General features: G+C 72.2%; 54 protein-coding genes (1 of these 54 only partly in view). 24 read left to right on the top strand and 30 right to left on the bottom strand.

Features of this window, described 5'->3' with window-relative positions:
• A protein-coding gene (locus ABCQ75_RS04340; protein ID WP_345883313.1) for a D-alanyl-D-alanine carboxypeptidase crosses the window boundary here: on the bottom strand, nt 1–218 show its 5' portion. Its footprint begins 1,552 nt before the window's first position; only the first 218 of its 1,770 coding nucleotides appear in the window; it begins with the start codon at nt 216–218; its stop codon lies off the left edge, out of view.
• A 135-nt stretch (nt 219–353) separates the two neighbouring features.
• On the opposite strand from ABCQ75_RS04340, the gene ABCQ75_RS04335 reads away from it, so the two are divergent.
• The 5 genes from ABCQ75_RS04335 to ABCQ75_RS04315 all read left to right on the top strand — a co-directional run bounded on the left by ABCQ75_RS04335 (nt 354) and on the right by ABCQ75_RS04315 (nt 4,112).
• Nucleotides 354–839 carry an inorganic diphosphatase gene (locus ABCQ75_RS04335; protein WP_345883312.1) on the top strand — a complete coding sequence of 162 codons (486 nt, stop codon included), beginning with the start codon at nt 354–356 and terminating at the stop codon, nt 837–839.
• Between the two features lie 177 nt (nt 840–1,016).
• Complete coding sequence (locus tag ABCQ75_RS04330) at nt 1,017–2,051, top strand: WXG100 family type VII secretion target (protein WP_345883311.1); 1,035 nt, start codon at nt 1,017–1,019, stop codon at nt 2,049–2,051.
• Nucleotides 2,048–2,839 carry a hypothetical protein gene (locus ABCQ75_RS04325; protein ID WP_345883310.1) on the top strand — a complete coding sequence of 264 codons (792 nt, stop codon included), beginning with the start codon at nt 2,048–2,050 and terminating at the stop codon, nt 2,837–2,839. The genes ABCQ75_RS04330 and ABCQ75_RS04325 overlap by 4 nt, the downstream gene beginning before the upstream one ends.
• The gene (locus ABCQ75_RS04320; RefSeq protein ID WP_345883309.1) at nt 2,836–3,444 is read left to right on the top strand and encodes an RDD family protein; all 609 of its coding nucleotides are present in this window, start codon (nt 2,836–2,838) and stop codon (nt 3,442–3,444) included. The genes ABCQ75_RS04325 and ABCQ75_RS04320 overlap by 4 nt, the downstream gene beginning before the upstream one ends.
• A 41-nt stretch (nt 3,445–3,485) precedes the next feature.
• Entirely contained in the window at nt 3,486–4,112 is a 627-nt protein-coding gene (locus ABCQ75_RS04315; protein WP_345883308.1) for a hypothetical protein, read from the top strand.
• Here ABCQ75_RS04315 and ABCQ75_RS04310 read toward each other — a convergent pair.
• The 8 genes from ABCQ75_RS04310 to serS form a co-directional block, all read right to left on the bottom strand.
• On the bottom strand, nt 4,109–4,945 hold the full coding sequence (locus ABCQ75_RS04310) for an HAD family hydrolase (RefSeq protein WP_345883307.1): 837 nt from the start codon (nt 4,943–4,945) through the stop codon (nt 4,109–4,111). The two genes, ABCQ75_RS04315 and ABCQ75_RS04310, sit on opposite strands and share 4 nt — an antisense overlap.
• A 231-nt stretch (nt 4,946–5,176) precedes the next feature.
• A complete protein-coding gene (locus tag ABCQ75_RS04305) occupies nt 5,177–6,223 on the bottom strand; it encodes a type IV toxin-antitoxin system AbiEi family antitoxin domain-containing protein (RefSeq protein ID WP_345883306.1) in 1,047 nt (348 codons plus the stop codon).
• Nucleotides 6,224–6,719: 496 nt separating this feature from the next.
• Nucleotides 6,720–7,127, bottom strand: a complete 408-nt coding sequence (locus ABCQ75_RS04300) for a hypothetical protein (RefSeq protein WP_345883305.1) — start codon at nt 7,125–7,127, stop codon at nt 6,720–6,722.
• Nucleotides 7,120–7,482, bottom strand: a complete 363-nt coding sequence (locus tag ABCQ75_RS04295) for a recombinase family protein (RefSeq protein ID WP_345883304.1) — start codon at nt 7,480–7,482, stop codon at nt 7,120–7,122. Before ABCQ75_RS04295 ends, ABCQ75_RS04300 begins: the two co-directional genes overlap by 8 nt.
• A 92-nt stretch (nt 7,483–7,574) precedes the next feature.
• Entirely contained in the window at nt 7,575–8,825 is a 1,251-nt protein-coding gene (locus tag ABCQ75_RS04290) for a TniQ family protein (RefSeq protein ID WP_345883303.1), read from the bottom strand.
• A complete protein-coding gene (locus tag ABCQ75_RS04285) occupies nt 8,822–9,736 on the bottom strand; it encodes a TniB family NTP-binding protein (protein ID WP_427916036.1) in 915 nt (304 codons plus the stop codon). The genes ABCQ75_RS04290 and ABCQ75_RS04285 overlap by 4 nt, the downstream gene beginning before the upstream one ends.
• Nucleotides 9,730–11,400 (bottom strand): Mu transposase C-terminal domain-containing protein, encoded by a 1,671-nt coding sequence (locus tag ABCQ75_RS04280; RefSeq protein ID WP_345883301.1) that lies wholly within the window; start codon nt 11,398–11,400, stop codon nt 9,730–9,732. Before ABCQ75_RS04280 ends, ABCQ75_RS04285 begins: the two co-directional genes overlap by 7 nt.
• 277 nt (nt 11,401–11,677) lie before the next feature.
• Nucleotides 11,678–12,964, bottom strand: a complete 1,287-nt coding sequence (gene serS, locus ABCQ75_RS04275) for a serine--tRNA ligase (protein WP_345883299.1) — start codon at nt 12,962–12,964, stop codon at nt 11,678–11,680.
• Nucleotides 12,965–13,046: 82 nt separating this feature from the next.
• Between serS and ABCQ75_RS04270 the strand changes: the two genes are divergently transcribed.
• On the top strand, nt 13,047–14,096 hold the full coding sequence (locus ABCQ75_RS04270) for a diacylglycerol kinase family protein (RefSeq protein ID WP_345883297.1): 1,050 nt from the start codon (nt 13,047–13,049) through the stop codon (nt 14,094–14,096).
• Between the two features lie 23 nt (nt 14,097–14,119).
• Here the strand turns inward: ABCQ75_RS04270 and pheA are convergent, their stop codons facing one another.
• Both pheA and ABCQ75_RS04260 read right to left on the bottom strand, forming a co-directional pair.
• Nucleotides 14,120–15,130: a prephenate dehydratase gene (pheA, locus tag ABCQ75_RS04265; RefSeq protein ID WP_345883295.1), complete on the bottom strand. Its 1,011-nt coding sequence runs from the start codon at nt 15,128–15,130 to the stop codon at nt 14,120–14,122.
• Entirely contained in the window at nt 15,127–15,453 is a 327-nt protein-coding gene (locus tag ABCQ75_RS04260) for a rhodanese-like domain-containing protein (protein WP_345883294.1), read from the bottom strand. Before ABCQ75_RS04260 ends, pheA begins: the two co-directional genes overlap by 4 nt.
• Before the next feature lie 47 nt (nt 15,454–15,500).
• On the opposite strand from ABCQ75_RS04260, the gene ABCQ75_RS04255 reads away from it, so the two are divergent.
• Nucleotides 15,501–17,123: an amidase gene (locus ABCQ75_RS04255; protein WP_345883292.1), complete on the top strand. Its 1,623-nt coding sequence runs from the start codon at nt 15,501–15,503 to the stop codon at nt 17,121–17,123.
• A gap of 257 nt (nt 17,124–17,380) precedes the next feature.
• On the opposite strand, the gene ABCQ75_RS04250 is transcribed toward ABCQ75_RS04255, so the two are convergent.
• Complete coding sequence (locus ABCQ75_RS04250) at nt 17,381–18,367, bottom strand: DUF4190 domain-containing protein (RefSeq protein WP_345883289.1); 987 nt, start codon at nt 18,365–18,367, stop codon at nt 17,381–17,383.
• Nucleotides 18,368–18,534: 167 nt separating this feature from the next.
• On the opposite strand from ABCQ75_RS04250, the gene ABCQ75_RS04245 reads away from it, so the two are divergent.
• The 8 genes from ABCQ75_RS04245 (at nt 18,535) to idi (ending at nt 26,876) form a co-directional block, all read left to right on the top strand.
• Nucleotides 18,535–19,380: a DNA/RNA non-specific endonuclease gene (locus tag ABCQ75_RS04245; RefSeq protein ID WP_345883287.1), complete on the top strand. Its 846-nt coding sequence runs from the start codon at nt 18,535–18,537 to the stop codon at nt 19,378–19,380.
• Nucleotides 19,367–20,689: a M4 family metallopeptidase gene (locus ABCQ75_RS04240; protein WP_345883285.1), complete on the top strand. Its 1,323-nt coding sequence runs from the start codon at nt 19,367–19,369 to the stop codon at nt 20,687–20,689. Before ABCQ75_RS04245 ends, ABCQ75_RS04240 begins: the two co-directional genes overlap by 14 nt.
• Nucleotides 20,690–20,703: 14 nt before the next feature.
• Entirely contained in the window at nt 20,704–21,141 is a 438-nt protein-coding gene (locus ABCQ75_RS04235; protein ID WP_345883282.1) for a hypothetical protein, read from the top strand.
• Nucleotides 21,142–21,308: 167 nt separating this feature from the next.
• Nucleotides 21,309–22,961 carry a phosphoglucomutase (alpha-D-glucose-1,6-bisphosphate-dependent) gene (gene pgm, locus ABCQ75_RS04230; RefSeq protein WP_345883280.1) on the top strand — a complete coding sequence of 551 codons (1,653 nt, stop codon included), beginning with the start codon at nt 21,309–21,311 and terminating at the stop codon, nt 22,959–22,961.
• 230 nt (nt 22,962–23,191) lie between these two features.
• Entirely contained in the window at nt 23,192–23,569 is a 378-nt protein-coding gene (locus tag ABCQ75_RS04225) for a MarR family winged helix-turn-helix transcriptional regulator (protein ID WP_345883278.1), read from the top strand.
• Nucleotides 23,566–24,867, top strand: a complete 1,302-nt coding sequence (locus ABCQ75_RS04220; protein ID WP_345883276.1) for an MFS transporter — start codon at nt 23,566–23,568, stop codon at nt 24,865–24,867. The genes ABCQ75_RS04225 and ABCQ75_RS04220 overlap by 4 nt, the downstream gene beginning before the upstream one ends.
• Before the next feature lie 46 nt (nt 24,868–24,913).
• Nucleotides 24,914–26,242, top strand: a complete 1,329-nt coding sequence (locus ABCQ75_RS04215; protein ID WP_345883274.1) for a uracil-xanthine permease family protein — start codon at nt 24,914–24,916, stop codon at nt 26,240–26,242.
• A gap of 67 nt (nt 26,243–26,309) precedes the next feature.
• Nucleotides 26,310–26,876: an isopentenyl-diphosphate Delta-isomerase gene (gene idi, locus ABCQ75_RS04210; RefSeq protein WP_345883273.1), complete on the top strand. Its 567-nt coding sequence runs from the start codon at nt 26,310–26,312 to the stop codon at nt 26,874–26,876.
• A 184-nt stretch (nt 26,877–27,060) separates the two neighbouring features.
• Here idi and ABCQ75_RS04205 read toward each other — a convergent pair whose 3' ends face one another.
• Together ABCQ75_RS04205 and ABCQ75_RS04200 are read right to left on the bottom strand one after the other, a co-directional pair.
• Nucleotides 27,061–28,176, bottom strand: coding sequence for a glycerate kinase (locus tag ABCQ75_RS04205; protein ID WP_345883272.1), 1,116 nt, complete (start codon nt 28,174–28,176; stop codon nt 27,061–27,063).
• A 73-nt stretch (nt 28,177–28,249) separates the two neighbouring features.
• On the bottom strand, nt 28,250–28,990 hold the full coding sequence (locus tag ABCQ75_RS04200; protein ID WP_345883741.1) for a glycerophosphodiester phosphodiesterase family protein: 741 nt from the start codon (nt 28,988–28,990) through the stop codon (nt 28,250–28,252).
• 53 nt (nt 28,991–29,043) lie between these two features.
• Here ABCQ75_RS04200 and ABCQ75_RS04195 point away from each other — a divergent pair, with 53 nt between their 5' ends.
• Nucleotides 29,044–29,529 carry an NUDIX domain-containing protein gene (locus ABCQ75_RS04195; protein ID WP_345883270.1) on the top strand — a complete coding sequence of 162 codons (486 nt, stop codon included), beginning with the start codon at nt 29,044–29,046 and terminating at the stop codon, nt 29,527–29,529.
• A gap of 137 nt (nt 29,530–29,666) precedes the next feature.
• Here ABCQ75_RS04195 and ABCQ75_RS04190 read toward each other — a convergent pair whose 3' ends face one another.
• The 8 genes from ABCQ75_RS04190 to ABCQ75_RS04155 form a co-directional block, all read right to left on the bottom strand.
• Complete coding sequence (locus tag ABCQ75_RS04190; protein ID WP_345883268.1) at nt 29,667–30,227, bottom strand: hypothetical protein; 561 nt, start codon at nt 30,225–30,227, stop codon at nt 29,667–29,669.
• 323 nt (nt 30,228–30,550) lie between these two features.
• Nucleotides 30,551–31,312 (bottom strand): sortase family protein, encoded by a 762-nt coding sequence (locus ABCQ75_RS04185; RefSeq protein WP_345883267.1) that lies wholly within the window; start codon nt 31,310–31,312, stop codon nt 30,551–30,553.
• 142 nt (nt 31,313–31,454) lie between these two features.
• The gene (locus tag ABCQ75_RS04180) at nt 31,455–32,354 is read right to left on the bottom strand and encodes a hypothetical protein (protein WP_345883265.1); all 900 of its coding nucleotides are present in this window, start codon (nt 32,352–32,354) and stop codon (nt 31,455–31,457) included.
• 202 nt (nt 32,355–32,556) lie between these two features.
• The gene (locus ABCQ75_RS04175; RefSeq protein ID WP_345883264.1) at nt 32,557–33,066 is read right to left on the bottom strand and encodes an OsmC family protein; all 510 of its coding nucleotides are present in this window, start codon (nt 33,064–33,066) and stop codon (nt 32,557–32,559) included.
• A 73-nt stretch (nt 33,067–33,139) separates the two neighbouring features.
• Nucleotides 33,140–33,952, bottom strand: a complete 813-nt coding sequence (locus ABCQ75_RS04170) for an HAD family hydrolase (protein ID WP_427916046.1) — start codon at nt 33,950–33,952, stop codon at nt 33,140–33,142.
• Between the two features lie 26 nt (nt 33,953–33,978).
• Nucleotides 33,979–34,497 carry a YbhB/YbcL family Raf kinase inhibitor-like protein gene (locus tag ABCQ75_RS04165; protein ID WP_345883260.1) on the bottom strand — a complete coding sequence of 173 codons (519 nt, stop codon included), beginning with the start codon at nt 34,495–34,497 and terminating at the stop codon, nt 33,979–33,981.
• Nucleotides 34,494–35,477: a carbohydrate kinase family protein gene (locus ABCQ75_RS04160; RefSeq protein WP_345883259.1), complete on the bottom strand. Its 984-nt coding sequence runs from the start codon at nt 35,475–35,477 to the stop codon at nt 34,494–34,496. Before ABCQ75_RS04160 ends, ABCQ75_RS04165 begins: the two co-directional genes overlap by 4 nt.
• A 16-nt stretch (nt 35,478–35,493) precedes the next feature.
• The gene (locus ABCQ75_RS04155; RefSeq protein WP_345883258.1) at nt 35,494–36,540 is read right to left on the bottom strand and encodes a LacI family DNA-binding transcriptional regulator; all 1,047 of its coding nucleotides are present in this window, start codon (nt 36,538–36,540) and stop codon (nt 35,494–35,496) included.
• 139 nt (nt 36,541–36,679) lie between these two features.
• Here ABCQ75_RS04155 and ABCQ75_RS04150 point away from each other — a divergent pair, with 139 nt between their 5' ends.
• Entirely contained in the window at nt 36,680–38,125 is a 1,446-nt protein-coding gene (locus ABCQ75_RS04150) for a sugar porter family MFS transporter (protein ID WP_345883257.1), read from the top strand.
• Between the two features lie 72 nt (nt 38,126–38,197).
• On the opposite strand, the gene ABCQ75_RS04145 is transcribed toward ABCQ75_RS04150, so the two are convergent.
• Complete coding sequence (locus ABCQ75_RS04145) at nt 38,198–39,115, bottom strand: S1C family serine protease (RefSeq protein WP_345883256.1); 918 nt, start codon at nt 39,113–39,115, stop codon at nt 38,198–38,200.
• 50 nt (nt 39,116–39,165) lie between these two features.
• Nucleotides 39,166–40,680, bottom strand: a complete 1,515-nt coding sequence (locus tag ABCQ75_RS04140; RefSeq protein ID WP_345883255.1) for a DUF4389 domain-containing protein — start codon at nt 40,678–40,680, stop codon at nt 39,166–39,168.
• Nucleotides 40,681–40,802: 122 nt separating this feature from the next.
• Here ABCQ75_RS04140 and ABCQ75_RS04135 point away from each other — a divergent pair, with 122 nt between their 5' ends.
• On the top strand, nt 40,803–41,903 hold the full coding sequence (locus ABCQ75_RS04135; protein ID WP_345883254.1) for a GTP pyrophosphokinase: 1,101 nt from the start codon (nt 40,803–40,805) through the stop codon (nt 41,901–41,903).
• Between the two features lie 193 nt (nt 41,904–42,096).
• Nucleotides 42,097–42,555: a Dps family protein gene (locus ABCQ75_RS04130; RefSeq protein ID WP_345883253.1), complete on the top strand. Its 459-nt coding sequence runs from the start codon at nt 42,097–42,099 to the stop codon at nt 42,553–42,555.
• 131 nt (nt 42,556–42,686) lie between these two features.
• Here ABCQ75_RS04130 and putP read toward each other — a convergent pair whose 3' ends face one another.
• Nucleotides 42,687–44,201 (bottom strand): sodium/proline symporter PutP, encoded by a 1,515-nt coding sequence (gene putP / locus ABCQ75_RS04125; RefSeq protein WP_345883252.1) that lies wholly within the window; start codon nt 44,199–44,201, stop codon nt 42,687–42,689.
• A 147-nt stretch (nt 44,202–44,348) separates the two neighbouring features.
• Nucleotides 44,349–45,269 (bottom strand): LysR family transcriptional regulator, encoded by a 921-nt coding sequence (locus tag ABCQ75_RS04120; protein WP_345883251.1) that lies wholly within the window; start codon nt 45,267–45,269, stop codon nt 44,349–44,351.
• Nucleotides 45,270–45,406: 137 nt separating this feature from the next.
• Between ABCQ75_RS04120 and ABCQ75_RS04115 the strand changes: the two genes are divergently transcribed.
• The 3 genes from ABCQ75_RS04115 (at nt 45,407) to ABCQ75_RS04105 (ending at nt 50,328) form a co-directional block, all read left to right on the top strand.
• The gene (locus ABCQ75_RS04115; protein ID WP_345883250.1) at nt 45,407–49,066 is read left to right on the top strand and encodes a proline dehydrogenase family protein; all 3,660 of its coding nucleotides are present in this window, start codon (nt 45,407–45,409) and stop codon (nt 49,064–49,066) included.
• Nucleotides 49,067–49,228: 162 nt separating this feature from the next.
• Nucleotides 49,229–49,765, top strand: coding sequence for a hypothetical protein (locus tag ABCQ75_RS04110; RefSeq protein ID WP_345883249.1), 537 nt, complete (start codon nt 49,229–49,231; stop codon nt 49,763–49,765).
• Nucleotides 49,766–49,854: 89 nt separating this feature from the next.
• Complete coding sequence (locus ABCQ75_RS04105) at nt 49,855–50,328, top strand: NUDIX hydrolase (RefSeq protein WP_345883248.1); 474 nt, start codon at nt 49,855–49,857, stop codon at nt 50,326–50,328.
• Between the two features lie 56 nt (nt 50,329–50,384).
• On the opposite strand, the gene ABCQ75_RS04100 is transcribed toward ABCQ75_RS04105, so the two are convergent.
• Nucleotides 50,385–51,200, bottom strand: a complete 816-nt coding sequence (locus tag ABCQ75_RS04100) for a LysR family substrate-binding domain-containing protein (protein WP_345883247.1) — start codon at nt 51,198–51,200, stop codon at nt 50,385–50,387.
• Nucleotides 51,201–51,264: 64 nt separating this feature from the next.
• Between ABCQ75_RS04100 and ABCQ75_RS04095 the strand changes: the two genes are divergently transcribed.
• A complete protein-coding gene (locus tag ABCQ75_RS04095) occupies nt 51,265–51,666 on the top strand; it encodes a DUF5997 family protein (RefSeq protein WP_345883739.1) in 402 nt (133 codons plus the stop codon).
• Between the two features lie 23 nt (nt 51,667–51,689).
• On the opposite strand, the gene ABCQ75_RS04090 is transcribed toward ABCQ75_RS04095, so the two are convergent.
• Complete coding sequence (locus ABCQ75_RS04090) at nt 51,690–52,064, bottom strand: VOC family protein (protein ID WP_345883246.1); 375 nt, start codon at nt 52,062–52,064, stop codon at nt 51,690–51,692.
• Nucleotides 52,065–52,171: 107 nt separating this feature from the next.
• On the opposite strand from ABCQ75_RS04090, the gene ABCQ75_RS04085 reads away from it, so the two are divergent.
• The gene (locus tag ABCQ75_RS04085; RefSeq protein ID WP_345883245.1) at nt 52,172–53,521 is read left to right on the top strand and encodes an MFS transporter; all 1,350 of its coding nucleotides are present in this window, start codon (nt 52,172–52,174) and stop codon (nt 53,519–53,521) included.
• Between the two features lie 59 nt (nt 53,522–53,580).
• Here the strand turns inward: ABCQ75_RS04085 and ribB are convergent, their stop codons facing one another.
• Nucleotides 53,581–54,195 (bottom strand): 3,4-dihydroxy-2-butanone-4-phosphate synthase, encoded by a 615-nt coding sequence (ribB, locus tag ABCQ75_RS04080; protein ID WP_427916034.1) that lies wholly within the window; start codon nt 54,193–54,195, stop codon nt 53,581–53,583.
• Nucleotides 54,185–55,252: a lipoyl synthase gene (gene lipA / locus ABCQ75_RS04075; protein WP_345883244.1), complete on the bottom strand. Its 1,068-nt coding sequence runs from the start codon at nt 55,250–55,252 to the stop codon at nt 54,185–54,187. Before lipA ends, ribB begins: the two co-directional genes overlap by 11 nt.
• Nucleotides 55,253–55,266 lie beyond the last annotated feature (14 nt).

Genomic DNA, 55,266 nt, shown 5'->3' with positions numbered 1-55,266 from the left:
GCGAGGGTCGGGGCGGACGACGGCGCGGCGAGCCAGGCGGGCTGCGTGCCGGTCGGCGTCGGGGCCGGGTCCAGGCGCGCGCGCACTCCCGCGGCGACGCCCGTCGCGAGCAGCGCTCCCGCGCACGCGAGGGCCACGGCGAGTGCGGAGGCAATCAGGACGGCGGCGGAGCCTGCCCGAGGACGGCCCGGATCCGGGCGGCCGTCATCGCGTGTCATTTCATCCTCGGGGTAGGTACGGCCCGGGCGGGGTTCCGCGGCCGGGCGATATCCTCATGGTAGTCGCCGCCCACCGGGCGCCTGCCCGCCAGGGCCGGGAGCGGCCCCAACCCAAGCTGCCAGCCAAGGAGCGATATGAAGCACGACGTCACGATCGAGATCCCCCGCGGCTCCCGCGTCAAGTACGAGGTGGACCACGAGACCGGCCGCGTCCGCCTGGACCGGGTCCTGTTCACCTCGATGCAGTACCCCACCCACTACGGGTTCTTCGACAACACCCTCGGCGAGGACGGCGACCCGCTCGACGCACTCGTCTGGTACCCGGATGTCGACCTGTTCCCGGGCGTCATCGTCGAGGCCCGCCCGATCGCGATCTTCAACATGGAGGACGAGGCCGGCGGCGACGCGAAGCTCGTGTGCGTGCCCGCGGACAAGCGGTTCGACCACATCACGGAGTCCTCGCAGCTGCCCCAGGAGCTCATCGCCGAGATCGAGCACTTCTTCAGCCGCTACAAGGACCTCGAGCCGGGCAAGTGGGTCAAGCCCGCAGGCTGGGCCGACCGCGCCGCCGCCGAGGCCGAGCTCGAGGCCTCGATCAAGCGCTTCGGCGAGGGCCACTGACGGCTCGAGGCCATCGACAGCTCAGGGCCGCCGCCCGCGCCTGAATCCCGCGGAGGGGGCGATGGGAACCACTCCCCATCGCCCCCTCCGCCAGCTCTCTCCTAGGCTGGCCTGAGACGACGCGCCCTACTGCGCGTCGGACCCTGCGTCCACGGGGCGCAGGATGAAGGGGGGAACATGGCGATCGGCGCTGGGGCGAACGTCGAGGAGCTGCGGGCGCTGGCCCTGCAGTTCGGGAAGGCGTCCAAGGAGCTCGGCAGCCGCGGACAGGAGCTCAGCGCCCTCCTCGGCAGGCTCGACGTGTGGCGGGGCAACGACGCCGAGGAGTTCACGCAGCGCTGGAACCGCCAGCACAAGCCCGCGCTCCTGGCCGTCTCACGGCAGCTCCACGAGGCCTCCAGGACGCTCCTGGCCAATGCAGCGGCGCAGGAGGAGACCTCCGAGGCCTCGACCGGGTCGATGCCCTCGGGCACCGGCGGCCCCGCGGGCACCCCCGCGCAGGCCGGCGAGACGAGCGCCCTCGGGGTCCTCCACGACCTCTACGAGACGGCCGGCGGGGCAAAGACGTTCGGGTCGGCGGCCTGGAACGCGATCAACGCGGCCCGCCTCGGCCTCGACGACTGGAAGCTCACCAAGAGCCTGTTCACGAGCTGGGCCGACGTCGGCGAGCTCGCCCGGGACGGCATCCGCAGCCTCCGCGCGGGCGACAGCCTCTCAGACGTCTACCAGACCATGCGCGCCGGGATCCCCTACAGCGAGGCGTTCGAGAACGCCGGACGGTTCTCGCAGTCCATGCGCTGGGCCGGCGCCATCGCAGGCCCCTTCGCCGTCGCGGGCGGAATCCATGACATCATCAGCCCCTCGCACGACGGCTGGCGCGGCACCGGGGACCGCGTGGCGGGCGGGCTGTCCGCAGTGGGTGGCGTCGGATCGATGATGCTCGCGACGGCGGGCGGCGCGGCGCTGCTCGGCCCGATCGGCGCGCCGATCGTCATCGGCGCAGGCCTCGTCGCCGCGGGCTGGACCGTGGGGAACCTCGTGTACGACAACTGGGACTCGATCACGGGCTTCGCCGGCGATGTCGGCGGGACGATCGCCGACGGCTTCCACGAGGCCACGGATGCCGTCTCGGACGCTGCCAGTAGTGTGGTGGACGGCGTCTCCGACGCCGCCGGCGCCGCAAAGGACTTCATAGGAGGGCTCTTCGGATGACACAGGCACAGATCACGTGGACCGAGAGGGACATCCGCTGCGCGGCCACCGTCCTGGACTCCGCTGCCGACGACGGCCATGAGCTGCCCACCCTCACCGACGAGGAGATCCTCGCCCTTGACGGCCCGGCCCGCGAACAGCTCGTCGAGCTGCCGTGGATCGCCTCCGAGGGGGTCGAGCGAGAGGCGGCCGCCGCCGTCGCCCTCCGTGGCCTTCTCGTCAAGGGCATCGCCTATCCCGTCCACGCAGAGGGGGACCCGTCCCCGCGTCGGCTCGAGGCCGCCGTCGAGCACACCGGGGCGCTCACGCTGCGCCGCACTTCGGAGCGGCTCGTCCGGCTCGAGCGCCAGGTTTCGACCGGCCGCCGCTGGATCTACGCCTACGTGCACGACGGCGGGGTCCTCGCCGAGGAGATCGACGAGTCCGGCCTGCATACGTTCCGCGTGTTCACCCCAGCAGGGATCGGCCCGTGGCTCGCGCGGTTCGTGGACCCAGAGGATGCCGCGGCCGCGGACGGCGACCCCGTGCTCCTGGACCAGGCCCAGTTCGAGGAACAGGCCGGCGAGCGCCTCGCGGACACCCGCGCGGCGACCACCGTCAGCGCCCTGGCGGCGCACGGACCGGACCGTTCGTTGAGCATCTACACCTCATCCACGGGGGTCGCCGTCCTTACGCCGCTGGGTGCCGAGGGCGCCACCGACCCAGCCGACGCCGTCGAGCTCCGCGATGTCTCGGGCCCCACCCTCGCGGGGCTCCTCGCGGACCTGACGGCGGGCATCGGCGCATGACGAAGGCACCGTCCACCAAGCTCGTCGACGCCGCCACCGGCGGGAAGATCCACGCCGTAGCCGCCACGGGCCAGCAGTTCGCTGCCGCTCCGGCGGCCCGCGTGTTCTGGTCCCGAGCGCTCGACGCGGCGGTGGTCCTCGCCGCCGCCGCGGCCGTGATGGTCCCGGTCCTTGGGCTCATGGGCCGCTCGCCCGCCTCCGAGGGGGCGCTCGCCGCAGTCGGCGCTCTGCTGTGGTTCGCCGTGGTGTTCGCCTACGGGATGATCTCGGGCACCGTGGGCGCCGTGGGCGACCACGCGGGCGGCTTCCGGGCGGTAAGGCTCGACGACGGCAGTCGCCCGGGCGTGTGGCGCGGGGGCTGGCGGGCCGTCCTGTGGAGCTTCGCGCCGCTCTACGCGGTCGTGACGGTCGTCGGCATGCTCTCGGGCTCGACCACGGGGGACTGGTCCGAACGGTACTCGACCCGGGACCTCCGGGCCGGGATCGAACGCGGGATGCCTCCCGTTCCGGACCCGCGCATCGCCGAGCGCGAAGCCCGGGCGGCACGTGCCGCGGCCCGCGCCGAAGCCCGCGGCGCGGAGGGCGGACAACGCCGAGGGAACTGATCCTCCACCCTCCCACCGGTGGCCGCGGCTAGGCTCTGGCCATGTACACGGTCACGATCAATCAACGCGACCGCCAGGCCGGGGACCGGGTGCCCGCGCTGCTCAAGGCCCTCGCGCGCCTGCACCCCGAGGTGCCCTTCGACCGGACCGTGGGCGATGAGGCCCAAGCCGTCTTCACGCAGCCGGGCCCCGCCGTCGAGGCCGCGCTTGCTGCGCTCCGGCCAGATGCGTGCGGCAACGTGCGCTGGAACGTGGGGATCGGCGTCGGGCCCCTCGAGGAGCCACTGCCACTGGGCGTCTCCGAGGCGCGGGGGGCCGCGCTCGTCTACTCGCGGCGGGCGGTAGAACGGGCGCAGCTCAGCGGTGAGGCGCCCGCGATCGCCGTGGACGGTGCGGAGCCGAGCCTCGCGCACGACGCCGAAGGGGTCCTCCGGCTGATCGGCCTCGCCGTCACGAAGCGGACCGTGGCGGAGTGGCGCGTCCTCGACCTCCTCACCCCCGGCGTCCGGGGGCAGCAGAAGGCCGTGGCAGAGGCCCTCGGAATCACGGCCCAAGCCGTGTCGAAGGCCATCGCCCGCGCGCACTGGAACGAGGAGTGGGCGGCCCGCCCAGCCGCTGTCCGGCTCTTAGCCCTCCTCAACGCCGCACCGGGCGGTCCGGGACGCTAGAGGAGCGAACGCAGGATCGCGGCGGCGCCGTCCTCCTCGACGGTGGCGGTGACCTCGTCGGCGGCGGCCTTGACCTCGTCCGGGGCCTGCCCCATCGCGACGCCGCGGCCGGCCCACTCGAGCATCTCGATGTCGTTGCGGCCGTCGCCGATCGTGACCGTGTCCTCGATCGGGACGCCGACGAGTTCGCGGACGTTCTCGAGCCCGCTGGCCTTCGTCACGCCGTGGGCCGCGATGTCCAGCCAGGCCGTCCAGCCCACGGAGTAGGTCACGCCGTGCAGGCCGATCGCCTCGACGGCCTGGCCGAACTCCTCCGCCGTGGAATCGGTGGAGAACACGACGAGGCGGACGGCCTCGGCCTCGAGCAGCTCATCGAAGGAGACGCCGCGGGCCTCGACCCCGAAGCTCGCGTCCTGGAAGCGCTCCGTGGAGAGGAACGCGCCGTCGATCGACTCGAGCGCGTACTTGGCGTTCGGGAGGCGGCGGCGCAGGGCCCTCAGCGCGGGCGCCGGGTCGAAGGAGCGGCGGTCGATCACGGTGTACCCGCCGTTCGATCCCGCATGGATCTGCACGGTGACGCCGCCGTTGCTGCACACGGCATAGCCGCGCTCGATCCCGAGCAGCTCGACGATGGGGAGGGTGGCTCCGAGGGACCGCCCGGTCGCGACGACGACCTCGTGGCCTGCCTCGACGATGGCGGCGCCTGCGTCGCGGATGGCCGGAGACATGTGGCCGTAGTGGTCCACGAGTGTGCCGTCCACATCGAGGCCGACGAGCTTGCGGTTGACAGTGGTGCGCTGGTCATCGGTGCCAGCGTTGAGCGTTGCAGTCATGGGTCTAGTAGACCACCCCGCGGCTGGCCGCCCCTAGGACGCCCGCCACAGGCTGGCGTGAACGCGCGGTGAATACTCACAGCCCTGCGCACAGTGTGAGTGTTCACCTTGGGCCACGGCGTGGCGCGTTGCCCGCGGCCTGCGCCGCGTCCCCACGCCACGGCTTCTGGACGGGACCTCGCGCCGTGACGCGTGGTTGCGTCCGCAAGCTGCGGTCGGGTGAAAGCCCGATCACAGGGGTGCTGACTGGCGCCGCGGTACTCCTGCCCTGTGGAGGATTGCAGCGAACCGCTGGGGCTCCATGAGGTCCGCCCATGTCCAACGCACCATCCCGTAGCCGCAGCCACGGACCTCATCCTCGCGGCGCTTCTCCTCCACGACGACCTGGGCCGCCGACTTCCCCGATAGCTCAAGTGAACGCAGGTACTTCTTGAGCCCGTCGAACTCGCCGACCAGACGGATACTGCGCCAGAGGTAGTCCACTCGGGCAATCCGGCGACCGGCACGGAGTATCCAGACTTGGAGCTCGGGTGTCTCGAACCCCAGCTCCCACATGAGCGCGCGGCCGAACGACTCCCCGACCGACTCCGAGACCCCGTCGCCGAAGTCCAGGACGCACTGCGCCCGAACCCGCGCGCTGGCAGATGGCAGCGTTGGCACGAGCGCGCGCAGCTGGCTCAGTGAGCGCTGCGCTTTGAGCCCCGACCGCTGGGCCAGAAGCGCGTCCACCACGACCACCGCCTCCGCGAAGGGCAGCCGATGGATCGTGTCTGCGAACGCCGCATCGAACGGTTCGATGCGCAGGGCAAGGCCGAGGTGCGGGACGTAGAAGGACTCCGACGGCCCGGGCGTCCACAGGTGCTTCGCATGCGGAAAGCCTTGCGGCAAGGGGCCAGCGCGCTTGTGCGTCTGGGTCCATGCCCGGACCGCCTCGGGCTCGTTGCCGTAAAGACCAGTCGGACGGACCGAGCCCGCCCGCGCCGGGCTGGCTGTCCGGTACCGAACATGGGTGGGTGTCCGGGCGAACTCGACCCCCCAGGCCATCAGCGCCGTCTCCCGGCACAGCACCGGGGGCTCTTCGGCCAGTGCGAGGGACGCCGTCGTGATGGCGTAGCGGTCCTCGGCTGTGCCCGCGAGCCACTCCCCGACCGGGACGTAGATGCCGCGGCGCAGGCGGACCAGTTCTCCAGCCGCGTATGCCCGGCTGAGATCACGAGGGCTGCGACCAGTGGTACGGCGCCCAGCCGAACTTGAGAACGAGACAGCAGGAAAGCGCATAGCCTTCAGCCAAACGGAAGTGAGGAGCTCGCGCGACGTCTTTGCGACCGTATGTGGACAACTCCAGCGCTCACGCTGCTTGTCAGTTTTCGAAGTCGCGTGCACGAGTGAGCGAAGTCCTGTGCACAATGCCTTCGCGCCGAAGGCCTGCGGACAAGGATAATCACTGAGATCGCTCCAAGCCATTCCAGCGCCGTCGGGGGGTGCACGATACCGCGACTTCCCACAACCCGATCACAAGAGGCCAGTCGGGCATGTAGCTCGACTGAGCCCTGAGCCCTCGTGGTCAGCCCCTTCCGCAACGAGATCTCTTCGCCTGGCTCGAGTCGGTCATCGCGTTCGAATCGCTGACAGAAGGGATAGTCATCGGTGGTGATGATGATCTTCCGTGGCCGTTCCGGTAAGTGGCTCTTCGACCGCCCTGACTTTTCGCGTGCCCGGCAGGAAGACCCCGTGGACAGTCCACGGCGGGGACAGTGGGGCTGCATCTCCAGAATCAATCCGAACTGCCCTCTGGGTTACGGAGGGTCGCCGAGTGGCATTCAATTTTCACTTCTCGCTTCCCTTCCCATGCGACGGTCACCGTGATGCCTTCCCCGGCCGAAACTTCAATGCCTGCGATCTCGCTCAATCCCCAGTTTATATCTTCCGGGTGAGACACCATCCAATCGGATAATCCTCCAATTAGAATCATGGACTTCACTCCATCCAACCTCAGAGTGCAGATTCTTGAAACTTCAAGGACATCGGATCGCACACTTCCAATGTCATCGAAAACTAGATTCAAGTCAATCTCTATTGAATAACCATAATTTACAAGGCGCAATTCGGCCAGAAGGCATTCTGAGAAGCCATTGAACCGGTCAAGGGCTTTCTGCAGGGATTCAACCCGTTGATCAGTCATCGCGAAAAAACCTCGATTCCGTGAGTACTGCTGGGCGGGGCGACGTTCCCGAACTCATCGAGATTGTTTCCGGCCCGACTTTCAGGCCGATGCCGCGCTCCGTGAGGTCGTGGACGATGTTCAGCAGATGGCGCAGGTCCCGACCGAGCCGGTCCAGCTTCCACACCACCAGAGTGTCCCCGTTTCGGAGGGCCTTCAGGCAGGCTGCGAGCTCCGGCCTGTCGTCGCGTTTCCCCGACGCCCGGTCCTCGTACACGGCCTCGGGGTCGACGCCGGCGGCGAGGAGCGCGTCGCACTGCAGATCTGTGGTCTGTGACCCGTCGGCCTTCGACACCCGGACATATCCGACGAGCATGGCTTCCTCCGTCACTTATACGGCCGATTACGTGACAGAACACCAAGTACGCCAAAGCCAAGTCCCGGATGTCACGTAATGCGTCGCTTATTCTACGTCTCGCTAACGTCCTGCCCCCGGCTAGCGTGACTTCCCCGGTGGATCGCCCTGAGGCGCATGGCCTCGGTCTGAGTGGGAAGGTTCTGCTCCGGGATCCCGAGCATGATGAGGTCCTCGCGCACGGTGGCGAACCTCTTCGAGCCAGGGTTCGGTGCGAGCAGGGCCAGCAGGCGGTGCGCCTCGAGAGGGTCCGCCCGCGCCGCTGCGAGGGCGTCCTCGAGCGCCTGGTTCAGCTCGGCCGCCCGGACCGCTTCGGGCGTCCTCCCGTCGGGCAGCGGCCTGTGGGGCTCGGCGGTCAACAGAGCACCTAGGGTGCCCTCGGCGGTGATCTCGCCGGTCTCGATGAGGTGCAGGGCTGCCGATGCGGCTTCGAGTGTGGCCTGCTGTCGGGGCCAGGGAAGCGCCTCGTACGCCCGCCAAGCGCCGACGACTCCTGCACGCAAGGGGTGACCCGCCGCCTCCCAGACGAGGGTCACCGACCTTCGTGACCGCGCCGGCAGCTTCGAGAGGGGGATGGAGATCTCGTCGATGAGGGTGCGGAGAAGGCGGAACCAGACACCCGCATGCACGGTCCGGCGCGGAAGGGCGACGGTCCCGGCCTGCAGGGCGGCGTGGGTGAGCCGGTCCATCGCCACGACGGCGGCCGGCGCCGGGGCCGGCGCTGTTTCGGGACTCTCCCAGAAGAAGCAGATGCCGGGAGCTCCGAAGGCCGGCTCGAGCCTGCACCCGTGGTCGGGGCAGGTCAGGGTCAGCGGTATCTGGGAGACGAGGGTGAAGCTGCGGGCGGCCTGCTGGGCGCTGCTGATGCAGCTCGGACAGGCGCGGCGCATCGGTATCCGTCGGGGGTCCGCGGGCAGCCATGGCCGCCAGCCAGACAGCAGACGGCGCGGCCTCGCCGTCGGGCCCAGGAGGACGGAGTGCTGGAGGACGTAGTTCTCGAATGCCTTGCCTGGCTCGGGACCGACCGGCTCAATGAGCCAGGGTTCCCAGCCTGCGAGGGTCATCCGCCGCACCCGGTGTTCGGGGACGGCAGTCCGTTCGGCCAGCGTTCTGAGCAGCTGCTCCGGAGGGGCGGAGTCGATGCCGGCCATCGGATCCCGGGGCATGTCAGTCCCGGCCAGGGTGAGGCTGTGGCGGAGGAGGGCGTCGGGGGTCATGCCGTACGCTCCTGCGAGCCGCCACAGCCAGGAGGAGAGTGCCTCTCCTTCCGTCGGGGCGGGATGCAGGGGCCAGCAGGCCGTCACGTCAGGGTGCGTTCGAACGTCCTGCGCCGTTCGGTGGGTCCGGCGTACGGGGCCGCGAGCAGGGTGCGCCGGTTGATGGACTCCTCGCCTGATTCGATGGCCACCGCGGCGGTGGCCGTGAGCAGGTGGGCCAGCTCGCCGATGGTCCCCTCGCTGCGGGCAAGCAGGTAGGAAGCCATCTCCTCCGTGGCGATCGGCGAGGGGCGACAGAGCGGGAGGGCCGCTGCGAAGCTCGCCAGCAGCGAGCACGTCTCCGGCCCGGGCTCCCACCGGGGCAGGGGGAACGGCTCGAAGCGGTTCTCGAGCTGGTCGTCGGACCGGATCGCCAGGTAGGCGTCCCTGGTGCCCACTCCCACCAGCGGGATGCGCAGCTCGTTGCCCAGGAAGCGGATCAGGTTCAGGAACTCCCGCCGGACGTCCCCGCGCCCGGCCAGGACATTGTGGAGCTCGTCGATGACCAGCACCTTCACCCCGACCGCGCGGAGCAGGGCCAGCGTGGCCTGCTCGAGCTCCGCGACGCGCTGGCGCGGGCGGACCGGGGCGCCCATCGCGGCCTGCAGTGCGACGTAGAAGCGGGCCACCGAGGGCTCGGAGGGCATCTGCACGACCAGCACCGGGATCTGCTCGCAGTCCGGAAGGGAGACGGCGGGGTGGAGCCGTCGGAACTTCTCGATGACCATGGACTTGCCGTTGTTGGTCGGGCCTATCACCAGCAGGTTCGGCATCCGCTCCCGCTGCGGCCAGACGAACAGCGCCTCCAGCCGCTCCAGCGCCTGGTTGGCCTTCGTGTAGCCGATCCACCGGTCAGCGCGGAGGGAGCGCAGGCGGTCAGCAGCCGGCAGCAGCGCCGTGGCGCGGATGCTCTCGTGTAGGTGTTCGAGGCCCGCCTCCGGCGCCCGAGTGCCTACCACTGCTCGATCACCTCGAACGGCGCCGGCCCCGGCGACGGCGACGGCGGCGCGGGCGGAGGAGCTGGCGGCTGCGAAGGGGACGCCGCTGCTGGGGTGCGGCGGCGCCGTTTGGCGTTCCGTCGCGCCTTCCGAGTGGCAGCCGTTGCCGTGTCGGTGATGGCGCGCATCTGATCGACCACGCGGAACAGGGCCTCCTCGTCGACCTGGGCCTTGCCTTCGGTGCGCAGGCGCTGCACCGCCGCCCGCTGCTCCCACAGGGTCACCGGCGGGCGGGACAGGGTCCGGTACGGCACCGGCAGGTACGAGCCGCCCTCCGGGTCCAGGGCCCAGATCCGGCTGATGTCGCGCGGGTCCCGGCGCAGCACGAAGGAATCGAGCTGTCCGCGGCGGGCGACCCAGGGCTTGAGGGCATCGCTGAAATAGTGCACGTGGTCCAGGACGAATCCCGTCCGTGCCAGCCTCCGGCGGTAGACCGGCAGGAAGTCGACCAGGAAGGACGACCCGTCGGCCACGACCGGCGGCGGGGTCTTCCCGCATGCTTCCTCCCAGCGCCGCTGCGGGGTCTGCCTGGTCGTGCCATGCACCTGCCCGTGGTAGACGGCGACCGCCAGGGCCAGCCAGCGCTCGAGCTCGGCCATGGTCAGCGAGGCCTTGGCCTCGGAGTCATAGCTGCCCCGCTCGGCAGGGTTGGAGAACGTCGTGCCGGGCAGCTCGTGGACCATCCCCATCATCGTGCCGATGACCCGTTCGACGATCCCGCCATAATGGGGCTGCCCGGGAGGCCTGTAGCGCAGCGCGATCCCATGCTGCTCGCAGCCCCTGCGCAGCGCTTCGCCCTTGAACTCCGCCGCGTTGTCCAGATACAGCTCGCGCGGCTTCCCGCTCATCGGCCAGTCCGCCTCGACGCCGGTCCGCTCAAGCCACGGCCTCTTGTCCGTGGCCATGTGGGCCAGGCACAGGCCCACCGACAGAGCCGAGGGCGCCTCCAACGTCACGACCAGCCCGACAATGCAGCGGCTGAACACGTCGATCCCCACGGTCACGTAGGGGCGGCCGATCGGAAGGCGCTCCCGCTCGTCGACCACGACCACATCCACCACGGTGTGGTCGATCTGGACCTGCTCGAGGACCTCCCCCACAGGAGGGACGCGGCCGCCGGCCGACTTCAGCCGACGCGCGCCGTCGGCCCCCTCCCTGGCAGTGGCCGTCGCCAGAGGATCCAGCCCGGCGACACGGCGGGCAACCGAGGATCGCGACGGGACCGGCAGGCCGCGCCTGCGGCACAGGCGCGCGATCTCCCGGTGCGCCGCCGCGACGGTCTTCCTCTGACGGTTCGCATACCCACCCGAGAGCACCTCGCCGACCACGGCGTCCACGTCCTCCGGCAGCCGAGACCCACCCCGGCCGCCGGACGACCGGCCCGGAACCATGTCCGAGGCAAGCCCCTCGCCCTCGCGCCACCGGCGCAGGAGCGCATAGACCTGGCGCCTCGAAACGCCCAGAGCCCCCGCCGCGGCATCCACCGCGCCGCCAGCCAGCCGCTCGGCCGCCGCCAGAGGGCCGATCACCTCCGCGCGGCGGACCGCCGAAGCCCACACGGGCTCCGGCACCGAGAGCAGACCCCGCTCGGTTACCCGGCCGTCGTCGACCGCGCCATCCTGCACGCCACCATCAAACGACGCATATCCGTGCAGAGGACTTCGGACACGCCGGATGTTCGAAGTCCCCTGCACAAGCCCGCGATTGCGCGGTCAGCTGTGCAGACGACTTCGAACTTTGACACTGCTGTTCTTCTCGTACAACCTCACCTCGGGTTGCGGACAGGACCCCGCGCCAGAGCGCGAGGTCCTGTCCAGAACCCGAGGGTCCTGTCCAGAACCCGAGGTACGTCATGGCAGGCAGACACCGGCCCAAGGCGGCCGGGCGGGCTGACCCCGCGGGCTAGAGGACCGGGAGGATCTCGAGGCCGCCGAGGTACGGGCGCAGTGCGGCCGGGACGTTCACCGAGCCATCCGCGTTCTGGTGGTGCTCGAGGATCGCCACAATCCAGCGGGTGGTCGCGAGGGTCCCGTTGAGGGTCGCGACCGCGCGGGTCCCCTTCGCGTTGCCCTCGGCGTCCACAGCCCGCTCGCGCACGTTGAGGCGGCGCGCCTGGAAGCCCGTGCAGTTCGAGGTCGAGGTCAGCTCACGGTACCGGCCCTGGGTCGGGACCCATGCCTCGCAGTCGAACTTCCGCGCCGCGCTCATGCCGAGGTCGCCGGCGGCGGTGTCGATGACCCGGTACGGCAGCTCGACCTTCGCGAGCATCTCCTCCTCCCACGCGAGCAGGCGGGCGTGCTCGGCCTCCGCCTCCTCCATGGGCACGTAGGAGAACATCTCCACCTTGTTGAACTGGTGCACGCGGATAATCCCGCGGGTGTCCTTGCCGTGCGAGCCGGCCTCGCGGCGGTAGCACGAGGACCACCCGGCGTAGCGCACGGGGCCGTCCGAGAGGTCCATGATCTCGTCCGCGTGGTACCCCGCGAGGGCCACCTCCGAGGTGCCCACAAGGTAGAGATCATCCTCCGCGAGGCGGTAGATCTCGGCGTCGTGCGCCACGTCGAAGCCCGTGCCCTGCATGGTCTCGGGCCGCACGAGCGTGGGCGTGATCATGGGCGTGAACCCGGCGGCAACGGCCTGGTCCATGGCCATCTGCAGGAGCGCGAGCTCGAGGCGGGCGCCCACGCCGCGCAGGAAGTAGAACCGCGAGCCGGAGACCTTGGCCCCGCGCTCCATGTCGATCGCGCCGAGCAGCTCGCCGAGCTCGAGGTGGTCGCGCGGCTCGAAGCCCTCGGCCGCGAAGTCCCGCGGGGTGCCCACGGTCTTGACCACGGTGTAGTCGTCCTCGCCGCCGGCCGGGATGCCTTCGATGATGAGGTTCGGCACCGTGCGCATGAGCTCGTCCATCTCGGCCTGCGCCTCGTCCGCGGCGGCCTGAGCGGCCTTGACGCGCCCTGCGAGGTCCTTGACCTCGGCGAGCAGCGCCTGCTTCTCCTCGCCCTTCGCGGCCGCGACCCGCTTGCCGAACGCGTTCTGCTCCGCGCGCAGAGTCTCGTACTCCGTCAGGGACGCACGACGGCGGGAGTCGGCTGAGACGATCCGGTCCACGAGCGCTTCGTCCGCTCCGCGGGCACGCTGGCTGGCCCGGTACTTCTCAGGGTTCTCGGTGAGGTCCTTGACGTCGATCACGAGTCCAAGACTAACGGGCGGCCGCCGCCGGGACGGCACCGGCAGCCCGGACGGCAGCGGCGGCAGTTACAGTGAGAGCACCATGCGCAGCCTCATCATCGCGGGAGTCCTGGCCGTGGCCAGCGGATTCGCGGCCGCGAGCTGGTGGGGTGTGCGCAGGCTCGCCGAGCAGCACGCGCGCTCCGCCGTGGCCTCCCCCGCGGAGGCGCCGCCTCCCGGGCCCCAGCAGGTCGCCGTGGTGCTCAATCCCATCAAGGAGCGTGCACGCGAGGCCGAGGTCCTCATCGAGGCCGCGTGCCGCGGGGCCGGCTGGCCCGACCCGTTCGTGTTCGAGACGACCCCGCTCGACCCAGGCCACGCGATGGTGCGGGCCGCGCTCGAGGCCGGTGCCGACGTCGTGCTTGCCTGCGGCGGGGACGGCACGGTGCGCGTGGTGGCAGAGGAGCTCGCGGGGACCGAAACGGCCATGGGGATCGTGCCGTTGGGCACGGGGAACCTGCTGGCCCGCAACCTCCACTTGGAGGTGAACCGGCTCGCGCATGCCGTGCACACGGCCGTGTTCGGGCGGCAGCGGCGGATCGACACCGCCACGATGGCCCTCGCCAACGCCGTGACGGGCGAGTCCGCGCTGCACACGTTCCTCGTGATCGCGGGCGTGGGCATGGACGCGGAGATCCTCGGGGACACGAACGAGGACCTCAAGCGCGCCATCGGCTGGATCGCGTACACCGAGGCCGGGATCCGGCACATGCCGGGGCGCGCGCGGCAGAAGGTGGATGTCTCGCTCGACGGCGGGGAGTTCCAGTCCCGCCGCGTCCGCGCCGTGCTCTTCGCGAACTGCTCCAAGCTGCCCGGCGGGGTGGACTTCATCCCCGAGGCCTACATCGACGACGGCGTGCTGGACGTCGTGGTCATGAGCCCGCGCAGCCTCCTCGGCTGGGTCTCGATGTACTTCAAGGTCCTCGTGCAGCACAAGCGGCAGCTCGCGGTCATGTCCTTCTACGGCGCCCGGTCGGTCTCGATCCGTAGCGCCGAGCCCATCCAGACCCAGGTGGACGGCGACGTCACCGGCCCCGCCACCCACATCGACGTCCAGGTGCACCCCGCGAGCCTCCTCGTGCGCGTGGCCTGAAGCGCGTTCGACGAGGGCGGGCCTCAGCCGGCGTCCGGGCCGAGGATCCGCTCGACCCACGTGCGGGCGGCAGCGAACGCGCCGTCCGAGACGTGCGCGGCGACCTCCGGGACCGTCCCGTCCGTCCGCGGGTACGAGCCGAGGAACCGGGTCTCGGGGCTCACGCGGTGCAGGCCGGCGAGCGCATCGGCCACGCGGGCGTCCGCGGCGTGGCCGTCCACGTCGATCGAGAAGAAGTAGTGGCCAAGGTACTGGCCCGTGGGCCGGGACTCGATCCGTGAGAGGTTCACGCCGCGCGCGGCGAACTGCTCGAGGATCTCCATGAGCGCGCCCGGGCGGTCCTCCGGGAGCGGGACCGCGACCGTGGTCTTGTCCGCCCCCGTGCGCGGCGGCAGGGCGCCGGGGCGGGACACGAGGATGAACCGGGTGACGGCGCCGGGGTTGTCCCCGATGTCCGTGGCGAGGACCTCGAGCTCGGGGTGCTCCTCGGCCACGATGGGGGCGCAGATGGCGGCGTCCCCGGGCTGGGCCGTGTCCTCGAGGAGGGCCAGCGCGCCCGCAGCGGTCGAGCTCGCGGCGAGGTGGACGGCGTCGGGCGCGTTCGCCGCAGCCCAGCCGCGGCACTGGGCCCAAGCGTGCCCGTGGGTGGCGATCCGGCGCACCTCCGCCACCCGCGTGCCCGGCCGCGAGACGAGGACGAACGTGATCGGGACGACCTCCTCGCGGACGATCCGCAGCTCGGGGCCGGTCGAGATCGCGTCCAGGGTCGCGGTGACGCCGCCCTCCACGGAGTTCTCGATCGGCACCATCGCGGCGTCCGCGGTGCCTGCCCGGACGGCGTCGAGGGCGGCGTTGACGTTCGGCGCCGGGACGCGCTCGGCCTCGCGGGCGCCGGGGACCTTGAGGAGGGCAGCCTCCGTGAACGTGCCCTCGGGGCCGAGGAAGGTGTAGACGGGACGACGGGCGCCGGGGGCCGGCGCGGGGGACGCGGCGGGCCCGGGAGTTCCCGCGGGCGCAGGGGATGCAGCGGTCACAGGACCGTGGGCTCCTGCCCGTTCTCGGACACCATGGGCTTCCCGGCCATGAGCCACGCGTCCATGCCGCCGGCCACGTTCACCGCCGAGTACCCCTGCGCCACGAGCCAGTGCGTGACCCGCGCGGAGCGGCCGCCCGTGCGGCAGATGACGTTGAGGTCCGTGTCCGGGTCCAGCTCGTCGAGGCGCCCGGGCAGCTGGTCCATGGGGATGTGCAGGGCGCCGTCCACGTGGCCGGCCTCCCATTCGTAGTCCTCGCGGACGTCGAGGATGACGCCGTCGGCCGGGATGGAATCGACGCGGACCGTCTCGAAATCGGACATGGGTGCCTCCTGCAGGTGGTGCTCGCCTCCAGCCTATAGTGGCCGGGATGACTGAGTCCCCCGGGCCGTGGCCCTCCGCCGTCGGGCTCCGGGACGCCCTGCGCGCCGGGGAGGTCTCCGCGCGCGAGGCCGCCGGCCACTTCCTGGCCCGGATCGAGGCCGAGAACCCGCAGCTGGGTGCGTTCCTCGCCGTCACGGCCGAGCGCGCCCTCGAGGACGCCGCCGCCGCCGACTCCCTCCATGCCCGCCTCGCCCGCTCCGGCCGCCTCGAGGACCTCCCCCTCCTCCACGGCATGCCCACGGCCTACAAGGACCTCACCGACGTGGCGGGCGTGCCCACCACCCACGGCAGCGCAGCGCTCGAGCCGCGGCCGGCCCCCGCGGACTCGCCCCTCGTGGAGCTCCTGCGGAAGGCCGGGACCGTGTGCCTGGGCAAGACGCAGGTGCCGGAGTTCGGGCTCACGGCGTACTCGGAGAACCGGATCGCCCCGCCCTCGCGGAACCCGCACGCCACGGCGCTCAGCTCCGGGGGCTCCTCGGGTGGGTCCGCGGCGGCGGTCGCGGCGGGGCTCGTGCCGTTCGCGCCGGGCACCGACGGCGGGGGGTCGGTGCGGATCCCCGCGGCGGCCTGCGGGATCGTGGGGCTCAAGCCGGGCCGCGGGCTCGTGCCCGCCGGGGAGGGCTCCGCGGACGACGGCGGGCCGCGCCTCGTGGTGGCAGGCCCCCTGGCGCACACGGCAGAGGACGCGGCGCTGCTGCTGGACGCGATGACCGGTGGAGCTCCACCGCCCGGTGGTGCGCGGGCACGTCCCGGTGCCGGGACGGGCCTCGCCGGACGAGAGGCTGGGGGCTACCTCGACGCCGTCGTGCGCGGACCCGGCCGCCTCCGCATCGCCGTGAGCCTCACGAGCCCGTGGGACGCGCAGTACACCATCGCGCCCGAGCCGGAGGCATTCGAGGCGCTGCGCCGGGCGGTGGCGAGGCTCGAGGACGCGGGACACCTGGTGGCCGAGGCGGACCTGCGGTTCGACAACCGCTACCCGGACGCGTTCACCGCCGCGTGGACCGCGGGGGTCGGGGCGGCGCGGATCCCGCCCGCACGGGAGGCCCTCCTCACTCCGCTCACGCGAGCGTTCCGCCGCCGCGCCCAGCAGCGCAGCCCCGGTCGGCTCGCCGAGGCCCACGCATTCCTGCGGCGGTTCGAGCGGGACATGCTCGCGCAGCTCTCGGGCTGGGATGCTGTGCTGTCCCCCGCGCTCGCTCAGTCGCCGCGGCCGGTCGGGTGGTTCTCGGGCGGCGGCGCCGGTGGGCGGGAGCGCGGTGACAGCAGCGCCGGCGGTGCCGCGTGGACCGCGACCGCCGACGACGACTACCGGCTCCAGTGCGAATTCGCGCCGTGGTCCTCATGGGTCAATGTGTGCGGGCTGCCGGCCGTCGCGGCGACGACCCTGTGGACGCCGGGGCCGGAAGGCGAGGTCCTGGGCGCGGGCGGAGCCGGGGCGCCGCGTGGGTCATCGGGCGCGCTGCCGGCCGGCGGGGCGCCGCGTGGGTCATCGGGCGCGCTGCCGGCCGGGGTGCAGCTCGTGGGGCCGCCCGGCTCGGAGGCCATGCTCCTGCAGCTGGCCCTGCTCCTCCACGAGCCGCGGCGCCCCAGCGCCGCGGCCGGCTGACGGCTTCAGGGTGGGCCTCCCATCCCGGGAGGTGGGCTCTGGCCGGAGACGGCGCGCAGGTCTCCCCAGCAAGGGCGGCCGCGGCAGGCGACACGCCCTCCGAACCGCCCGGCACGCCGCGCATCCCTATCCCTTGGTGGGGAGGAGTGCACGGCACGTCCGCTGATCAGGCTGTCCGGGGACTGGCCCGGCCCGGCACGGCCCCTGCCCCGCACGGCCCCTGCCCCCGGACCGATCCGGCTCAGTACCTGTCCGGCTCAGTACCCGTAAGGGTCCATTGTGGCCGCGAGCCCGATGAAGAACAGGAGGAACGCGAGCGTCAGCGCGATGCCCACGTAGCCCATGACGAGGCCGGCGATCGCGAACGCCCGCCCCGCGGGTTCCCGGGCAAGTCCCATGTGGCCCAGGATCACCGCCGCGATCTGGGGCAGGATGAAGAACCCGAACCCTACGTAGACCGCGATCCCGCAGATCATCGAGGCGAGGCTCAGGCCCTTCGGCTGGGCCGGGCCCGCGTAGTAGAACTGGCCATAGCCCTGCTGGGGCGCACCCGGGTAGCCCTGGTACCCCTGCGCGTAACCGTATCCCTGCGGGTACTGGCCGACCGGGTACTGGCCCGCCGGGTGCTGGCCCGCCGGGTGCTGGCCCGCCGGGTGCTGGCCCGGATACTGGCCCGCCGGGTGCTGGCCCGGATACTGGCCGCCCTGCTGGCCCGGATGCTGGCCGGTCTGCTGGCCCGGATGCTGGCCGCCCTGCTGGCCCGCGCCGTACGGGCCAGGACGCTGGGCGCCCTGCTGCCCCGGGTGCTGGTCTGGATGCCCAGCAGCGGGCGACAGGCTCCCGGGCTGGCCCTGCGGGCCGGGCTGGGTATGGTCCGCGGCGGAAGGCGCGGCCGCAGGCCCCCGGTACTTGTCCGCGTACTCGGGCGGAACGGCTCCGGGCCCCTCGATCCGGCTCCCCGGCAGCGGCGGCGCCCCGGGCGGGAGGTCCTGGCCCGGGGGGCGGCTGGGGTAGGAGGGGAGGCGCTCGGTGGCCCATGCCTCGCTCCCCGGCTTGTCCTCGCTCACCGGTGGGATGTACGACGGCGGCACGTAGCCCGGGCGCTTCTCGTCCGGCGCGCGGTTCTCATCCGGGCCGCGCCTCCCCTCCGAGGCGCGGTTCTCGTCCGCGCTGTTCTTCCCGTCCGGGGTGTGCTCCCCGTCCGGGCTGTTCTTCCCGTCCGGCCCGTGCTTCTGGTCGTCCATGGTCCCCCTCTGAGCAGGTGGAGGCGCTCCCGTAGCACGCGCGCCAGCCCGATGACATGCTGGGTACAGCGTACCCGTCAGACGCCGCACAGCCCGGGCAGACGAGGAATGTCAGACGGGCAGTCCAGACTGAATCCGAGACCGAACGCCACGACCGGAGGGATCCCATGGACCAGCCCGAGATTGCGTACGAACAGACCGGCTACAACCCCGCCTTCCTGAGCATCCCGGACCTGCTCCCGGTCCCGTCCCGCCCGGGGCTCCTCGAGCTGCACTACACCCACTTCAGCGTCCTCCAGGACCCGGACCGCCGTCTCGCGGCCTCCACCGGTGTGAACATCGACGGGGCGGCGCTCGTGGACATCCGGCGCGGCGGAGAGCGCTGGCGGCTCGACCCGCGCATCGGCGAAGATCAGCAGTGGGGCAACGAGCTCTATCGGGACAACCGGCTGGACCGCGGCCACCTCGTGCGGCGGCAGGACCCCCTGTGGGGCGACGAGGGCACCGCCGAGCGCGCCAATCTGGACACGTTCCACTACACGGTGTGCGCCCCGCAGGCAGACTTCTTCAATCAGGGCCGCGAGCTGTGGCTCGGCCTCGAGGACTACATCCTCGGCCACGCGGACACCCATGACCAGCGCCTGAGTGTCTTCTCCGGGCCGGTCCTCGAGCCCGATGACCCCGAGTACCGGGGCGCGATGATCCCGCGGAGGTTCTTCAAGATCGGCGCGTGGAGCAGCGGGCTCGGCGGATCGGACGGGAAGCTCGCCTGCACCGGGTACATCCTCGACCAGAGCAACGGCCTCGAGCAGGTGCTCTACCCCGGAGCCCGCGAGGCTCCCGCGCTCGGCCCCTACCGGACGTTCCAGGTCCCCGTGGAGGACATCGGCGAGCTCACCGGACTGGACCTCGGCGGCCTCCCCGCGGCGGACCGATACGCCATCCCACGCGGCGCGCGCGGGGTTGCCGAGCGGTGGCGTGAGATCGGAGGGCTCGCCGATGTCACGCTCTGAGGCGCCTGTGCGCCACCAGGGCGCGGTCCCGCCCTACCTCCTCGAGCACCTGGCCCACTGCGACGGGGCCCGGCCCACGGCGCTGCCCGGCCGGCCCGGAGCGGCCACGGGCACGCCGGATCGCACTGCGCCAGACGACACCCCCGAGGAGGGCCGGCAGACCCGCGTGGGGCTCGACGTCGTCGCGGAGCTGGCGCGGCGCACCCTTCTCGCGGACGAGCGCATGCGGAGGCAGCGCGAGAGGCCACCCCACGGCCCGCACCCCGGAATCCTCGCCCGCCCGGGGACGCTCCGCCGGGAGATCTCCGACGCCGAGAACACCGAGCGGCTGCCCGGCACGATCGCGCGGAAGGAGGGCCAGATCCCGGTCGACGACGCCGACGTGAACCGCGCGTATGACGGGCTCGGCAGCACCTACCGCTTCCTCGAGGAGATCTTCGAGCAGTCGAGCATCGACGGCGCCGGGCTCGCGCTCGAGGGGACCGTGCACTACGGAGTGGGCTACGACAACGCCTTCTGGGACGGCTCGCGCATGGTGTTCGGCGACGGGGACGGGAAGGTCTTCGGCTCGTTCACGACCTCGCTCAGCATCATCGCGCACGAACTGGGCCACGGTCTGCTCCAGAACACCACCGACCTCACGTACCGGGGCCAGTCCGGCGCCCTCAACGAGTCCTTCGCGGACGTGTTCGGCGTGCTCGTTGAGCAGTTCAGCCGCGCGCATGGGGTCGAGGAGGCGAGCTGGGTCGTGGGAGAGGGCATCTTCATGCCCGGCATCAAGGGCACGGGGGTGCGCTCCCTCAAGGCTCCGGGGACCGCCTATGACGACCCGATGCTCGGAAAGGACCCCCAGCCCGGCCACATGGACGACTACGTGCGCACCCGGGAGGACAACGGCGGCGTCCACGTGAACTCCGGGATCCCCAACCACGCGTTCTACCTCACGGCCGCCGAGCTGGGAGGCAAGGCCTGGGAGAAGGCGGGGAAGATCTGGTTCCACACCATCGCGCTGCGCAAGCTGGACGTGGACGTGGACTTCCGGGGCTTCGCGCGCGAGACTGTGCGGGCGGCACGCTCGCTGTACGGGCGCGAGTCCGCCGAGGAGAAGGCCGTGCGCGCCGGATGGCGCGGGGTCGGGATCACGGTGCGGCTCACCGACAAGAACGGTTCCGGGTCGAAGGGTTCGGGGTCCAAGGGTTCCGGCACCAACGGCCCCGGGTCCACGGGCTCCGGCACCAATGGCTCTGGATCCAAGGGTTCCGGGTCCACGGGCGCGGGCTCTGGGAAGGCAGCGGCGGCACGGCGGTAGGAGGCGCGCGTGGGATGAGGATTCAAGTGACGCGTTCCGGCGGAGTCGCCGGGATCCGGCGTTCGGCGGCGGTCGAGTTCGACCTCCGCACGTCCCGCGACGGCTACGACCCCGAGTGGGCCGCCCTCTACCGCGCAGCGCGCAGCGAGGAGCGGCGGCTCGCGACCGGCAACGAGGAAGCGGAAGGGGGCTCCGAGGCGGGCGCTGGTCAGGGCAGCGCGGTCTCGGCGGGCCGCACCCGTGACGCGTTCCAGTGGACCCTGCGCCTTGGCACCAAGCGCCTCGAGGTTCCGGACGGAGCGCTCCAGGGCGCACTGCGGGAGCTCGCGGAGAAGGTCCTCGCCGCAGGCGAAGGGGACCGGGGCGAAGGGGACCGGGGCGAAGGGGACCGGGGCGAAGGGGACCGGGGCGAGGGGAACCCCGGCGAGTGGAACAGAGGCGCGAGCGCCTGAACACCGGAGCCGGCGTTGTGCGCAGCCCGGCACGACGGCGCGCCGCACCGCGCGAGGCCGCGAACGGCGTCGGACGTCCCGAGCTGAGCGGCGACGCACTTGGGCACATTGGCGCAATCTTCACCGCAGGGCCACCCTCTGTTGGCCTTCTCTGCGAAGCTAGGCACATGGCGAACCGAGCAGGCACCGTTGCCCTTCCCAGCGACCTTGTGGACATCACCGCGCTCCTCGACGCGTACTACGACGTCGCCCCGGACCTGGGCGACCCGGGCCAGCGGGTGGCGTTCGGGACGTCCGGCCACCGCGGCTCGAGCCTCAAGGCCTCCTTCAACGAGCAGCACATCGCCGCGATCACGCAGGCGATCGTCGAATACCGTGCGGGGCAGGGCATCCGCGGGCCGCTCTTCCTGGCCAAGGACACGCACGCGCTCTCCGAGCCCGCGACCAACACCGCGCTCGAGGTCCTCGCCGCCAACGGCGTCCAGGTCCTCGTCGACGCCCGTCACGGCTACACCCCGACGCCTTCGGCGAGCCATGCAATCCTCAAGTACAACGCGGGCCGCTCGGCCGAGGACCCGGGCCGCGCAGACGGCATCGTCGTCACCCCGAGCCACAACCCGCCCGCGGACGGCGGCTTCAAGTACAACCCCCCGCACGGCGGACCGGCGGACTCGGACGCGACCGGGTGGATCGCCGACCGCGCCAACGAACTCCTCGGCGCGGGCCTCGCCGGGGTGCGCCGGCTGCCGCTCGCCGACGCCCTCGCAGCGGACTCGACGGGACAGTACGACTTCCTCTCCTCCTATGTGGACGACCTGCCCCAGGTGCTCGACATCGCGGCGATCCGCGACGCCGGGGTGCGGATCGGCGCCGACCCCATGGGCGGGGCGTCCGTGGACTACTGGGGCGAGATCGGCGAGCGCCACCACCTCGACCTCACCGTGGTCAACCCCACCGTGGACCCGCAGTGGGCATTCATGACCCTGGACTGGGACGAGAAGATCCGCATGGACTGCTCCTCGCCGTCCGCGATGGCCTCGCTCATCCAGAAGGTCTCCGCGGGGGCGAACTACGACATCGCCACCGGGAACGACGCCGACGCCGACCGCCACGGGATCGTCACACCTGACGGCGGGCTCATGAACCCCAACCACTACCTTTCCGTGGCGATCGACTACCTCTACCGGAACCGCACTGGCTGGCGCGCCGACGCGGTGGTGGGGAAGACGCTCGTGAGCTCGTCCATGATCGACCGCGTGGCCGAGGGGCTCGGCCGCAGGCTCGTCGAGGTGCCGGTGGGCTTCAAGTGGTTCGTGCCGGGGCTGCTCTCGGGCCAGGGCGCGTTCGGCGGCGAGGAGTCCGCCGGCGCGAGCTTCGTCAAGCTCGACGGCGGCGTCTGGACCACGGACAAGGACGGCATCCTCCTGTGCCTCCTCGCCTCCGAGATCAAGGCAGTCACGGGCAAGTCCCCGAGCGAGCTCTACGGCGAGCTGACCGCGAAGTACGGCTCGCCGTCGTACGCGCGCATCGACGCCGCGGCCACCCGGGAGCAGAAGGACAAGCTCGGGAAGCTCGCAGCCAGCGACGTCACCGCAACCGAGCTCGCGGGCGAGGCGATCACCGCCAAGCTCACCGAGGCGCCCGGAAACGGGGCGAAGATCGGCGGGCTCAAGGTCACGACCGAGAACGCGTGGTTCGCCGCGCGGCCGTCCGGCACCGAGGACGTCTACAAGATCTACGCCGAGTCCTTCAAGGGCGAGGAGCACCTCAAGCAGGTCCAGGCGGAGGCGAAGGCGCTCGTCGACTCGGTCATCGCCTAGGGTCCGACCCCGGGTCGCAGGAGGCGGCCCGGGGCACGCCTCCGCGGCTCCGCGGATCCGGGGTCATCTCCAGAGTGGACGGCGGCCATATCCTTAGCAAGGCTAATGAGCTAGGCTAAGGATTGCCCCTCCGCCCTGCTGTCCCTCCGGAAGGACCCGCCACGCCACCCGAACCCGCTGACCATTCGCCCGAGACCCTCGAACTCGCCGCAGAGCTGCGCGCAGCACTCATGCGCACATCCCGCGTGCTGCGCACCCAGGCCAGCTCGGACGCCGTCACCCCAGGCCAGACCACCGTCCTCGCCCTCCTGAACAAGCGCGGCCCGCTCACCATGCGCGAGCTCGCCGACGCCGAGCACGTGCAGGCGCCGAGCATGACCCGGACCGTGAACGCCCTCGCCGCGCAGGCGCTCGTCACGAGGGCCGAGCATCCGAGCGACGGGCGGCAGGTCGTCGTCGTGATCACCGACGCCGGCCGCGCCCTGCTCGAGGACACGCGCCGCATGCGCGCCGCGTGGCTCGCCGAGCGCCTCGAGGGACTGCCGCCCGCCGACCGCGCCGCCCTCCACCGCGCCGCGGAGCTCCTGCTCGAAATGACCGCCCGATGAGCCGCATGTTCCGCGCACTGGGCCACCGGAACTACCGCCTGTGGGCAGCGGGGGCGCTCGTCTCGAACGTGGGCACGTGGATGCAGCGGATCGCGCAGGACTGGCTCGTGCTCACGGAGCTGACCAGCCATGACGGCACGGCCGTGGGCATCACCACCGGCCTGCAGTTCGCGCCGATCCTCGTGCTCGGGCCGTACGCGGGCGTCCTGAGCGACCGCCTCGACAAGCGCCGCATCCTCCTCGCCACCCAGTCCGCGCTCGGACTCCTCGCCCTCCTCCAGGGCGTGCTCGTGCTCACCGGCGTCGCCGAGCTGTGGCACGTGTACGCGATCGCGCTCGGCCTCGGGATCGCGAGCGCCGTCGACGCGCCCGCGCGCCAGTCGTTCACGTCCGAGCTGGTCGGCTCCGCGGACCTCCCGAACGCCGTGGCGCTCAACAGCACGTCCTTCAACCTGGCCCGGCTCGCGGGGCCGGGTGCCGCGGGCCTGCTGATCGGCGCCGTGGGCACGGGCTGGGCGTTCCTCATCAACGCCGCGAGCTTCGCCGCCGTGCTCGTCTCCCTCCTGCGGCTGCGACAGGGTGACCTGCACCGCTCCGCGCCGGCACCGCGTGCGCGCGGGCAGCTGCGCGAGGGGCTCGCGTACGTGCGCAGCCGTCCTCGAGTGCTCCTCATCCTCGGCATGGCCGCGATCGTGGGCACGTTCACCATGAACTTCCAGATCACCAACGCGGTCATGGCAGCACAGGAGTTCCGCGTGGGCGCTGACGGGTTTGGCCTCCTGGGCTCGGTCATGGCGGTGGGCACGCTCGCCGGCGCGCTGCTGGCCGCACGACGCCGTTCCCTCCGCATGGCGCTCGTCCTCGCCGCCGCGTTCGCGCTGGGCCTCGCGGCAATCGGCTCCTCCCTCGCCCCGGGGTACGCGCTGTTCGCGGCCTCCCTGGTGCTCGTGGGGATCGCGGCCATCACGTTCCTCAACGGCTGCAACACGCTCGTGCAGCTCAGCATCGACGCGCAGTACCGCGGGCGGGTCATGGCCCTCTACATGGCGGTCATCCAAGGCGGCTCGTTCCTCGGCGCCCCGCTCGTCGGCTGGCTCGCGAGCGCGGCCGGTCCGCGGTGGGCGATCCTTGCGAGCGGGACGGCGGCACTCCTCGCGGGGGCACTCGGCGTCGTGGTGCTGGCCCGGTGGGGCGAGGGGTCCCTGCGGGAGCAGCTCCGGGCGGTCTGGGCCGAGCGGCGCGCGGCTGGGAGGCCTGCGGCGGAGCCGCAGGACCGGGAATCCCCAGCCCAGCGGTAGGATGTCCTCCGGCAATCCCCACTCCCCCGACGTCGGAAGGCGGCCGATGAGCCTGCTCGGAACCTCCTGGACCCTCCACGGCGACGGCCGCTCCGTCCGCCCGGGCGAGGTCGTCGCTCCGCACGAGCGGCTCGCGTGGCCGCTGACGATCGGCGTGGGGCTGCAGCACGTGGTCGCGATGTTCGGCGCAACGTTCCTCGTGCCCATCCTGACCAACATGCCCCCGGCCACCACGCTGTTCTTCTCGGGGATCGGCACGCTGCTCTTCCTCGTCATCACGCGCGGCCGGGTGCCCTCCTACCTCGGGTCCTCGTTCGCCTTCATCGCGCCGATCCTGGCCTCCCAGCAGCAGTTCGGCGTGGCCGGGGCGCTCGGCGGCGTGGTGGTCGCCGGCGTCGTGCTCGCCCTGGTGGGCGCCGTGGTCCAGAAGTTCGGCGCGGCGTGGATCAACGCCGTCATGCCTCCCGTGGTGACCGGCACGATCGTCGCGCTCATCGGCCTGAACCTCGCCCCCGCGGCGAAGATGAACTTCGACGCCGCACCGCTCACGGCGCTCGTGACCCTCCTCGCGATCATCCTGGCCACCATCCTGTTCCGCGGGATCCTCGGGCGCCTGAGCATCCTCGTGGGCGTCGTGGCCGGCTACGCCGTCGCCGCGGCGCGCGGCGAGGTGGACTTCTCCAAGGTGGACGCAGCGGCGTGGGTGGGCCTCCCGCACTTCCAGACTCCCGAGTTCCACGTGGGGGTGCTGGGCCTCTTCGTGCCCGTGGTCCTCGTACTGGTCGCGGAGAACATCGGCCACGTCAAGAGCGTCGCGGCCATGACCGGGCAGAACCTGGACGGCATGGCCGGCCGCGCCCTCATGGCGGACGGCGCCGCGACCGTCCTCGCAGGCTTCGGCGGCGGCTCCGGCACCACGACGTACGCCGAGAACATCGGCGTCATGGCGGCGACCAAGGTGTACTCCACGGCGGCCTACTGGGTGGCCGGCATCACCGCGCTGCTGCTGAGCTTCTCGCCCAAGTTCGGCGAGCTCATCGCGACCGTCCCCGCCGGCGTCCTGGGCGGTGCCGCGACCATGCTCTACGGCATGATCGGAGTCCTCGGCGTGAAGATCTGGGTGCAGAACCGCGTCAACTTCTCCAACCCGGTGAACCTCACCACCGCGGCCGTCGCGCTCATCGTGGGCATCGCGGACTACACGTGGAAGATCGGCGACCTCGCCTTCGCGGGCATCGCGCTCGGCTCCGCGGCGGCGCTCATCGTCTTCCACGGCATGCGCGCGCTCGGCCGGTGGCGGGGCACGCTGACGGACGACGACGTCGAGCCCGCCACTGCTCCCGGCGCACCGGGGGCAGCTGGCCGGCTGGGGTGATCGGGACGTCCCGGCCCGGGCGTCCGGGGCGGTCGTCCCAGCGCCGCGGTGCTGGGAGAATGGGGGGATGGCTGACACGGTGATTCCCGGGACGGACGCGTACCCGCAGGACGGTGCCGAGCTCGTACAGCTCGTGGACGAGGACGGCGCGCCGCTCGGCACGGCGCCGAAGGCCACCGTGCACACCGCGGACACCCCCCTGCACCTCGCGTTCTCGTGCCACGTGTACGGCGCGGACGGCCGGGTCCTCGTGACCCGCCGGGCCCTGTCCAAGAAGACCTGGCCTGGCGTGTGGACCAACTCATTCTGCGGCCACCCCGCCCCGGGCGAGGACTTCGAGGACGCGATCCGGCGGAGGGCCCAGCGGGAGCTCGGCCTAGAGCTCGGCACGATCGAGTCCGTGCTGCCGGACTTCCGGTACCGGGCCGTGGACGCCTCGGGCGTCGTGGAGAACGAGGTGTGCCCCGTGTTCCGGGCGGTCGCGGCCACGGATCCCGTGCCCGCGGCCGACGAGGTCTCCGAATGGGTCTGGGCTGATCCGGCCGAGTTCCGCGACGCGGTGGCCGCGGCGCCCTACGCCTTCAGCCCCTGGCTCGTGATGCAGCTCGACGCCCTTGCCGCCCAGGGCCGCTGACGCGGGTCGCCAGGGCGGTCACCGGGCTGGCACCTGACCGCCCGAGGCGACTCCCCGCCGTCGTGCGCGAGCCCGGCGGCTCCGCACGTACCCGAAACGGTGAGATGGCTCGCCTATGCGTACCCGAAACGGTGAGATGGCTCGCCTATGCGTACCCGAAACGCTGCGGGGTCCCGTCCCCTGATCAGGCGCCGGCGAGGAGCTCCGCCACCGCCTGGCGGACATACTGGGCACCGTTCGCGATCGCCTCGGCGGGGCTCGGGGCGAGGTCCACGAGGGCCCCGGCCGTCTCGATCCCGTGCGCGGCCAGATCCTCGGGCGAGGCCAGGATCCGCCCCGCGACCGCCACGACAGGGATCCCACGGTCCCGCGCGCGGTCGGCGAGGGCGATCGGGGCCTTGCCCGTGAGCGACTGGCCGTCCAACGACCCCTCGCCGGTGATGACGAGGTCCGCCTCGGCGAGGCGCGCGTCGATCCCTGTCAGCTCGGCCACGAGGTCGAACCCGCTCTCGAGCCGCGCCTCGGTGTAGGCGAGGAAGGCTGCGGGGAAGCCGCCGGCCGCGCCCGCGCCGGGGACGTCCACATCACGGCCTGTCGCCTCGGCGAGGACCCGTGCCCACGTGAGGAGGCCGGCGTCGAGCGCCTCGACGAGCTCCGGATCCGCGCCCTTCTGGGGACCGAAGACGTGGGCGGCGCCGTCGGGTCCGGTGAGGGGGTTGCGGACGTCGACGGCGATGCGAAGGGTGACGGCGGCGAGGCGGGGGTCGAGCGCGGACGAGTCGAGGGACACGACGTCGACGAGGTGAGCGCCCCCGAGCGGGACCACGTTGCCGGACGCGTCGAGGGGCCGCAGTCCGAGGGCGCGCAGGGCGCCGGAACCGCCGTCGGTCATGGCCGAGCCCCCGAGGCCGAGGATGATCTCGGTGGCCCCGGCGTCGAGCGCGGCCGCGATGAGCTGGCCGGCGCCGTAGGAGTGCGCGCGGCCGGCCGTCTCGGCGTCGGGCTCGCAGCCGAGCGCGGCGAGTCCCGAGGACTGCGCCGTCTCGATCACGGCCGTGCCGCCGCGCAGGGCCCATGCAGCGCCGACAGGCTTGATGAGCGGGCCCGTGACGGCGCGGATGCGCTCCTCGAAGCCCGCCTCCACCGCGGCTTCGAGCGTGCCCTCTCCCCCGTCGGCGATGGGCGCCCGGAGGATCTCGGCGTCGGAGTACACGGCCAGGGCGCCTTCGGCCATGGCCTCGGCAGCCTCGGCGGCGGTCAGGGAGCCCTTGAACTTGTCCGGGGCGATCAGGATGCGCATGGGTCCATCCTGCCAGCCCCGCAGGCCCGGCGTGGAACGCATCACACTCCTCGCCCCAGCGGCCGCGCCGGGCTCAGCCCAGCGGCCACGTCCCGCGCTGCTCGAGGACACCTCGCAGGAGGTCCGCGCGGTCGGTCACGAGCCCGTCCACGCCGGCGTCGAGGAGCCGGCCCATCGCGGCGGGATCGTTGACCGTCCACACGTGCAGCTGCAGCCCGAGCCGGTGCGCGCGGGCCACCGAGCCAGGCGTGACCACCCGCAGCCGGCCGGCGTGCTCGGGCACCTGGAGGCAGTCCACATCGCGGAGGAGCCGCCGCAGCGTCCGGTCGGGAAGCGCCGAGCCGAGGAGGCGGAACGCGGCACTGCCCCGCATCCCGGCGGAGGACGCGACCGGCCGGGACAGGCGCGCGAGCACAGCCCGGCGGCGCACCTCGGAGAACGAGGTGACGAGGATGCGGTCGTGGAGCCGCATCGACTCGATCACCTGGGCGCATTGCACGACGGCGCCGGCGGACTTCACGTCCACGTTCACGAAGGCATCGGGCAGCTCCTCGACGACCTCCTCGAAGCGGGGCACGCGCTCCACCCCGCCGATCCGGGCGACCGAGACCTCGGACCAGGACAGGCGCCCGACAGCGCCGCCGCGGTCCGCAACCCGGTCGAGGTGCTCGTCGTGGAGGGCCACCAGCACACCGTCCGCCGTGGTGCGCAGGTCCGTCTCGAGGTGGGTGAAGCCGAGGTCCCAGGCCGCGCGGAAGGCCGTCAGCGTGTTCTCGAGGCCCTCGAGGGAGAAGCCGCGGTGGGCGAACGCCATGGGTGCCCGGTGGAGGTAGGCCACAGCACCACGGTACGCGTAGGCTCGGGTGCATGGAGGAGCTGAGTCCCGCGAGCCGGGAGTACTTCCGCACGCTGCCGCGGCGCCGCGTGGCCGCCGGCCTGGTGATCCGGGACGAACACGGGCACGTGCTCGCCGTGAAGCCCAACTACAAGGACGGCTGGCTCCTGCCCGGCGGCACCGTGGACCCGGGCGAGGCCCCGCGCAAGGCCGCCCGCCGCGAGGGCCGCGAGGAGCTCGGCCTGGACATCGAACCCGGGGCGCTCCTGCTCATCGCCCATTCGGCGTTTCCGGACCCCGTCGGGGACGGGCTGAGCTTCCTGTACGACGGCGGGAGCCTCCCCGACGGCGCCCAGGTCACCCTCCAGCAGGACGAGCTGACCGAATGGCGGTTCGTGGGGCCGGACGAGTTCGCCGAGCACTTCGGCGACCACGGCGCCCTGCACATCACGGCCGCGCTCACGGGCCTCGCCGAGGCGCGGACGCTCGAGCTCGAGGACGGCGAAGAAGTCCTCTGACACGTGCGAGGACCGCGGCCCCGGTGACCGCGGTCCTCGTCTTCCAACCGGATGGCGCAGTGCGTCCGGCGAGCGGGGGATCCCGCCATGGCCCCACGCCACCCGGCGTCGGCGGGCCGGCTGCCCGGAAGGACGGCTCAGGCCTCGTGCTGGCCCTGCTGCCTCCGTGCATACCGGGTGAGCGCTGCCCATGCGAGCATCAGCGCACCGGAGCCGGCGAGCGCTGCGGAGACCGTGTAGTCATCCGCATCCCCAGCGGCCGTGTCCGCCACGACGCTGACCGACGGCGCCGCGCCGACCGCGCCCAGACCGCCCTGGCCCGCGCCCTGGCCGCCCTGGCCCGCGCCCTGGCCGCCGCCGGCAGGCGGTACCACGACGGGCTTCTTCCCCGGAGGCGTGGTCACAGGTGTGACCGGGGGTGTGGTCACAGGACCCGTGGCGCCCTGGCCCGGCGGGGTCGTCGGCGGGTTGGTGGTCGGCGGGATGGTGGTCGGCGGGATGGTGGTCGGCGGCGGCGTCACCACGACCACCCGGCAGCCGTTGTTGAAGATCGCCTGGCCTGCGGCGTCCCAGTTCTGGGCAGCCACCGTGATGTCCTGGTTGCCCTTCTTGAACGTGAAGCCCGGGTAGATATCCTCTTCGTGCTGGTGCTCGACGTGGCCCTGGTAGAACGCGTTCATGTCCGTGGTGATGACCACGTAAGGGTTGCTCTCCGACCCGGTCGCGTGGCAGAACGTGACGGGCTGATGGCCCTGGCCCTGTCCCTGGCCCTGGCCTTGCCCTTGACCTTGGCCCTGTCCTTGGCCTTCCCCGACGGCGAACGCGGGGCTCGTTGCAAGTCCCCCCGCCATCAGAGCGCAGCCGGCCAGGGCGACAGCCCCTGCCGAATGCTTCCTGAACTGGCTGAGCAGCGGCATGCTGCTCGCCTCCTTTCACTGATGTGAGCCCCGCACCCGCAGGTGCGGATGGTTCCGGCGAATTCCACGGGCCTTTCGCGGATGAGATGGGCCCTCCGGACCCCTCAGGCCTTCTGGCCGCAGCGGAAAATCACCAGGGTAATTTCGTCCAATGGCCTCTCGGTATTGCACGAGAAGACCACGACGAGACGCGGATCATTTGCAAAGGAGAAAGCCTTTGACTTGTCGACGAGCCTCCTGTCCTGAAGAACGCAGGGAATGGCCTTCCCCGCGGCGTCGGTGATGGTGGCGGCCTGCCCTTTGGCCCAGCCCGCATAGCTGAGGCGGTTGAAGGGGAAGGTCTCGGGACTGCACAGGGGGGCCTCGCCGTAGCAGGTGTGGGCGGCGAGGACCACCGGCTGGCGGTCCTTGGACTGCCCCGTGCCCTTCAGCCAGTGCGCCACCGGGTCGAACCCGTTGGCGTCGAGCGGGGGCACCACGGTGGTCCCCGGCTTCCAGCTCATGGGCACGACGCCGACCGAGAGTCCCGCCGCCGGCCATGCGAACGCTCTGGGCGGCAGGGCGAGTCTGGGCACCGCTGCCGTGGCCGTCGCGTCCGGTGTTGTGGGGGCCGGTGCGGCCGACGGCGGGAGTGCGGGGGCAGCCGAGGCGGTCGCCGCGCCGGACGGCGCGGGAGCCCCGGGCTGCCCGGGAGCAGCCGAGGCCGAGGCCGCTGCCAGCTGCGCGGCGGCCTCGATCCGGCGGCGTTCGGACGCGTCGGAGGTGATCTGGTGGACTGCCGCGAAGCCGAAGAGCATCACGGCACATGCCAGGACCACGGCCCTGAGCCACCCCCCGACAGCCCCGATCGCCACGTGCTTGTGCATGGCGTCCCCCGACATCCACAGGCCCGGCACCGTCCGGTTGGACCAGTGCCGCGCAGATCCTCCGATTCGGGATGGAATTCCTGCGCGGACTCAGTTGAACGCGGGCCTCGGGGGTGGCTCTAGAACCAGAAAAAGTGCGCTTTCAGAGGTCCTCCGGAGGAATACCTCCGGCACCGGACCAATTCTGGATGGACGCAGTGAACTGCCTGTTTGCGTATTCCTCGAGGGACAGCCCGTCACCGGTGTCCACGAGCGAGGAGAAAATGGCCAGGCCCGCGGTTCCGAGCACGGTGTGGATGTGGCGGCCACGGGGCTGGGGGGCGTCCGCCCCAGCGAGCATGCGCAAGCCGAGCCCCTCGGTGAGAGCCTGGAGGACCACACAGACCTCCTCGGGGCGGACCCCCCGGCGCAGGCGCAGGCCGAACCTCTCCACGACGTGCTCGTAGAGGCCGAACCAGGCGTTCGTGAGCGCCTCGTACAGGTGGCGCAGGGCCTCGGCGGACTCGGGGTCCGAGTCCGCCGCGGCAGCGATGAGGATCTGGAGCCGGAAGGCCCGCTGGGTCGCGATGAAGTGCGTGCCCTCGCTGGCCACCCGCTGGATGGCGCCGGCGAAGCCGCCCCGGTCCCGCACGAGCTCCTCCGCCCAGGTCTCGATGGCCTGGCGCAGGGCGAACTCACGGGCCACGAGGGCGTACGCGACGAAGTCCGAGAGGAAGTCCTGTTGGCCGGCCCATCGGTCGCGGAACTTGGCCTCGGTGGCCACGAGCTCGGGGTGCTCCTCCTGCACCCGGCCCACGATCCTGGGACGGGAGAGGTGCGCGAGGACCTGGCGGGCCTCCTCGGCGGCGGCCTCGCCGCCGTCGACGAGGGGATCTGTGAGGCTGATCGCGGCGTCGAGGAAGGCCCGCGTGAGGTCGGAGTTGGCGAGCCGTGCGCGGTTCTTCGACTTGACGCGGTTGAGGTGGGTCACGGTGCCGGACAGGTCGATTCCGCCGGTGTCGAGTGTCACCGGCCCGTCCCGCTGTCCCTGCGCAAGTGCCATGCCACACCTCGCCGCCACCTCTGGACGGCGCGTGCCGACCGGAGCCTATGATGAGCGACCGGCCGGGGCCGGCCCCTCGGGTCCCATTATCATACAGGCTGTTCAAATAATGGCGAGAGTGGATGCGGCACGACGGCCCCCGGGCCGGCGCGCGCGGCGCCGCCCGGGCAGGGCGGACCTTTCCTCGGTCCCGCAGGGGGCCTCAGGCCCGGCGCACCTCGATGGCCGGCGGCGTCTTGAGGGACTGGCCGACCACGCAGTAGCGCTCGGTCGCGGTCGCGAGGCGCTCGAGCTGCTCGTCCGTCGCGTCGGCGTCCACGGTCGCGATGATGCGCACGTCCTGCACGCCGATCTCGGCGTCGCGGTCCACGCCGAGGGTCCCGCGCGCGTCGAACATCCCCTCGCCGCGGATCTCGGCGGAGCGGACCGGGATGCCCATCGCCGTCGCGACGCTGCGCAGCGTCACGCCGGCGCAGCCCACGAGGGCCTCCATGAGCATGTCCCCCGAGCAGGCATCCGCGCCGCTGCCGCCCGTCGCGGTGTGCAGGCCCGCGCGGACGGGCTCGGACCAGGTCTCGACCGTGGCCGTGATCCCGGGCTCGGAGAACGTCGCGGTCGCCGTGATCGGCGTGACGGCGGACTCGGGGTTGTCACGGTACTGCTGCTTGAGGGGCGCCTGGGCGCTCCGGAGCTCGTCTCGGGTGATGATCATGGCTCCATCTTCGCAGGCCGCCGCCCCGGCCCCCGCTGCGTGACGGACCGGCCGCTGGCCGCCGGCCGCGGCCCTATCCGGCGAGCCGCAGCCCGGCGAGCTTGCGCTCGAGGACCTGTGCCACGCCATCGTCCTCGATGCCGGGCGCGTGCAGCTCCGTCGCCGCGAGCGCGTCCGGGTGCCCCGAGGACATCGCGTAGCCCTCGCCCGCCCAGGTGAGCATCTCGACGTCGTTCGGCATGTCCCCGAACGCGACCACCTCCCCGGGGGCGATCCCGAGCGCGTGGGCGTACTCGGCGAGCGTGACCGCCTTGTTGACGCCCAGCGGCGCCATCTCGAGCATCGTGAGGTCCACGGCGGAATGCGTGACCGAGACGAGGTGCGCCACATGCGGGGCCACAGCGCGGATGTACTCGTCCGAGCTGATCCCCTCGATCTTGGCCATGAACTTGACCACCTCGTCCCCGGTGACGAGCTCCTCGAGCTCGCCGTGGCGCACCTGCTCGAGCAGGGAGCGGTGGCGCGGTTCGGCGAACGCGGTCTCCATGACGAACTCGGTGGGCGTCTCCGCCGCGAAGGTGGACTCGGGGAAGATGCCGCGCACAATGTCCCGGACCTCGAGCATGATGGCCCGGCGGATGCCCTCCGCGGAGACCACCTCCATCGCCTCGAGGTCGTACACGAGCGCCCCGTTGGAGCAGATCACGGTGCCCGCGTGGCCCAGCTGCTCGACGAGCGGGGTGAGCCAGCGCGCCGGGCGGCCCGTCACGAAGACGAGCTCCACCCCGGCCTCCTCGCACGCCGCGAGGGCCCGGACGGTGCGCTCGGTGATGAGCCCGTCCCGGCGCAGGATCGTCCCGTCGATGTCGCTCGCCACGAGGCGCATGCGCCCGGCGCCCATCCCGCGCATGCTCAGCGCGTCTCGTGGACGGCCGTGATGGCGGCGCGGCCGATCTCGTGGGCAGCGATGTCCTTGAGCGCCTTCGCGCCGTGGGTGCGGGGAGTCGCCGGGAGCTGCGGGACGTCCAGGGCGTGCACGGTGGCGATGTACCGGTGCGGACCCGAGCCGCGCGGAGGCGCACCGCCCACGAAGCCAGCGAAGCCGGCGTCGTTCACGAGCTCCACCGAGCCCACCGGGAGCCCCGCCTCGTCCCCTGAGGGGCCCATGCCGTCCGGCGCGCCGCCTGCGCCCTCGGGGAGCGAGTCCACCTCGAGGGGGATGTTCACCACGGCCCAGTGGCAGAACGCCCCGCGCGGGGCGTCCGGGTCCATGACCGTCACGGCGAAGCTGCGCGTGCCCGCCGGCGCGCCGCTCCACGCGAGCTGCGGCGAGAGGTCCTGCCCGCCGGGCACGCCGAAGTGGGCGCTGGTCTGGGCTGCGGGCAGCTGTGCGCCGTCCGCGAGGTCCTGGCTGGTCACCTCGAAGCTCATGAGTCGCCTCCTGCTGGGGACGCCGGGGATCCAGCGGACGACGCCGGGCGGGCGCCCGCGCGGATCTCGGCGCGGTTCGGGGGGTTGGCGCCGGGACGGGAGACCGTCACCGCGGCCGCCCGGGCGGCATAGTCGAGGATGCGTGCGAGCTCCTCGACGCTGAGGCGGCGGAGCTCGGGGCGGCGCTGCGCGCCGTCGAGCTCGCGGTCCACGACCGCCGAGAGCAGCGCGGCCATGAACGAGTCCCCCGCGCCGACCGTGTCCGCGACCCGCACCCGGGGCGGCAGTACGTGGGTCTCGCCGTCCGCGCACGCGGCCCATGGCCCGTCCGCGCCGCGGGTGACGACGACGACCGCGGGGCCCTCCGGGGCGCCGAGGCGGAGCCAGCGGCGGGCCGAGTCGAGCGGGTCCACGCCGGGGTAGAGCCACGCGAGGTCCTCGTCGGAGGCCTTCACGACGTCCGCGAGTGCCACGAAGCGCTCCACCCGCCCGCGCACGGCCTCGGGATCGGAGGTGATGGTGGGGCGGCAGTTCGGGTCGAAGCCGATCGTGGCGCGCGGGCGCGCGTGCTCCACCGCGGTGAGTACCTGGTCCGCGCCGGGCTCGAGGACCGTGGCGATCGAGCCGGTGTGCAGGAGCGTTGTGGCCTTGAGCAGGGTCTCGAGGCTGCCGCGCAGGTCCGGCAGGTGCCAGTCGAGCTCGAAGTGGTAGGTGGCGGCGCCGCGGTGGTCCAGCTCGGCAGTGGCGACCGAGGTGGGCGTTGCATCCGGCGGGAGCGGGACGAGGACGCCGGAGCCCTTGAGGTGCTGGGTGAGCATGCGGCCGTGCGGGTCGTCGCCGTAGCGGCCGATGAACTGCACGGGATGGTCCAGGCGGGCCAGGCCCACTGCGACATTGAGCGGGCTCCCGCCGGGATGCGACTCGGTCCCCGAAGGGCGCCGGACCACGTCGATGAGTCCCTCGCCGATCACTGTGAGCATGGCCCAACGGTAGCAGTCAGGCTGGCGGCGCGGTCGAGCCGCGGAGGATGAGGCGGGGCTGGGTGCACAGGTCCACGGCCGGGGCACCGGGGTCCGCGAGCCGCTCGAGCGCGGCGGTCCCCGCGGCGACTCCGAGCCAATGGGCGCCAAGGTCCACGGACGTGAGGTCGATGCCCGTCAGGCCGGCGGTGCGCGAATTGTCGTAGCCCGTGAGGGAGAGGTCCTCGGGCACGCTCAGACCGAGGCCCAGTGCCTCCTCGCGCACGCCGAGGGCGAGCGGATCATTGTGCGCGACGATCGCGGTCGGCCTGTCCGGACCGGCGAGGAGCACACGCGCGGCCTCCCGGCCGGCGGAGAGCGAGTACCCCGGCGCGGCGACGACGCGGGGGGCGAGGCCGGCGTCGTGCATCACGGCATCGTAGGCCTGGCGCCTCTCGTGTCGGCCCTCGTGGTAGGGGCCGGTGACGTGCGCGATGCGCGTGTGCCCCAGGGCGAGCAGGTGCTCGGTGGCGGCCCGCGACCCGGCGCGGTCGTCCGAATAGACGCTGTCCACGCCCTCGATCCGGCGGGCGACGCTCACGATCGGCACGTCCCGGGCGAGCTCCCGCACGCGCTCGTCCGGGTCGATGAGGGTAGCGGCGATGACGACGCCGACCCGCGCCTCGATGAGCGGGCCGAGGTCCGCCTCGTCCCACTCGCCGGGACCGCCGGCACCGGGCCCGTCCTCGCCGGGCCTGCCGGGCGGGCGCGCGACGCCGAGGATGATCCGGTGCCCCGTCGGCTCGAGGGCCTCGCGCACGCCTGCGAAGATGTCGGCATACACCTCGTTGCTCAGGTCGAGCAGGTGGAGCCCGATGGCGGAGGCCCGCTTGCGCGCGAGGTCCGCGGCGGCGGCGTTGGGCCGGTAGCCGAGGCGCTTCGCGGCGTCGAGGATGGCCTGCCGGGTACCCTCGCTCACGCCGGGGGCCCCGCGGAAGGCGAAGGAGACGAGCGTCCGGGACACCCCGACGGCGCGCGCGACGTCGGCCTGGGTCGCCGGGCGTCGGGGGTCAGCGGCTGGCATGGGGACCATCCTGCCACCGCCCCGCCAAGCGTCACTTTTGAAAAGATGTCGCTATGTCCTTACATATATGCCTTTCGCGCGTTAGTCTGGAGTGAGATTCGGGTCACAGACCCGTGGTACACATGACAAAGGAGTCCCGATGTCCGCCACGATCGTCCCTTCGACAGGGATCAGCGCGCTCCCGCCGCTCAAGAGCGGCCCCCACACCCGGCGCCTCGGCGTCGTCGCCCTCATCGCCACCTTCGGCGGCCTCCTCTTCGGCTACGACACCGGAGTCATCAACGGCGCCCTGAGCCCGATGTCCGCCGAGCTCGGGCTGACCGCGTTCACCGAGGGCGTGGTCACGAGCTCGCTCGTCTTCGCCGCCGCGATCGGCGCGATGGCCTGCGGGCGGCTCTCGGACGGCTGGGGCCGCCGCAAGACGATCATCCTGCTCGCCGTGCTCTTCTTCGCCGGCACCCTCGCCGTCGTGGCCGCGCCCAGCTTCGAGGTCCTGGTCTTCGGCCGCGTCCTCCTCGGCCTCGCGGTCGGCGGCGCCTCGAGCGTCGTCCCGGTCTTCCTCGCCGAGCTCGCCCCCTACGAGATCCGGGGCTCGCTCGCGGGCCGCAACGAGCTCGCGATCGTGGTCGGCCAGCTCGCGGCGTTCGTCGTCAACGCGGTCATCGGCAACGCCTTCGGCCACATCGAGGGCGTCTGGCGCATCATGTTCGCGGTCTGCGCCCTGCCCGCCGTCGCACTGTTCGTCGGCATGCTGCGCGTGCCCGAGTCCCCGCGCTGGCTCGTGGAGAAGGGCCGCCGCGAGGAGGCCCTCGCGGTCCTGCGCACCGTCCGCTCCGAGGAGCGCGCGGTCGCCGAGCTCGCCGACGTCGAGCACATCGCCAAGGAGGAGCTCGAAAGCCACCAGATCGGCTGGCGCGCCATCTTCTCCAACAGGAACCTGCTGCGTATCCTGCTCATCGGCATCGGGCTGGGCGTCGCACAGCAGCTCACCGGCATCAACTCGATCATGTACTACGGCCAGACCGTGCTCGTCGAGTCGGGCTTCGACAAGAGCGGCGCGCTCATCGCCAACATCGCCCCCGGCGTGATCGCCGTCGTCGGCGGCCTCATCGGGCTCTACCTCATGGACCGCCTCGACCGCCGCAAGACCTTCATCACGGGCCTCACGCTCACCACCACGTGCCACGTGCTCATCGGAGTCGCCTCGATGGCGCTGCCCGTGGGGAACCCGATCCGGCCGTTCGTGATCCTCTTCCTCGTCGTCGCCTTCGTCGGCTCGATGCAGACCTTCCTCAACATCGCCGTGTGGGTGTACCTCTCCGAGGTCTTCCCGCTGCACATGCGCGGCATCGGCACGGGCGTCTCGATCTTCATGCTCTGGGTCGTCAACGGGTTCCTCTCGCTCTACTTCCCCTCGCTCGTGCAGGCCACTGGCATCACCGGGACCTTCTTCCTCTTCGCTGTCGTCGGCGCCATGGCCCTGCTCTTCGTCGTCACCCAGGTCCCCGAGACCCGCGGGCGCACGCTCGAGGCGCTCGAGGAGGACGTCACGACCGGCGCGATCTACGTCGTCAACAGGAAGTAGCGGCCCCCGCACCGTGTGCGGCCACGCGTGCAGCCCACGCGTGGCCGCACTTGTGCTGTCTGACGCGTGGCCTCAGTCGACGAGCTCGGTGGGCTCGGTGACGACGTCGACAAGGGCCTCGCCGCGCAGCACGGTGATCTCGGTCCGGCGGCCGATCGCCTCCTCGAACATGTGCCGCGCCAGGGACTGCGCGTCCGCGAGCGATGCGCCGTTGACGGCCAGGAGGAGGTCACCGGGCCGCAGGCCGCTCAGCGCCGCCGGGCTCCCGGGGATGACCTCGGCCACCCGCAGGGCGCGGCGGTGGCCGGTCCGGGCGGACCAGCGCTCGTCGAGCGGCGTCGGCACGCTCACGAGGCCGAGATAGGCGCGGCGCACGTGGCCGTCCTCGCGGAGGGCGGAGAGGATGCGGCGGGTCGTGGCATTGACCGGGACGGCGAGTCCGAGCCCGATCCCCGCGACCGCGGTGTTGATCCCGACGACGCGCCCGCGCGAGTCGGCGAGCGCCCCGCCCGAGTTCCCCGGATTGAGCGCGGCGTCGGTCTGGATGACGTCCTCGATGAGCCGCGACGCCGTCCGGCCCCGGGCAGGCAGGGACCGGCCGAGGGCACTCACCACGCCGGCGGTGACACTCCCCTCGAGGCCCAGCGGGCTGCCGACGGCGATGACGAGGGAGCCGACGAGGAGCCGGTCAGCGTCCCCGAACTCGGGCGGCTCCGGGACGGCGACGCCGGTGCGCAGGACGGCGAGGTCCGAGAGCGGGTCGCGGCCGATCACCGCGAAGGGCCCGGACGCGCCGTCGGCGAACGCGACCTCGCCGCGGGCCGACCGCCCGACGACGTGCGCGTTCGTCACGAGGTGCCCCTCGCTGCTGAGCACGACGGCGGAGCCCGAGCCCCGCTCGGTGCGCACCGAGGCCACGCGCGGCCTCAGGTGCCGGGCCACGGACGTGACAGTCTGCGAATAGGCGTCCAGCGCCTCCTCATCGCCCACGCAGACGCAACGCCGCGGGAGCCCGCGCGATTCCCGTGGTCACCGGCAGTTCAGGGGACGAGGGGGTCCCGCGGCCCGGGCGGGTCGACGGGCCCCTGGTCGAGGCGGAACGGCGGGTACTCGTCCCGCAGGAGCAGCACGTACGCCCCGACCCGGTAGGCCCAGCGGTTGATGCCCACCACGAAGTCGAAGAGCCCGCGCCGGTAGCTCCCGGAGAAGAGGAGGATCACGGCGGCGACGAGGACCAGCAGGCCGAGGAGGGAGAAGCCTCCGCTCCCGCCCCAGGCCCTGTCCTCGGCCTCCCACCACACGCCCGCTCCCCTGCTGCCGGCGCTCCCAGTGAGCGCCGCGACGACGAGGAGGTGCGGAAGGGCCAGGAGCCACCATTTGACGAGCACGAGCCCGCGGGACAGCCGCTCGGGGTAGGCCACGTCGAGGTCCGCGGGGTAGGGCGCCGAGGCCAGGGTGAACGGCGGGTACCGGTCCGTGCCCAGGGCCGCATAGGAGTAGAAGCCCACGCGCCAGGTCCACCGCAGCACGCCCACGGCGAAGGAGAACAGGGAGCGGGGGTAGCGGCCCGTGACGAGGATCGCGAGGCCTGCCGCAACGGTGGTGACGACGAGCGCGGGCCACAGGAGGGCCAGGACCACCGCGTGCGGGACCACCATGAGCCATTTGATGAGCCACAGCCCCCGGGAGAGCGGCTCGTCGAGGAACCCCCAGAAGCGCACGGGCAGCCGGCCGGCGGCGGGGCCTGCGCCTGACGGGGCGGGGAAGGCGGCGATGTCCCGGCCCAGGCCCGCGGCCCCGAGCAGCAGGAGCGGCACCCCGAGCGCGAGGCCGATGAGCCCGGCGGCCAGCAGGCCCGCGCCGACGGGCCCGATCGCCGAGGAGCGCACGCCCACCTGCAGGTCCGCCCAGACCGGCCGGGTGGCGTCCGCATTCATGACGACGATGCTCCACTGCCCGGAGCGCAGGTCGAAGGACAGCTCCTGCGTGCCGGGGCCCGAGACCGAGGCGCGCCAGAAGGCCTGGTCCCCGGGGCGCCCCGGCGCGCGGTTCCCCGACGACGCCGGGAGGTCGCCGTCGTCGTCCGCGTCCGCCCACGCGCGCCCCGCAGGCCGGACGCCGCCGAAGGACCAGACCACCTTCCCGACCGAGGCGTGGGGAACGTCCCTCAGGTACTCCTCGGCAGCGGAGGCCTCGCCGACGCCGATGAAGACCTCCTGCCCCGGGACGGCCGACGCCGCGCGCACCCGGGCGCTCGCGAGGTCGCCGAGGTCGGGAGCACCCGGCACGCCGGTGTCGCGGAGGTCGACGTCGATCGAGGGCGAGGTCAGCGCGTAGCCCGTGGTGCGGAGGCGCTCCTGCTCCGAGGAGATGTAGCGGCCGTCCCGTTGGGCGGCGTCCCCGGCGAGCAGGGCCGATCCGCCGACGGTCAGCCCGACGCCGGCCCCGAGGAGCAGGACACCGAGGACGAGCAGGACCCAGTGGCCGGGCTTCATGCGCCCCGCGGCCTTCCCGGGGTGAGGCGGCGGGTTCGTGGGGGCTGGCGCTGCGCTCATGGTCTTCCCCTCGTCGTGGCGGGCCTGCCATCCACTCTCGCCACGGTGCCCGCGCGCGGCCTAGAGGACAAAGCCTTGTAAACGGCCGCCCGGGTGTCGGCAGGCGTTGCTACGGTGAGGGCATGGCCACGAACTACGAGCTGCTGGATGCCGGCCAGCGCGCCATCGTCGACTCCGCCGTCCAGACGTACGAACGGGTCCGGCCGCAGCTCAAGAACGTCACCCGGGACGTCCTCTACACGCTGCGGGACATCTTCGCGGACGCCGAGGTGACGCCCCTGTTCATCACGGGCCGGACCAAGACCGTGGAGTCCTTCCGCGAGAAGATCTCCCGTCTGGACCCTCCCTCCGAGCCCGGCGGGGAACCCACGCTGAAGTTCCCGGACCCGTTCCGCACGCTCAACGACATGGTGGGCGTGCGGGTCATCACCAAGCTGCCCGCCGAGAACGCCGCGGTGGCGAACCTCATCAAGCGCCAGCGGCAGACCTTCGACTGCCGCGGGGACCGCGAGAAGGCGATCGGCTCCATCGAGTCCGGCACGTACGGGTACTCGAGCCGCCACCTCATCCTCCGCACGCTCCAGAACGACGTGGTCCGCGCCTACCAGGCCGTGTTCAACCCCGAGCTGCCGGCGAACGGCTCCTACTTCTTCGAATGCCAGGTCCGCACGATCTTCGCCCACGCCTGGAGCGAGATCGAGCACGACATCCGCTTCAAGAGCCAGGACCCGCGCGCGTGGAGCCCCCAGTTCGACCGCCAGTTCACCGCCACGGCGGCCATGCTCGAGGTGGTCGAGAAGGAGTTCGCCGAGCTCCATGAGCGGTACGAGGCCGTGCGCAGCTACTGGGATGCCGACGCCGAAGGCGGGGAGCCGCTCACGCCGGACAGGATCCGTGATGTGTGGCGCACCCTGCTGCCGCACGTGGACCGGAAAGTGGACGACGACTGGGGCTGGGCCGCGGAGCTCCTCGCCGCCCACGGCCTCGTGCACACGCGCCAGCTCGTGGAGCTTCTGGACGCCGAGCGCATCACGGCCGTGCGCAAGGCGCTCGACCACCGGTACTCCCCCGGGCCCGACCGGCTCCTCGACGACCTGCTCCTGTGGCAGTACGGGCGCGGGCACATCGAGCTCACCGCCGAGCCCGCGGACGCGGACCAGCACTCCCGCCGCGACTCCCTCGAGCGGCGGCTCAAGCAGATCGACAGGTTCCGGCTGACCTGAGGTGCGCCTCCTGATCCCCGGCGGGCATGTACCCGAAAGGCATGTCGGGACGGTTATGTGTACCCGAAACGGTATTTGGGGGGATTTACGTGTACCCGAAACGGGTCGGTCGGCGCTTCCTCGGTCCGTCGCTTTTGGCCCCGCGCGTGGTGGGGTAGGACTACAGCACAACCCCGAGGGAAAGGACTGACCCATGAAGGCATCCGAGGAACTCGCGAAGGGCCTCCAGGCCGTGCTCGTGGACCTCATCGAGCTGGGGCTCCAGGGCAAGCAGGCCCACTGGAACGTCGTGGGGACCAACTTCCGCGACCTGCACCTCCAGCTCGACGAAGTCGTGGCCGCCGCGCGGCTGCACACGGACGTCATCGCCGAGCGCATGCGCGCCCTGCACGTGGTGCCGGACGGGCGCACCGTGACGATCTCCAAGACCGCCTCGCTCGCCGAGCCGCCCGAGGGACTCATCACCACGGGCCAGACCGTGGACCTGACCGTCGCCGCGCTCGAGAAGACCGTCGCGACGGTGCGCGGAATCTACGACGCGGTCGAGGAAGAGGACCCGGCCACGACCGACCTCCTCAACCAGATCATCCTCCAGCTCGAGCAGCTCGCGTGGATGGTGCACGCGGAGAAGCTGAAAACCACCCAGCCGTAGCGCGCCTCGGCAGCCAGCGGCGCCGCTCCGGCCGCGGCTGGCTGGCGCGCTTCACCTGCCGTACGCACGACGCCGGCCCGGTCACCTCGCAGAGGCGACCGGGCCGGCGTCGTGCGCGGTCCGTGCGGAGGCTAGGCGGGCACCTCGGTGCGCTCGCCCGCGACCTCGCGCTCCATGGCGGTGAACTCGGCGTCCACGTCCCCGTGCGTCCGGGTCATGCGGCTGACCACCACGGCGACGAGGAGGTTGAGCAGGAAGCCGGGCACGATCTCGTACATGGCCCCGTGCAGCGCCTCGATGTTGCCCCACACGAAGACCGTCACGGCGCCCGTGAGCAGGCCGGCCAGCGCACCGGCGGCCGTGAGGCGGCGCCAGTACAGGCTCAGGAGGACGATCGGGCCGAAGGCCGCGCCGAAGCCGGCCCACGCGAAGGAGACGAGGTCCAGGATCTTCGAGTCGGAGTCGAGCGCGAGCACGGCTGCGACGATCGCGATGACGAGGACTCCGAGGCGGCCGAGCGTGAGCTGGGCCTTCTGCGAAGCCTTGCGCCCCACGATGTTGTAGAGGTCCTCGACGAGGGCCGAGGAGCACACCACGAGCTGGCTGGACATGGTGGACATGATCGCCGCGAGCACGGCGGCGAGCACGAGGCCGCCGATGAACGGGTGGAAGAAGATCTGGCTCAGGAGCAGGAACACCGTCTCCGGGTCCTCGAGCGCGCGGGCCGGGCTGCCCGAGAAGTAGGCGATGCCGATGAGGGCCGTGCCGATCGCTCCGAGGGCGGTGAGGATCATCCACGAGGTGCTGACCCTGCGGCCCATCTTGGCCTCGGCCGGGGTGCGCAGCGCCATGAAGCGCACGATGATGTGCGGCTGGCCGAAGTAGCCGAGGCCCCACGCGGCGGTCGAGAAGATGGCCAGGCCCCACAGGAGGGCGCCCTTGTCCTCGAGGCCCGCGAAGAGGTTGAGCGCGTCCGGGTTCACGGAGGTGATCGTCGAGGCGGCCGTCCCGAGGTCGCCGAGCTGGAACACGACGACGATCGGCACTGCGATGAGCGCGACGAACATGAGAAGGCCCTGCGCCACGTCGGTCAGGGTGGCGCCGAGGAAGCCGCCGAAGAGCGTGTAGAGCAGCGTGATGCCCGCGACGAGGAGCATGCCCGACATGTAGGACCAGCCGAAGGAGCTCTCGAAGAACTTCCCGGCCGCGACCATGCCGGAGGAGACGTAGAACGTGAAGAACACGAGGATCACGGCCGCCGCGGCGATGCGGAGCAGGTGCGAATGGTCCTTGAGGCGCTTCTCGAAGAAGGAGGGAATGGTGATCGCGTTGTCCGCGATCTCCGTGTACGCCCGCAGCCGCGGGGCCACGAACTTCCAGTTGAGCCATGCGCCGATGGTCAGGCCGATCGCGATCCAGGCCTCGACGAGGCCGGCCGCGTAGATCGCGCCGGGGAGGCCCATGAGGAGCCAGCCGGACATGTCGGCCGCGTTGGCGGAGAGGGCGGCGACGGACGGGCGGAGGCCGCGCTCGGCCAGCATGTACCCGTCGAGGCTCGTGGTGCGCCGGTAGGCGTAGTACCCGATGCCGAGCATCGCGGCCAGATAGACCGCGATGGCGATGAGCTGGAATGTCTGCTCAGTCATCCTGTGTTCTTTCTCGATGGACAGGCGCGTGCCGTTCGGCGCGCGTGTGAATGCCTCCAGTGTGGCAGCGCGCACACCAGTCCGGAGACCCGTTATCTTTCCGTGATGCACACCACAGGGCGCAGAGGGGGCTCCGCGGCGGGCGCGTCACATGGTCGGGGGGCCCGCGAGCCGGTGTGCGGTCTCCTCGAGCGCGCGGCGCACGGCGAGCATCACCGGGTGCTGGGCACTCGAGGACCGCATCGACGTGAACACCGTCCGCTGGGGCGTCCCATCGAGCATAGCGAGCCGCGCCGCGGGGACGCGTCCCACCCATACGAGGTCCGGCAGGAGGGCCACCGCGTTGCCGGACTCGACGAGGCGCACGTGGGCCTGGAGGTCCGCGGTCTCGTACCGGACGTCCGGCTCGAAGCCCGCGGCGCGGCAGGCCTGCTCTGCCCAGTGCCGGGAGGCGGCCCCCCGCGGCTCCATGACCCACGGGACTGCCGCGGCGTCGGGAAGCCGCCGCACGGCGTCGAACTCTGCGCCCGAGCCCCGCGGCGGGAGGGCGAGCCGGATGGTGTCCCGCGTGAGGCCCTGCCGGTCCAGCCCCTCGTAGTGGGGCGCGGCGTGGTGCGGGTACTGCTCCGCGACCACGAGGTCGAAGCTGCGCGCCCACGTCTCCCGCAGGGCCGTCTCCGGCTCATGCTGGACCATCTCCACGCGCAGGAGCGGGTGCTGCTGGCGCAGGGTGCGCAGCGCGGCCGGCATGAGCGCGAGCGCGGCGGTCTGGAACACCGCGAGCCGCACCGTGCCGGCCACCTCGCTCTGGCTCGCGGCGAGCGCGGCCTCCGTGCGCTCGAACGAGTCCAGGAGCTCCTCGGTGTGCGCCACGAGGACCTGAGCCTGCGGGGTCAGCAGGACCCCCCGCCCGGACTTCCTCAGGAGCGGGACGCCCACTTCCTTCTCGAGCAGCGAGAGCTGCTGCGAGACCGAGGACGGGCTGTACTGGAGCGCGTCGGCGACCTCGGCCAGCGTGCCCCGGATGCTCAGCTCGCGCAGGAGCCTCAGGCGGCGGATCTCGAGCACGGCGGCCCCCTCGAAGACGGTTCGGACTGTTCGGTTCTTCCCACCATTATCCGTCGTCAAAGATCACTTTTGCTTTCGGAAGTGCGGTCACATACTGAGACCAGATACACCGCACCACTCAGACAGGACGACCCCGCATGACCAGCACCACCCCCCTCGCCGCCCCCTCGGGCCAGCCGGCAGCGCCCGCGCCGGCCCCCACCACGGCGCGGCGGCCCGAGGACTACCGCGTCCCGGCCGTCGCCTCCGGCGTGCAGCCGCAGGACCTCGCCGACGAGGCCGTCGCCCAGGTCCGCACGTGGCTCGACAAGGCCGCCGGCTACCCCGTGGACAGCTCAGCGCAGCAGCTCGCCGGCGTGCTCAAGGACCCGAACGGGCTCGCGTTCACGGTCGGGTTCGTGGACGGCGTGGTCCGCCCCGAGGACCTCGGCGTGGCCGCCCGCAACCTCCGCGCCCTCGCGCCCCTCGTCCCCGCGTTCCTCCCCTGGCCCATGCGCAAGGCCGTGGCACTCGGCGGCGCTCTCGCCCCGGCGCTGCCCGGCGTCGTCGTGCCCATCGCCCGGCGCGTGCTGCGCGAGATGGTGAGCCACCTCATCGTCGACGCCTCGGACGCCAAGCTGGGCCCCGCGATCGCGAAGATCCGCAAGCCCGGCATCCACCTCAACGTCAACCTCCTCGGCGAGGCGATCCTCGGCCAGGGCGAGGCCGCCCGGCGCCTCGAGGGCACCCGCGCGCTCCTGGCCCGCGACGACGTCGACTACGTCTCCATCAAGGTCTCCTCGACCGTCGCCCCGCACAACCACTGGGCCTTCAACGAGGCCGTGGAGCACATCATCGACTCCCTCGCCCCGCTCTACCGCCTGGCCGCGGCGAGCCCCGCCCCCAAGTTCATCAACCTGGACATGGAGGAGTACAAGGACCTCGACCTCACGATCGCGGTGTTCACGCGCCTGCTCGAGCGCGAGGAGTTCCGCGGCCTGCCCGCAGGGATCGTGCTCCAGGCGTACCTCCCGGACGCCCTCGGGGCCATGGCCCACCTCCAGGAGTGGGCCGCGGCCCGTGTCGCCGGCGGCGGGGCGCCCATCAAGGTCCGCGTGGTCAAGGGCGCCAACCTGCCCATGGAGCACGTGGACGCCGAGATCCACGGCTGGCCCGTGGCCACGTGGCACACCAAGCAGGACTCGGACACCTCCTACAAGGCCGTGCTCGACTTCGCGCTGCACCCCGAGCGGCTCGCCAACGTGCGCGTCGGGATCGCCGGCCACAACCTCTTCGACATCGCCCTCGCCTGGCACCTCGCCAAGGCCCGCGGCGTGGACGTGGCGACGAAGGGCTCGGGCGCCCCGGTGGAGTTCGAGATGCTCCTCGGCATGGCCTCGGCCCAGGCGCAGGCCGTCCTCGCGGATGTGGGTCACCTCCTCCTCTACACGCCCGTGGTCCACCCGGGCGAGTTCGACGTAGCGATCGCCTACCTGATCCGCCGCCTCGAGGAGGGCGCGAGCCAGGAGAACTTCATGTCCGCGGTCTTCGACCTGGACTCGGACACCTCGCTCTTCGAGCGCGAGAAGCAGCGCTTCCTCGCCTCCCTCGCCGCGCTCGGCAACGCTCCCTTCGCGGACGACGCCGGCCGCCGCCTCGTCCCCGGACCGCACCGCGTGCAGGACCGCCGGCAGGGCGCGGCCGAGGGCACCGCGGCTCACGAGGCCGGCTTCGCCAACACGCCCGACACCGACCCGGACCTCCCCGGCAACCGCGCGTGGGGCCGCGGCATCATCGACCGCGCCCGGACGTCCGTGCTGGGCGAGGCGACCGCAGACGCCGCCGAGCTGTCCACCGCGGAGGACGTCGACGCCGTCGTGCGCACCGCGGTGGCCGCCGGCGAGCGCTGGGGTGCCCTCACCGGCGCCCAGCGCGCCGCGGTGCTGGACGCCGCGGGCCGCGCGCTCGAGCGGCGCCGCGCCGAGCTGCTCGAGGTCATGGCCTCCGAGGCCGGCAAGACGATCGACCAGGGCGACCCCGAGGTCTCCGAGGCGATCGACTTCGCGCACTACTACGCGCAGCTGGCCCGCGGGCTGGACGCGGTGGACGGCGCGGTGTTCGTGCCCGAGCGGCTGACCCTCGTGACGCCGCCGTGGAACTTCCCCGTGGCCATCCCGGCCGGCTCCACGCTCGCGGCCCTCGCGGCCGGCTCCGGCGTGGTCATCAAGCCCGCCAAGCAGGCCCGCCGATCCGGCTCGGTCATGGTCGAGGCGCTCTGGGAGGCCCTCGACGAGACACAGGCGGAGACCGGCGTGGGCCGCGAGGTCCTCCAGCTCGTCCAGCTGCCTGCTGGCGCGCCGGGGCGCGAGCTCGGCCGCGGGCTCGTCGCGCACCCTGAGGTTGACCGCGTGATCCTCACCGGCGGCTACGAGACCGCCCAGCTGTTCCGCTCCTTCCGCAAGGACCTTCAGCTGCTCGCGGAGACCTCGGGCAAGAACGCGATCATCGTGACCCCGTCCGCGGACCTCGACCTCGCCGCGAAGGACGTCGCGTACTCGGCGTTCGGGCATGCGGGGCAGAAGTGCTCGGCCGCGTCGCTCGTGGTGCTCGTGGGCTCCGTCGCGACGTCCAAGCGCTTCCGCAACCAGCTCGTCGACGCCGTCCAGTCCCTCCACGTCGGCTACCCGTGGGACGCCCGGACGCAGATGGGGCCGGTCATCGAGGCGCCGGGCGAGAAGCTCCTGCGCGGCCTCACCGTCCTGGGCGAGGGCGAGCGCTGGGTGCTCGAGCCCCAGCAGCTCGACGAGTCCGGCAAGCTCTGGAGCCCGGGTGTGCGCGTGGGCGTCCAGCCCGGCTCCGAGTACCACCTCACCGAGTACTTCGGCCCCGTCCTCGGCGTCATGACGGCAGAGACCCTCGAGGAGGCCGTGGCCCTCGTCAACCGGATCGAGTACGGCCTGACCTCCGGCCTGCACTCCCTCGACCCGGCCGAGCTGGACTACTGGCTCTCGACCATCCAGGCCGGCAACCTCTACGTGAACCGCGGCATCACCGGGGCGATCGTGCAGCGGCAGCCGTTCGGCGGCTGGAAGAAGTCCGCCGTGGGCGCCGGGACCAAGGCCGGCGGGCCCAACTACCTCGTGGGCCTCGGCTCGTGGACGGACGCCCCCGTTGCCGGAGGCGCCCGCGTGGAGGGTGCGGCCGGCGAGCTGCTCGAGGCGGCGCGCGCCGCGGTGGGCTCGGGGCTCGAGGCGCACGACGCCGACTGGCTGGCTTCGGCGCTCGGCTCCGACGCCGCCGCCTGGGCCTCCGAGTTCGGGGTGTCCAAGGACGTCTCCGGCCTCGCCTGCGAGCGCAACGTCTTCCGGTACCGGAACCTGCCCGTCACGGTGCGGTTCGAGGCGGGGACCTCGGGCCACGGCGTGGCCGAGCTCCTCCGCGTGGCCGCCGCCGGGCTCGTGGCCGGATCGACCGTCACGGTGAGCAGCGCCGTCGTGCTTCCCGGGGCGACCGCCGAGGTGCTGCACCGCCACGGCGTGACCGTGGCCGTGGAGGACTCCGCCGCCTGGCTGCGCCGCGCCGCGGGGCTCGGCTCCGGCCGCGTCCGGCTCATCGCCGGGGAGGGCGACGCCGCAGCCTCCGCCGCGCGCGAGCTCGCCGAGGCCGTGGGCGGCACGCCGGATGTGGCCGTGTACGCGCACCCCGTGGTGGGCGCGGGCCGCGTGGAGCTGCTCCCGTTCCTGCACGAGCAGGCCGTGTCCATCACGGCGCACCGGTTCGGCAACCCGAACCCGGTGGCGCTGGGCGCGAACGTTTAGCAAGGAACCCGCCGCTGTCAAGATCCGGAAAACCATTTCAAGTGTTTTAACAATTGGTTTTCCGGATCTGTCACGCGGCGCGTGACTCTCGGCCCCCGGACGAGGAAGATAGAGGGGCAATTCACACACGGCTGGGGGAAAGCCATGGATCGAGGAGGTCTCATGCCGAGAATCACGAACATCTCTGCCCAGAAGCTCATCGTCACCGCCGTCTCCGCCGGGGCGCTCGTCGCCGGCGGCACCGGAGTCGCCGCCTTCGCGGCGCCGGACCAGCCAACCGAGCAGCCTGCGGTCGAACAGCCGGACACCGCGCCCGCCGCTGAGGAGCCCGTCGAGGAGCCCGTCGCCGAAGAACCGGTCGAAGAGCCCGTCGAGGAGCCCGCTGAGGATCCCGTCGAGGAGGAGCCGGTCGCCGAGGATCCCGTTGACGAGGAGCCTGCAGAGGAAGAGCCGGCTGAACAGGCAGGGGCCGAGGTTCCGGAGGGGCCGTCGGAGAACGCCTCGGTCGTCGCCCAGCAGGCGTGGGCCGCGGCGCACGTCCCTGCCGAGGATCGAGAGCCGGGCTCTGTCTCGGAGGTCGTGCTCCAGTACGTGCCTGCCGGACCGAAGTCCGAGTCGGCGGATGCCGCGTCCGCGGGCGCCGAGTCCGCGGGCGCCGCTTCCGCTGGTGCAGCGCACGGGCCGCGGGGCGGCCGCTGACAGCACGGCCGCAGCTGGCCAGCAGCTGAAGCAGAACCTGGGGGGGCGCCCCGCCCGCCCACGCCGTAGCCTGAAGCCATGGAGGTCCCTTGCCGGTGAGGAGTGCCGGGATCCTGCTGTACCGGCGGGCGCCTGCCGCGCCTGGGGGCCTCGAGGTGTGGATCGCGCACATGGGCGGGCCGTTCTGGGCCCGCAAGGACGAGCGGGCCTGGTCCATCCCCAAGGGCGAGTACGCCGAGGGCGAGGATCCGTTCGAAGCGGCGCTCAGGGAATTCGCCGAGGAGATGGGCTCTCCGGCGCCGCAGGCCGACTACGTCCCGCTCGGCGAATTCCGCCAGCCGTCCGGGAAGCTCCTCGCCGTCTTCGCGGCGGAGGCAGAGTTCGCACCGGACCGCATCGCGAGCAACACCTTCCCGCTCGAATGGCCCAAGGGGTCCGGGCGGATGCTGGAGGTCCCCGAGACAGACCGTGCGGAGTGGCTCCCCGAGGCGGTGGCCCGGGTGAAGCTCGTCAGGGGCCAGATTCCGATCCTCGACGCGCTCGCCCAGCTCCTGGCCGGCTGAACGGGCCCCGCGGACATGACCCCACAACCGGGCCCGCGTCAGCGGGCCGTGCGGGGTCAGCGGCCGCGCTTGGGCCGGCCCTTGCCCGCCCCGCCCTTGCTGGCTCCACCCTTGCCGCCCGAGGACCCTCTCCCCCGGCCCGCTGCCCTGCCCGAGCGCGCCCCCTTCGCGGCCCGGCTCGCCTCATTGCGGGCCTTGGCCTCCTTCGACTGGGACGCCGCCAGGTCCTCGCGCCGCTTCTTCGCGGCCTCCTGCTGGTCCTTCTGCACCGAGGCCTGCCGCGAGCTGGCCGCCCCGCGGCCCCGCACCACCCCGATGAACTCCTGGACCGTCTCCGAGTCGTTGTCCCGCCGCCACGCGACGCCCACCGCGTAGGGGTCCACCCCCGTCACCGGCCGGTACCGCAGCTCCTTGCGGTTGAAGTGCCGCACCACGGACATGGGCATGATCGCGAGCCCAGCCCCGCCCTCCACGAGGTCGAGGCGCTCGGAGGGGCCGCCGTCGAACTCGAACAGCTCGTCCTCCACCTCGGCGAGCGGGATCTCCTCGAAGGCCTGGATCTCGTGCCCCTTGGGCGCCACCACCACGGGCAGCTCCTCGTACAGCGGGATGACGTGCAGCCCCTCCCGCTCCCGGTCCACCGGAAGGCGCACGAAGGCGATGTCCGCCCGGCCGTCGCGGAGGACGGCGAGCTGCTCGGCGTCGTCGACCATCCCCGAGCTCAGCGGAACCTCCGGGAACCGCTCCTCCCAGCGGTGGAACCACTTGCCGGGCGAGACCCCCGCGATGAACGCGACATGCAGGCCGGGCGAGGAGCCGGGATCGGAGGCGGGGCCGGGCTCGGCCCGGTCCTGGGGGCTGGGGGAATCCATGCGTCCACGGTAGCCCGGCTACGCTTGATCCATGAGTCCGAACCCCAGTGGCGCGTCCCAGTCCATGAAGCCGGCCACCGCCGCGAAGAAACTCGGCATCTACCTGCCGGCCACCCCCGCCGAGTTCCAGGAGGGCGTGGTGACGCGCGAGGAGTTCGACGACCTGCGCACCAACCCGCCCCAGTGGCTCACCGACCTCCGCGCGAACGGGCCGCACCCCCGCCCCGTCGTGGCCCAGAAGCTCAACGTCTCAATCTCCGGGCTCGCCCGGGGTGGCATCACCGAGGCGCTCACGACGGCGCAGATCACCGCGCTCCTCGAGGAGCGGCCGGAGTGGCTCACGGCTGAGCGGGCCAGCATGGCCGCCGTGCGGGACGAGGCGCAGCGGGTCAAGGAGGCGGCCGAGAAGAAGGCCGAGAAGCAGAACCCTGTCCCGCGCACCAAGCGCGAGGCCAACAACCGGTAGCCGGCCCGGACGGCCGGCCCGGGTCAGTCCTGGTGGATCTGGATCCAGTTCCCGTGCTGGTCGTCGAACACGGCGGAGAGGCCCGAGGGATCCTCGGCCGGCTCCCCGCGGAACTGGACGCCGGCGGCCGTGAGGCGCTCGAAGTCCGCCCGGACGTCGGGCGAGCCGAGCACGATCGCGGGGAACCCGGCGTCGCGCACTCCCTTGCGGTACGCCTCCCCGAGGGGGTTGTCGCTCGGCTCGAGCAGGAGCCCCACGCCCGCCGAGTCCGGCGAGGTGACGATGAAGAGGTTGCCCTCCGGCATCGCGAGCAGTGTCTCGAACCCGAGGGTCCCGGTGTAGAAGGCGTGGGCCGACGCGGGGTCCGTGACGTGGATGCTGCACATCTTGATCCTCATGCGGCCCAGACTAGTGCGGGAGAGACTGGGGCGGGACGACTGGGGCGGGACGACTGGGGGGCAGGCCGCTCCTGTTCCCCGCACGACGGCGGGCCTAGACTCGTGTGGTGAAACCGCCGCGCGCGCTGCGCCCCTTCGCCCACCGCGAGTACCGGGTGCTCATCGCTGCCCTGGCCGTGAGCATCTTCGGCTCCGGCATGTGGGCGGTCGCGATGGTTTACCAGGTGCTCGCCCTGGGCGGCGGTCCGCTCGAGCTCTCGGTCGTCGCGACGGCGATGGGCGGCGGGCTCATCGCGTTCCTCCTGGCCGGGGGCGTGGCCGCTGACCGGTTCCCGCAGCGGCAGCTCATCATCGCGGTCGAGGCCGTGAACCTCGCCGCGGTCGGTTCCGTGGCAGTGCTCGCGGCCCTCGGCTGGCTGCAGCTGTGGCATCTGGCCGTCGGCGCGTTCCTCCTCGGCATGGGCGCGGCGTTCTTCTTCCCCGCGTACTCGGCGATCCTGCCGCGCATCCTCCCGCCCGAGGACCTCCTCGCAGCGAACGGCATGGAGGGCAGCCTGCGGCCCCTCCTCCAGCAGGCCGCTGGCCCGGCCGCGGCGGGAATCGTGGTGGCCGCGCTCTCGCCGCCGCATGCCGTGGCGGGCGTGGCGGCCTCTCACCTCGTGGCCTTCGTGGCGCTCAACTTCCTCCGCCGCACGCCGCCGGCGGCCGGAGGCGAGCCCAGCACCGGCGCGGAAGGCACGGACGGCGAGCAGCCCGCCGTCGCGCGGCCCTCCGTCCTCCATGAGCTGCGCGAAGGCGTCTCCTACACCGTCCGCACGCCGTGGCTGATGTGGACCCTGCTGTGGGCGTGCATCTCGGTGCTGTTCATCATGGGGCCGATCGAGGTGCTGCTGCCGTTCGTGGTGCGGGACCAGCTCGGCGGGGACTCGGCCATGTTCGGGTTCCTCCTGGCCACCATGGGCGTGGCGGGCGCGGTGGCGTCCCTCGCCACCGCCTCGTTCCGGCTGCCCCGGCGCTACCTCAGCGTGATGCTCGCGGCGTGGGGCATCGGCGCCATCCCGCTCGCCTTCGTGGGCGCCATGGACCAGTTCTGGCAGCTGGCCACGGTGCTGGCGGTGTTCGGCGCGACGGGCAGCGTCGGCATGGTCATCTGGGGCACGCTCCTGCAGCGGCGCGTCCCACCGCACCTGCTCGGGCGGGTCTCGAGCCTGGACTTCTTCGTCTCGCTCGCGCTCATGCCGGTCTCGATGGCCCTCGCAGGGCCTATCGCCGAGGTGGTCCCGCTGTGGGTGATCTTCGCGGTGGCGGGCGGGGTGTGCCCGGTCATGGCGGTGGTCGCGGTCATCGCGGCGCGCATGCCCTCAGACGAGCTCGCGCATCCGCTGGACTCGCGGGAGGCAGCGCCCGACGCCGACGCCCCCGCGGGCGCCGACGTTGCCGGAGAGCGGCCGGCATAGGCGCACGACGGCGGGTGGGCACCCGCCGTCGTGCCCTTCGCCCAGGCCTGCGCGCCGGATCAGGCTCTGGCGGGCTCCGACAGGTGCTCGACCAGCTGGGCGATGCTGATCACCGGAAGCCCCTTCTCCCGGCCGAGCTCGAGGAGGCCCGGGAGCCGCATCATCTCGCCGTCGTCGGCCACGACCTCCGCGATCACACCGACGGGCCGCAGCCCGGCCAGGCGCAGCAGGTCCACCGCGGCCTCGGTGTGCCCCGGGCGCTGCCGCACCCCGCCGTCCACCGCCCGCAGCGGGACGATGTGCCCGGGGCGGATGAGGGCCGCAGGGCCGGACGCGGGGTCTGCGAGGACGCGGAGCGTCCGGGCCCGGTCCGTCGCGCTGATCCCGGTGGTGGACTGCCCCGCGGCGTCCACCGTGACCGTGTAGGCCGTGCGGAGCGAGTCGCGGTTGTCCTGGGTCATGAGCGGCAACTCGAGCCGGTCCGCAAGGCCGTTGGGCATGGGAGCGCACACGAAGCCGCTCGAGACCCGGATGATCCATGCGAGCCACGGCGGTGTGGCGTGCTCGGCGGCCATGATGATGTCGCCTTCGTTCTCGCGGTCCTCGTCGTCGACCACGATGACGGGGCTGCCGCTCCGCAGCGCGTCCAGAGCCTGCGCGATCTCAGCCAGCAAGGGGGCGCTCCTCTCCTCCGGCCGTGGCGGCGGCAGCGGCTCTGGCCGTGGCGTTGCGGGCGGCGAGGAGGGTTGCGGCCTCCTGGCGGGTGGTGCCGGAGCTCTCGATGTGGGCCAGGTGGGCGGGGATCTCCAGGCCCTTCTTGCGCATCGCGGTGGCCCAGAGCCGGCCGGCGCGGTAGGAGGAGCGCACGAGCGGGCCGGACATGACCCCGAGGAAGCCGATCTCCTCGGCCTCGGCGGAGAGCTCGACGAACTCCTCGGGCTTGACCCACCGCTCCACGGGGTGGTGCCGCTCGGAGGGGCGCAGGTACTGGGTGATCGTGACCAGGTCGCAGCCGGCCTCGTGGAGGTCGCGCAGGGCCTCGGAGACCTCCTGACGGGTCTCGCCCATGCCCAGGATGAGGTTGGACTTGGTGACCATGCCCCGGTCCCGGCCCTGGCTGATCACGTCCAGGGAGCGCTCGTAGCGGAACGCGGGGCGGATGCGCTTGAAGATCCGCGGGACGGTCTCGACGTTGTGCGCGAACACCTCGGGGGCGGAGTCGCAGATCGCGCCGATGTGCTCGGGCCTGCCGGAGAAGTCGGGGATGAGGATCTCCACGCCGGTGCCGGGGTTGAGCTCGTGGATCCTGCGGACCGTCTCGGCGTAGAGCCAGGTGCCCTCGTCCTCGAGGTCGTCCCGGGCCACGCCGGTCACGGTCGCGTAGCGCAGCCCCATGGACTGCACGGAGCGGGCGACCTTGGTCGGCTCGGAGCGGTCCAGCGGGGAGGGCCGGCCGGTGTCGATCTGGCAGAAGTCGCAGCGGCGGGTGCACTCGGAGCCGCCGATGAGGAAGGTGGCCTCCTTGTCCTCCCAGCACTCGAAGATGTTCGGGCAGCCGGCCTCCTCGCAGACCGTGTGCAGGCCCTCCTTCTTCACCTGGCCCTTGAGCTGGACGAACTCCGGGCCCATCTGGACCTTGGCCTTGATCCAGTCCGGCTTGCGCTCCACCGGGACCTGGGCATTGCGGGCCTCGACCCGCAGCAGGCGGCGGCCTTCAGGGGCGAGCGTCATACGAGGGCTCCTTC

Origin of the sequence: Sinomonas halotolerans (genome assembly GCF_039615075.1) — a bacterium.
GTDB classification, from domain to species: domain Bacteria; phylum Actinomycetota; class Actinomycetes; order Actinomycetales; family Micrococcaceae; genus Sinomonas; species Sinomonas halotolerans.
The sequence above is the reverse complement of the archived record's forward strand: the minus strand, read 5'-3'. Positions and strand labels throughout refer to the sequence as shown.

Bases quoted from the DNA above. Each gene is read 5' to 3' on its own strand.
- ABCQ75_RS04335 (WP_345883312.1), top strand. From the start codon at position 354: ATGAAGCACGACGTCACGATCGAGATCCCCCGCGGCTCCCGCGTCAAG.
- ABCQ75_RS04330 (WP_345883311.1), top strand. From the start codon at position 1,017: ATGGCGATCGGCGCTGGGGCGAACGTCGAGGAGCTGCGGGCGCTGGCC.
- ABCQ75_RS04325 (WP_345883310.1), top strand. From the start codon at position 2,048: ATGACACAGGCACAGATCACGTGGACCGAGAGGGACATCCGCTGCGCG.
- ABCQ75_RS04320 (WP_345883309.1), top strand. From the start codon at position 2,836: ATGACGAAGGCACCGTCCACCAAGCTCGTCGACGCCGCCACCGGCGGG.
- ABCQ75_RS04315 (WP_345883308.1), top strand. From the start codon at position 3,486: ATGTACACGGTCACGATCAATCAACGCGACCGCCAGGCCGGGGACCGG.
- ABCQ75_RS04310 (WP_345883307.1), bottom strand. From the start codon at position 4,945: ATGACTGCAACGCTCAACGCTGGCACCGATGACCAGCGCACCACTGTC.
- ABCQ75_RS04305 (WP_345883306.1), bottom strand. From the start codon at position 6,223: ATGCGCTTTCCTGCTGTCTCGTTCTCAAGTTCGGCTGGGCGCCGTACC.
- ABCQ75_RS04300 (WP_345883305.1), bottom strand. From the start codon at position 7,127: ATGACTGATCAACGGGTTGAATCCCTGCAGAAAGCCCTTGACCGGTTC.
- ABCQ75_RS04295 (WP_345883304.1), bottom strand. From the start codon at position 7,482: ATGCTCGTCGGATATGTCCGGGTGTCGAAGGCCGACGGGTCACAGACC.
- ABCQ75_RS04270 (WP_345883297.1), top strand. From the start codon at position 13,047: ATGCGCAGCCTCATCATCGCGGGAGTCCTGGCCGTGGCCAGCGGATTC.
- ABCQ75_RS04260 (WP_345883294.1), bottom strand. From the start codon at position 15,453: ATGTCCGATTTCGAGACGGTCCGCGTCGATTCCATCCCGGCCGACGGC.
- ABCQ75_RS04255 (WP_345883292.1), top strand. From the start codon at position 15,501: ATGACTGAGTCCCCCGGGCCGTGGCCCTCCGCCGTCGGGCTCCGGGAC.
- ABCQ75_RS04250 (WP_345883289.1), bottom strand. From the start codon at position 18,367: ATGGACGACCAGAAGCACGGGCCGGACGGGAAGAACAGCCCGGACGGG.
- ABCQ75_RS04245 (WP_345883287.1), top strand. From the start codon at position 18,535: ATGGACCAGCCCGAGATTGCGTACGAACAGACCGGCTACAACCCCGCC.
- ABCQ75_RS04240 (WP_345883285.1), top strand. From the start codon at position 19,367: ATGTCACGCTCTGAGGCGCCTGTGCGCCACCAGGGCGCGGTCCCGCCC.
- ABCQ75_RS04235 (WP_345883282.1), top strand. From the start codon at position 20,704: ATGAGGATTCAAGTGACGCGTTCCGGCGGAGTCGCCGGGATCCGGCGT.
- pgm (WP_345883280.1), top strand. From the start codon at position 21,309: ATGGCGAACCGAGCAGGCACCGTTGCCCTTCCCAGCGACCTTGTGGAC.
- ABCQ75_RS04225 (WP_345883278.1), top strand. From the start codon at position 23,192: ATGCGCACATCCCGCGTGCTGCGCACCCAGGCCAGCTCGGACGCCGTC.
- ABCQ75_RS04220 (WP_345883276.1), top strand. From the start codon at position 23,566: ATGAGCCGCATGTTCCGCGCACTGGGCCACCGGAACTACCGCCTGTGG.
- ABCQ75_RS04215 (WP_345883274.1), top strand. From the start codon at position 24,914: ATGAGCCTGCTCGGAACCTCCTGGACCCTCCACGGCGACGGCCGCTCC.
- idi (WP_345883273.1), top strand. From the start codon at position 26,310: ATGGCTGACACGGTGATTCCCGGGACGGACGCGTACCCGCAGGACGGT.
- ABCQ75_RS04205 (WP_345883272.1), bottom strand. From the start codon at position 28,176: ATGCGCATCCTGATCGCCCCGGACAAGTTCAAGGGCTCCCTGACCGCC.
- ABCQ75_RS04200 (WP_345883741.1), bottom strand. From the start codon at position 28,990: ATGGCGTTCGCCCACCGCGGCTTCTCCCTCGAGGGCCTCGAGAACACG.
- ABCQ75_RS04195 (WP_345883270.1), top strand. From the start codon at position 29,044: ATGGAGGAGCTGAGTCCCGCGAGCCGGGAGTACTTCCGCACGCTGCCG.
- ABCQ75_RS04185 (WP_345883267.1), bottom strand. From the start codon at position 31,312: ATGCACAAGCACGTGGCGATCGGGGCTGTCGGGGGGTGGCTCAGGGCC.
- ABCQ75_RS04180 (WP_345883265.1), bottom strand. From the start codon at position 32,354: ATGGCACTTGCGCAGGGACAGCGGGACGGGCCGGTGACACTCGACACC.
- ABCQ75_RS04175 (WP_345883264.1), bottom strand. From the start codon at position 33,066: ATGATCATCACCCGAGACGAGCTCCGGAGCGCCCAGGCGCCCCTCAAG.
- ABCQ75_RS04170 (WP_427916046.1), bottom strand. From the start codon at position 33,952: ATGCGCCTCGTGGCGAGCGACATCGACGGGACGATCCTGCGCCGGGAC.
- ABCQ75_RS04165 (WP_345883260.1), bottom strand. From the start codon at position 34,497: ATGAGCTTCGAGGTGACCAGCCAGGACCTCGCGGACGGCGCACAGCTG.
- ABCQ75_RS04160 (WP_345883259.1), bottom strand. From the start codon at position 35,477: ATGCTCACAGTGATCGGCGAGGGACTCATCGACGTGGTCCGGCGCCCT.
- ABCQ75_RS04155 (WP_345883258.1), bottom strand. From the start codon at position 36,540: ATGCCAGCCGCTGACCCCCGACGCCCGGCGACCCAGGCCGACGTCGCG.
- ABCQ75_RS04150 (WP_345883257.1), top strand. From the start codon at position 36,680: ATGTCCGCCACGATCGTCCCTTCGACAGGGATCAGCGCGCTCCCGCCG.
- ABCQ75_RS04140 (WP_345883255.1), bottom strand. From the start codon at position 40,680: ATGAGCGCAGCGCCAGCCCCCACGAACCCGCCGCCTCACCCCGGGAAG.
- ABCQ75_RS04135 (WP_345883254.1), top strand. From the start codon at position 40,803: ATGGCCACGAACTACGAGCTGCTGGATGCCGGCCAGCGCGCCATCGTC.
- ABCQ75_RS04130 (WP_345883253.1), top strand. From the start codon at position 42,097: ATGAAGGCATCCGAGGAACTCGCGAAGGGCCTCCAGGCCGTGCTCGTG.
- putP (WP_345883252.1), bottom strand. From the start codon at position 44,201: ATGACTGAGCAGACATTCCAGCTCATCGCCATCGCGGTCTATCTGGCC.
- ABCQ75_RS04115 (WP_345883250.1), top strand. From the start codon at position 45,407: ATGACCAGCACCACCCCCCTCGCCGCCCCCTCGGGCCAGCCGGCAGCG.
- ABCQ75_RS04110 (WP_345883249.1), top strand. From the start codon at position 49,229: ATGCCGAGAATCACGAACATCTCTGCCCAGAAGCTCATCGTCACCGCC.
- ABCQ75_RS04100 (WP_345883247.1), bottom strand. From the start codon at position 51,200: ATGGATTCCCCCAGCCCCCAGGACCGGGCCGAGCCCGGCCCCGCCTCC.
- ABCQ75_RS04095 (WP_345883739.1), top strand. From the start codon at position 51,265: ATGAAGCCGGCCACCGCCGCGAAGAAACTCGGCATCTACCTGCCGGCC.
- ABCQ75_RS04090 (WP_345883246.1), bottom strand. From the start codon at position 52,064: ATGAGGATCAAGATGTGCAGCATCCACGTCACGGACCCCGCGTCGGCC.
- lipA (WP_345883244.1), bottom strand. From the start codon at position 55,252: ATGACGCTCGCCCCTGAAGGCCGCCGCCTGCTGCGGGTCGAGGCCCGC.